Consider the following 57,320-nt stretch of genomic DNA (forward strand, 5'->3'; position numbering starts at 1 on the left):
CATCGTGTGGTGTCCTTCGTGTGAGTAGCTTTAGTCGGTTCTCACTGACCATCACACGGTGGCTCCTCACGTCGCCGTAGCGACGCTCAGCAGCCGGAAATTACACCACTCCCAGGGACGTGACCCACAGACGTCAGTCCTAGTTCCCATACAAGGCCAAGCTTTCTCCCAGAAGACGTCAAGCTCGCGTGCCGTCGCGCTTTCCCCGTGACGACCGAAAAGTCGAAAACGTTGGGTAGTTTTTGTGGGTCTTGCGGTTCTACGGTGAAACCATGAGGCGCACACTATTCATCACCACAGCACTTGCCCTATCAGCCCTGACTCTCTCCGGATGCTCGGCGGGGGTCAGCGAGATAGCTCCAGGCGACACGCAAGAGTATCTAGTCGAGGGGTCAACGGACGGACGAGTCGGCACGGCCGAAAGTTTGGCAGAAGGCGGAATCGCGTACGACGCAACTATTGCCGATCCCAGTCGCGACGTCATCACTACCGGCTACATGACGGTGACGGTGAAGAGCCCAGATGAGGCGAGCACTGACGCGATTCGCATTACCGAGTCGGTCGGCGGCCGCGTAGACGGTCGAAGCGAATACGCGCCGCGTGACGGTGATCGCGGCAGTGCGACGCTAACGCTGCGCATCCCCGCATCCGAACTGACCGTAACCCTCGACAAGTTCAAGGAACTCGGCACGCTGCAAGAAGTCTCGACCAATTCGAATGACGTGACCATGGAATCTCGTGATCTTGAAGCCCGAATCACCGCGCTCGATGCCTCAGTTGATCGCCTGTTGGCATTGCTCACCAAGGCCGAAAACACCGAAACGCTCATTCAGCTGGAGACCGCAATCTCGGGTCGCCAAGGCGAACTCGAAAGCCTGAAGTCGCAAAAACGCTACTTCGATGATCAGGTTGCAATGTCGACGCTCACCTTGAGTCTCGTTTCGGTGGCCGATGCCCCCAGCATCGAGCCTGACGACTTCTTCGCTGGCATCGTTACCGGTTGGAACAGTTTTGTCGCATTCTTCGCTGGCCTACTCGTCGCGCTCGGAGTGCTCACGCCGTGGCTGGTCTTTGGCGCAATCATCGCCGGTATCATCGTGCTGATCGTGCGCTCGAAGCGCCGCTCGCGTCGCAATGCCGCTGCAACGTCGTCACCCGCCACGGACGTATCGAGCACCAACGCGTCGAGCATCGAGAGCATCGACTAGACGCCTTCGGCCAGCAACTCCCGCACCCGCGGGATTACCTGGGTTCCGTACAACTCAATACTGCGCATCATCCGCTCATGAGGCAGGGTGCCCGCGCTGTACTTCATGTCGAATCGCTGGATGCCGAGTGCAGAAATGGTCTTAGCTATCTTCTGGGCTACGGTTTCCGGCGATCCGGCGTACATAGAACCGTGCTGCACTTCACCCACAAATTCTTCCTCAGTGGATGCCGGCCACCCACGCTCGCGACCGATACGGTCACGCATTACCCGGTAGTGCGGCCAGAGTTCCTCAACGACGACGACGTCCGAGTCGGTGATGTAGCCGGGCGAGTGCACAGCGATTGGCAAGTCGGGCTGACCGAGTTCGGCGAGCGCGCGATGGAAGAGTTCGGCATAGGGAGCAAAGCGTTCGGGCTGGCCACCGATGATGGCAAGCACTAACGGCATCCCGTAGCGAGCAGCGCGCACCACAGATTCGGGGCTTCCACCAACACCAATCCAGGTGTTGAGTTTTCCCGATTCGGTGCGCGGAAACACCTCTTGCTCGGTCAAGCTCGCACGAAGGGTGCCGTTCCAGGTGACCGGCTCCTCCTTAATGAGTTCGGAGAAGAGGTCGAGCTTCTCAGAGAACAATGTCTCGTAGTCGCCCAGGTCGTAGCCAAACAGCGGGAACGATTCGGTGAACGAGCCGCGGCCGAGAATGATTTCCGCACGGCCATTCGAGAGTGCGTCGACGGTGGCGAATCGTTCGTAGACGCGCACTGGGTCGTCTGAGCTCAGTACAGTGACGGCTGAACCCAGCTTGATGTTTGTGGTCGCTATCGCAAGCGCTCCGAGAACCGTCTCGGGTGCGGTGATAGCGAAGTCATCGCGGTGATGCTCTCCGACACCGAAGAAGTCGATGCCCAGCTTGTCGGCCAGAACACCCTCAGCAACAACATTGCGGATGACCTCTGCCTGACTCAGCGGCGTGCCACTCTCGTCTACCGTGACATCGCCAAATGTGCCGAGTCCAAACTGAACCTGCTGATTCACGAGCTCCCTTTCGCTGTGACGCCGTGCGCGTCCCTAGCCAAAACCGTAACCGTGCATCCGCTATTCCTCGCGATCGGCAACCGCAACCGCCATATGGCGGACGGCCCGCCCGCACGATTATGCAGCGGTGGCAGGCTAGCCCTCGGAGGAGAGCTTGCGCTCTGCGATATGCGCAGCGGTGGCGAGCGGCACAATTTGGGGTGCCGCCTCGCGAACGTCAGACGCGCTTTCGTCATCGTGCGTGAGCGACGCTGCCGCTACGACATCCGCCATCTGGTGGTACACCGCAACTTCGTGCGCTGTAGTCTGCTCGTTCCACCCGAGCAAAGCTGCAGCGATTTCGGCAACCTCGGGCACTGCGGCCATGCCCTCATTGAGGTACTCGTAGTTCATGCGGGTACGGCGAACCATGAGGTCTTCCAAGTGCAGGGCTCCCTCATGCGTAATCGCATAGGCGATCTCGGCACGGAGGTAGGCGGATGCGTGCTCGAGTGGCTGCGACAGTGTCGGGTCAGCGTCGGAGATTGCTGCGATCTCTGAGATCTTGGCGCCATAGCGGTGCAGCAGGTGATCGATCATCTGCTCGCTCCAACCGAAGCGCTGGCTCAGAGCCCGCGTGTTGTCGCGTGCCTCGTCGAGACCCTCGGCGCCGAGCAGCGCGACGGATGCCGTGGTCGACGGATTCGCCTTAGCTGCCTCCTTGCCGAGGGCAAAGTCGACGGCATCCTTGGCCATCACGCGGTAGGTCGTGAACTTGCCGCCGGCGATCACGGTCAGCCCGGGGATCGGCGAAGCGACAGTGTGCTCGCGCGATACCTTCGCGGAGTTGGTGCCCTCCATTGTGCCCGGCTGCAGCAGCGGGCGAAGTCCAGCCCAGGTGCCGATGACATCGGAGCGATCGATGGGGTTAGCAAGCACGGCGTTTGCTTCAGCGATGACGTAGTCAATGTCATCCGCCGTCGCTGTGGGGTTGAGTAGGTTCTCTTTCCACGGAGTATCGGTGGTGCCGATAACCCAGTAGCGCGACCACGGGATAACAAACAGCACGCTCTTGGAGGTCTGCAGGATGAGTCCGGCTTCACCCTTGATGCGCTCACGCGGAACAACAATGTGGATGCCCTTGGATGCGAGAACCTTCAGCCCGCCACTTTCGTATGCGAGCGCCTGAGTCTCGCCGGTCCAGACGCCGGTGGAGTTGATCACTGCTTTGGCTCGCACCGGGAACGTCGTGCCCGTTTCGAGGTCGACGAGTACCGCGCCATTGACGACACCGTTCTCATCTTTTGTGATCTCGACAACCTGCGTGCGGCTAGCGGCATGTGCTCCATGAGCGTGAGCGGTACGAACAACGCTTACGACATAGCGTGCATCGTCAACGTTGGCGTCCCAGTATTCGATTGCGCCGACGGCGGCATCGTGGGCAAGACCGGGGAAGCGAGCGGCGAGCTGCTTGCGCGACATGTGGCGGTGCCACGGCACGCTGCGCTTGCCCTTTGCGCTCTTCGTAGTCACCGTTGCCAGGAAATCGTAGAGCGCAATTCCTGCGCCAACGAAGGCGCGCTCCCACACGTGGTGACGCAGCGGGTAGAGGAAGGGAAGCGGGCGCACGAGGTGCGGCGCAACAGTGTTCAGGAGCAATTCACGCTCGGTGAGCGCCTCATGCACGAGCTTGAAGTCCAACATCTGCAGGTAGCGCAGTCCGCCGTGGATCAGTTTGCTTGAGCGGCTCGAGGAACCTGCAGCCCAGTCTTGGGCTTCAACTACAACAGTGTCGAGTGTGCGGGTGGCAGCATCAAGTGCGATTCCTGCGCCGGTGATCCCGCCGCCGATCACAAGCACATCGAGTTCACGGCCTAGCTTTGCGCTGTCAACAAGGCGCTGGATGGCGCTCTCGCGGGCTTCTCGTGTGAGGTTCTGGTCAGTCACTAACACTGCGTTTCTCTCTCCTAGTGGTCCGAGGATGCGGCTGTGAACCTTCTGAACCGATCCACTGCTCAGCAGCGTATTACGCTAGGTGGACCGCATGACCAACTGAGCAGTAGATCTGCACGAACGTGCAAGAACGGATAACATGGAACGCGAAGAGGCAATGCTCGCCGCATCATCGATGTACTACCTGCAAGACATCAAGATGGATGCCATCGCCAAGCACCTGCACATGTCACGTTCGAGCGTCTCTCGATTGCTGCGCGACGCCCGCGATAGCGGGCTGGTCGAAATCTCATTGCGGCCCACTCCAACGCGCGGTCCTGGCCTAGCGAAGAGGATCAAGAACGGCTTCGGAATTGAGACTCATGTTGTGCCCGTTGTCGACCTTGCCGACGAGGCAGAGCGGCTCGATCAGGTCGCACGAGCAACCGCACGTATTGTCACGGGATGGTTCGATTCCGACATGATCATGGGTGTCGCCTGGGGCACAACGTTGGCTGCAATCTCTCGGTACTTGGGCAAAAAACCCACACGTGGAAGTGCAATTGTGCAACTCAACGGAGCGGCCAATGTACGCACCTCGGGCGTGGAATATGCAGGCAATCTGATCGCCAGCTTCGGCGATGCTTTTGATGCCCAGGTGCACCTTTTCCCCGTTCCCGCCTTCTTCGATTTCGCCGAAACTCGCAACGCAATGTGGTCAGAACGGTCCATTGTGCGCGTGCTCGAATACCAGCGCCGAGCCGACATCGCCCTGTTCTCAATCGGTGCGATCGCGGGTGAAGTGCCCAGCCACGTCTACTCAGCCGGTTATCTCGAAGCCGGCGACATCCAGACACTCGACAAAGAGGGAATCGTCGGCGACGTGTGCACGATTTTCTTGCGTGAAGACGGCACCTACGAAGACCTCACAATGAACGCACGTGCAACCGGGCCGACCCCGGCAGAACTGAGGGCGATCCCCCGACGAATCTGTGGAGTCGCTGGCGATAACAAGGTTGTGCCCCTGTTAGCCGCACTGCGCGCGGGGGTCATTACTGACCTCGTGATCGACGAGCAGACCGCGACAAAGCTTGTTGAGCACGTGATGCAACTCAAGGATGGCGCTGCCTCAGCCGAGGAGATCGCGCTCTAGGTAGACCACAGCGAACCGCTCGTGCGCAGCAGCTAGCAGCTAGCGATTCGAACCGACTGCTAGTTCACAATGTGCATGGCGCGTGCGGCATCCGTAATGCTGCCCGTCAGTGACGGGTAAACGGAGAATGCGCGAGCGAGCTGGTCGACGGTGAGTCGGTGCTCCACCGCTAGTGCGACTGACATGACAAGCTCTGAGGCGTTGGGAGCCACGATGACGCCACCGATGACTGTGCCTGACCCGGTGCGAGCGAACAGTTTCACGAAACCGTCTTTGATGCCCATCATCTTGGCGCGAGGGTTCGAAGCGAGCGGCAGCTTGTAGATGTTGCCCTGTGCAAGTCCATCCTCAATCTGCTTTTGAGACCAGCCGACCGTGGCTATTTGAGGCTGAGTGAAGATGTTGGATGCCACGTTGCGCAGTTCGATAGGCGTGACGCCATCGCCCATCGCGTGGAACACCGCAGTGCGGCCCTGCATAGCGGCGACGGATGCCAGAGGGAAGAAGTCTGAACAGTCACCGGCCGCGTAGATCGACGGCATCGAGGTGCGTGCGACACGGTTGACGCGGATGTGACCAGAATCGGTCAGTTGCACGCCGGCTTCTTCGAGTCCCAGGTTTTCTGTGTTCGGGAGCGAACCGACGGCCATGAGGCAGTGCGAGCCTTCGACGGTGGTGCCATCGTGCAGCGTCGCAACGACACCGGCTTTCGTGGTCTCCACGGATTCAGCCCGTGACTTCGAAAGCACGGTCATACCGTTGCGCTTGAAAACATCTTCAATCACGCGGGCGGCGTCTTCGTCTTCACCGGGCAGCACGCGGTCGCGCGAGGAAATCAAGGTAACTTTGGCGCCAAGCGCGGAATAGGCGGAGGCGAACTCGGCACCGGTAACACCCGAACCAACCACGATGAGGTGCTCAGGGGTTTCTTTGAGCGTGTAGAGCTGAGTCCAGGTGAGGATGCGTTTGCCGTCGGGCATTGCCGAGTCGAGCAGGCGCGGCCGTGCCCCAACCGAAACGATCACGGTGTCGGCATCGACCTCGTCAAAGTCAGTGCCAGCTTTTCCCTTGCCGGTGGAAACGACGAGTCGCTGGGGCCCATCGAGACGACCCTCCCCCTCGATGATGCGCACGCCAGCCTTGATGAGTTGCGACTTCATGTCGTCGGACTGCTGCTGAGCCAACCGCATGAGGCGCGCATTGACTGCCGCCAGGTTCACCGTAATCTCGGGGCGAACCACACGACCAGAGTCGCCACGGGAGTAGAACTGCACGCCCAGATCGGCCGCATCCCGAATCGCGTTTGTCGCTTCGGCCGTTGCGATAAGCGTCTTCGACGGAACCACATCGGTGAGAACGGCAGCGCCGCCAACGCCTGCGCGTTCAACGAGCGTCACCTCCGCACCCAATTGCGCTCCCGCGAGAGCTGCTTCATAGCCGCCAGGGCCACCGCCGAGTATTGCAATTCGTTGGGTGCGCTCGAACTCATAGGCCATACAGCAATTCTCTCGCGCTTCTGCCCCAGCGACAAACCGCCACATCACACGTGTGCCCTGCTCAGATTCGCGCCGAACGCAAAGGCATGTCGCAAGTCCCACGGTTTAGAGTGGATGCCATGTCACAGTCGCCCACCTCAAACCCCCTCGACGACCCCAATGCAGACCCTTTCGCGGTCGCGCAAGAAGCCGCTGCAGCAATCGCAGCAGCGACAGGAGTCGAGAAGCACGACATCGCCCTCACCCTCGGTAGCGGGTGGGGAAAGGCCGCCGACCTGATCGGTGAGACCACCGCAACGATTCGGGCATCCGACATCCCCGGATTCTCCAAGCCAGCGCTCGAAGGCCACGTGGGAACCCTCCGTTCGGTACTGCTACCGAGCGGCAAACGTGCTCTTGTCATTGGCGCCCGTACCCACTACTACGAGAACCACGGCGTTCGTCGGGTAGTTCACTCGGTGCGCACCGCCGCCGCCACCGGTGCGAAGACCATGATCCTCACCAACGGTGCCGGCGGCATCACAGAGACCTGGACGCCCGGCACCCCCGTGCTGATCAGCGACCACCTTAACCTCACCGCCGACTCGCCCCTCGAGGGCGCCACTTTCATCGACCTCACCGACCTCTACAGCAAGCGTCTTCGTGAGATCGCTAAATCAATCGACCCGAGCCTTGATGAGGGCGTGTACACGCAGTTCCGCGGGCCCCACTATGAAACCCCCGCCGAAGTGCAGATGGCCAAGACCATGGGTGGCCACATTGTGGGAATGTCCACCGCCCTCGAAGCGATCGCCGCGCGCCAAGCAGGCATGGAAATCTTGGGAATGTCTCTCATCACCAACCTTGCTGCCGGCATCCAGTCCACTCCCCTCAGCCACGAAGAAGTCATTCAGGCAGGCAAAGACGCTGAAGTGCAAATCAGTGGCCTCCTCGCACAGATTGTGAGCGCACTATGAGCACCGACGCAGCAAACGCCGAAACGGTTAACACTGAAGCACTGATTGCCGCCGCAAACGCGTGGCTCGACCAAGACCCAGACGCTGTCACCCACACCGAGCTTGAAGCGCTCATTACGGATGCCAGCACAGGCGACCAGACAGCAATCGCCGGTCTTCATCACCGCTTTGATACGCGGCTCGCGTTCGGCACTGCCGGGTTGCGCGGCGAACTGGGTGCCGGTCCTAACCGCATGAACCGGGTTTTGGTCACTCAGGCGGCTGCGGGACTTGCCGCCTACTTGCTGACCCACGAAGGCAGCCCGAGCATTGTGATCGGCTACGACGGCCGAATCAACTCTGAGGTTTTCGCCCGCGACACCGCCACGATCATGGCCGGGGCCGGGGTGCGGGCAATTCTGCTGCCGCGACTGCTGCCAACGCCGGTGCTCGCTTTCGCGGTGCGCCACCTCAACGTCAGCGCCGGCGTGATGGTGACCGCCAGCCACAACCCGGCCAATGACAACGGCTACAAGGTGTACCTCGGCGGCGACAACCACGGCTCGCAGATTGTGCCGCCCGTTGACGGCGAGATTGCCCACGCGATCGATATTGTCGCTAAGGGCTCAATCACTGAGTTGCCGCGCTCCACCGACTTTGTCACGACCGATGACGGAGTTGTTGACGAATACATTGCGCGCACTGCCGCTCTCGGCAAGCCAGTAGCCGACGTCATCTACACGTACACGGCAATGCACGGCGTCGGTTGGGAAACCAGCAAGGCCGTGTTCGCTACGGCCGGACTCACTGCTCCTGTTCTCATCGAAGAACAGGCTCACCCCGACGCCGCGTTCCCCACGGTTGCTTTCCCCAACCCCGAAGAGCCTGGAGCCATGGATCTCAGCTATGCCAAAGCTCGCGAAGTGGGAGCCGATCTGGCTATTGCCCACGATCCTGACGCCGACCGCCTCGCGGTCGCTGTCGCTGGGCGTGACGGCGAGTGGCGTCGACTGAGCGGAAATGAAGTGGGAATTTTGCTCGGCTGGCGCGCAGCAGAACGCGCCAACGGAGTCGGGGTGCTTGCGGCATCCATCGTCTCGGCTCCCGCACTGCGCGCAATCGCGGCCGACTATGGCATGGCGTACCAGGACACACTCACGGGTTTCAAGTGGATCTCGCGCATCGACGGCCTCACGTTCGGCTATGAAGAAGCCCTCGGCTACCTCGTTGACCCTGACAAGGTCCGCGACAAAGACGGCATCTCCGCTTCGGTAGATTTCTTGTCGCTTGTTGCCGAGCTGAAGACTCAGGGCAAGACGGTTCTCGACCGGCTCGATGAGTTCACGGCACGTTTCGGAGCCTTCGCATCACGGCAAGTGTCGATGAGGTTTGACAAAGTCTCCGAGATCAGCGCGATGATGACCAAAGTGCGGGCCAACGCGCCCACCGAGGTTGGCGGCCTGACGGTCACGGAATTCTCCGACTTCCAGAACGGTATCGACGGCTTCGCGCCGAGCGACATCCTGCGCATGGACTTCGAAGGCGGTGCCCGCGTCATCGTGCGCCCCAGCGGCACCGAGCCCAAGCTCAAGTTCTATGTGGATGCCTCAAGCACGACCGGCGAAGGTGCCGAGCGGGAAGCTGCAGCAGAGGCCGTCGCCACTCAACTTGAGGCAGGCATGCGGGAGCTCTTAGCCTAAGCCTGCAGTGCGGCGCGCGCTGCAATGCAAACCACGAAGCCGCACAACCCCGCGAAACACGCCACGCGATCGAACGCTGAGGGCGCCCTGGGGTTACCTGAGGGCGTCCTCTAGTTTTTGCTTGAGCTCTGAAGTATCGAAGAGGTTCACGATCACGATTACATCGGCGTTCGTCTTGCCGATTGCTTCGACGAATTCTTGGGTCGTGAGAATGATTTGCGCGTCGGCCGCGACGGTACGCACTGAGCTCACGTCGGCTGCCACTACCGATGCTTCGAGTTCGAGTGCCCGCAGTGCGCGTTCCGCATTGACTTTGAGCACTCCTGAGCTGCCGATTCCGGCACCGCAAATGGTCACAATTTTCATGACGGAATGACCCCCATAATCTGTTGAACTTCTGCTGCCGAGGTTGCTTCGGCAAGCTGGTCGATTGCCGAAGAGTCGTTGAAAATGTTTGCTACTGCGGCAACGGCTGCCAGGTGCGCCCCTGCTTCAGAGATTGCAAGCCCCAGCACAACCCGAACGGGGTCGTTGTGGGCGTGGCCGAAACGAACTGGCTCCTTGAGCGTCACAATCGAGAGCCCATCGGCGATGACTTGCGGGCCCGGTCGAGCGTGCGCCAAGGCAAGCCCTGGGGCGATCACTACATAGGGCCCATGGTCTTCGATCATCCGAATCATCTCAGCGGCGTAGCCAGGCTTGGCTGAACCGGAGCGCGCAAGAGCGGCGCCAGACAGTGCAACGGCGGCACGCCAATCGGCCGCAAAAGCGTCAATATCGATCGCGGATTCGGGAAGGGGAGGTAGCGACATCGCTATGCTCTTTCGAACCCGGCGCTGATGGCCTCGGAAAGGTCTTCGCGCTCCTCGAGCGGCAAGAAGGCAGCCGCAGCAGCGTTAATCTGGAACACCTCAAGATCGGTGAGATCGTAGCCGAAGGCTTCAGTAAGCAAGAAGAGTTCGCGGCTGAGAGTCGTTGCGCTCATAAGACGGTTATCGGTGTTCACGGTGACGCGGAATCCGAGTTGGTACAGCAGGTCGAAGGGGTGATCGACCATCTCGTCACCCCACTGCTCGATTGCGCCGGTCTGCAAGTTGGATGATGGGCTCAGCTCGAGCGCAATCTCGCGATCCTTGACCCACTGGGCAAGGTCCCCGAGCGAGACGTACGTGTTTTCGTCGTCTTCACGCGCGATCGTGATGTCCTCGGCAAGGCGCACGCCGTGCCCCAGTCGCAGTGCACGACCGTCAAAGAGCGCGCTGCGGATGCTGTCGAGGCCGTCCGCTTCGCCCGCGTGTACTGTGGCGGGAACGTAGTTGTGGGCGAGCAGATCGAACGCAGCGCGCATACGGCTCGCAGGGAACCCCGCCTCCGGCCCGGCGATATCGAACCCGAGTACGCCACGATCGCGGTGGCGAATCGCCAGTTCTGCGATATCTCGGCTGCGGTCGGTCTGACGCATCGAGCTCACAAGTTGACCAACGCGGATGCTGCGGCCGCTTGCGCGAACCGTGTCAACGCCTTCTTCGATGCCTTCCTGCACGGCGCTCACGACCTGGTCGAGGTCAAGCCCCTGCTGCAAGTGCTGCTCGGGCGCCCAGCGAATCTCACCGTAGATAACACCGTCATCGGCAAGGTCCTGTACGAATTCACGGGCAACGCGCTGCAGGTTCTCTGTCGACTGCATGACGGCGATGGTGACGTCGAAGGTCTTGAGGTAGTCAACGAGCGAACCGGAGTCTGCCTGATCGGCGAACCAGGTGGTGAGTTTCGCCGGCTCGGTCTCGGGGAGCTCGTAGCCGATCGCTTCGGCGAGTTCCACGATTGTTTGGGGTCGTAATCCGCCATCGAGGTGATCGTGCAGGGAGACTTTAGGTAGCGCGGTAATGCTTGCGCGGCCTCCGGGCATCAGAAAGTTCTCAACAGCGGCGTTCATGTCTTCAAATCTACCGTGCCAATCTCTGAAAGCCCCCTGTGGCTTTGCTGGATGACGTTAAGATCCGGTAAATGCTTCTCCCTGAAGCACATCAGAGATTTCTTTCGCGGCGCGATCGGCGAGCTGCAGAACTTGTTCCGCATCCACTTCGCTGAATGTGGTTGCGACGTAGGGCACTGTCAGTGCGGCCACCGTGCCGAAAGAACTGCGCACGGGCGCGACCACATCAGTGATGCCCGGTTGAAGCGTGTCTGCGCGCACGAGCGATTCAGCACTGTCTGCGATGAGCACTGCCCCCGTCGCCGTGGTGGCGATATCAAAAGCGGCACCGACGCGCACGCGAAAACCGAAGTCTGCCGGTGATTCCACTTGGGCGATCACGCGCACCTCAGCGCCATCGAGCACGGCTAGGTTGCACGACTGCCGCGCCTGATTCGCAAGTTCTTGCATGATCGGCAACGCAACACTGACGAGCCCCCGCAACGGCGGATGCTGGTGTGCGAGCTCGAACAACTTCATCGCCAGCACATACAATCCCGATTGCTTGTCGCGGAACACGTAGCCGCGCCTCTCGAGCGTCGACAACATTCGGAAAATCTGTCCGGTGCTGCGGCCCGTGGCATCCGCAATCTCGGACTGGCTTAGAGCACCAGAGGTCCCGGCGAGCAACTCGAGAATGTCGAGTCCTTTGTCGAGGGCTGGGGCCGCATACTCAGGGGTTGTCGTCACTATCGATCTGCCTTCATTGCGACGAGCATTCGCCGGGCAATTTCGCGGTTGATGGTGTCGGGAACCGGTTGCGCGCCCGGCTCGAGCGTATCTGCCACCATCGCAATGCGTTCGAGCGACAGCGCTTGGAGCAAGAAGCCGAGGTCCATCGACTCGATCGAATTGCCTTTAGGTTCGCGGCCGGCGAGGTTCATCATTCGTCCGTCGGCGATGAGCGTGACATGGCGGTTACCGGGAAGATCGATACGCTCGATAGCAGTGTCGATCACCGCGCTGTCGACCGCGAGATCGCGCAGCGCAATCACATCGATTTCCCACGGAAAATGGCCGCAATTGACGAGCATGGCACCGTCGGCTACCACCTCGAAGAATTCGGTTCCCAAGATCTGCGGATGCCCGGTAGCCGTGATGAAGACTTCGCCCCACTCGGCGAGGTCGAGCATGTTTGCCACGCGGTAGCCGTCGAGCGCGGCTTCGAAAGCTTTGATTTCGTCAACCTCGACTACGGCAACTTTGCCGCCGAGCGCACGGAGGTAGTGGGCAACTCCACGACCACACCAGCCATAGCCAGCAACCACGAACCTCCGCCCCGGCACCATGAGGTTGGTGATGCGCATGAAGCTTTCGACGACAGACTGACCGACCGCGTGCTTGTTCTCACCGATCGCCTTGAGCGGGCTGTCGTTGATAACGATCACCGGAAAAGGTACGTGATCAGCCAATTCTGCCCGCAGTCGGTAACCTCCCGAGGTAGTTTCTTCGGTTCCGCCGACGATGCGAGCTGTGTGGCCCGACTCTGCGACCCCGGCAACGAGGTCGGCTCCGTTGTCGAGCAGGATGTCTGGCTCAGCATCTACGACGCTCAACACGTTTGCGTGGTGCTGCTCCAATGTGTCACCGCGGGTGCCGAAGATTGTCATCCCCTGCTCGCGCAGGAACGCAACGATGTCGTCTTGAGTCGATCCATGGTTACCGGTGGCAACGATCTCTGCTCCCCCGGCAGCAAGAGTTTCGAGCAACACTGCGGTCTTCGGGTCAAGGTGCAGAGACATGCCAATTCGATGGCCCGCGAATGGCTGGCTTGCGGCGAACTGCGCGCGTACGGCGGCAAGCAACGTCATGCGGGAGCGAACCCACATCATGCGGGCAGCGGCACGGTCAACAAGTTCACTGGTCATGATGCCACTCTATATATATGAATATCATTTTCATATATGCTTGCGATCATGGCTGAGAAAATTATCCTCGACTGCGACCCCGGGCACGATGATGCAATTGCCCTGCTGCTCGCACACGGCAATCCCGATATCGAACTACTCGGTGTCACTACCGTGATGGGCAACCAAACCATCGAGAAAGTCACTCGCAATGCTCTGGCGATAGCCCGCGTCGCCGGCATCACCGATGTTCCCTTCGCCCGCGGCGCACATCGTCCGCTCGTGCGCCAAATCGAAGTTGCCGAATCCATTCACGGCGAATCCGGTCTCGACGGACCAGCGCTGCCCGAACCCACTATCGAGTTGGATGCCCGGCATGCCGTCGACTTCATCATCGACACCGTCATGGCGCACGACCCCGGCACGGTAACCCTCGTTCCCACGGGCGCCCTCACGAACATCGCCCTCGCTGTGCGCAAAGAACCCTGCATCGCCGAACGGGTCAAGCAGGTTGTGCTCATGGGCGGCGGCGTCAACGTCGGCAACTGGAGCGCGACAAGCGAGTTCAACATCGTGATCGACCCCGAAGCTGCCCACATTGTCTTCAACGAGTGCTGGCCGCTCACGATGGTGGGCCTCGACCTCACCCATGAGGCGCTGGCTACCGACGAAGTTGCCGCATCCATCGCGGCCGTCGGCACCGGTCCTGCCCGCTTCGTCGGCGAGCTGCTCGAGTTCTTCGGCGAGACCTACCGTGACGCTCAGGGCTTCGATCATCCGCCAGTGCACGATCCGTGCGCCGTGGCATTCGTCATCGACCCGACCGTCATGCAGGTCATCAAGGTGCCGTTGGATGTCGAACTCACCGGAACGATCACCCTCGGCATGACGGTGGCTGATTTTCGCGCACCGGCTCCCGTCGACTGCACAACTCAAGTTGCTCGAAACCTCGACCACCCCAAGTTTTGGGGAATGGTCGTCGACGCGCTTGAGCGCATCGGAGATCCGCAGCTCTAAGCGCGCGATCCGCAGCTCGTGGGCCGCAGGTTCGGTCGCACGGGCTAAGCGCTGGCGAGCTGGCGGGCGCGACGCTTTCGCGCCCCCAGATCGACGACGCCGATCAGCATAGCGATCGAGAAGAATAGGGTTGTCGCGAGCATTCCGGTGCCGTACGCGTGGTGGTAGAGATCGATGTTGCTTTCGCTACTGTTTCGCTCGTTGTACAGGGCGGAGTAGAACAGCGAGAGAGCTACAGCGGTTCCGATCGCTGTGCCAATCCGTTGGCCGAGCTGACCGACTGAGCCGGCCAGACCGCCCTCCATCGGCGGGATGTCGTGCAACGTGAGCGTCTGGTTGGGCGAGATAACGAGCCCTCCGCCGGTGCCGCCGATCAGCAACGCTGCAGCCATGACGAACGGAGTGATCTCGGGCGGCGTGAGGAGCGCTGCGGCCATGAGCACGCCAAGTCCAAGCAACAGAATCGCGAGGCCTACGACCACGAGCGAACGCCCGTAGTGTTCAACCAAGATTCCTCCACGCCACGAGCCGAGCGCGCTCGTCAGCGCGAAGCCAATTGTCACCATTCCGGCGAAAACCGGTTCGAGCCCTAGCCCGAGCTGAAGGTAGAGGGTAGTCATTAGGAACATGGCTGGCATCGCCGCAAAGTAGGCGGTAGCGAGCATTGTTCCATTGCGGAATGAGCTGATACGGAAGAGTTTCAGCGGCACCAGCGGCGCGCGACCACCTGCGGCGTAGCGGCGCTCCCAGGAAACGAAAGCGGCGGCAGCGAGCACAAAAAGCACCAGCAACCACCAGCGGTTGGGGTCATCCGTTGGCGCGCCGGTGGTGAAGAGGAACGGCCACATAAGCGCGAGCACGGTGACACCAAAAATTGCGATGCCGACCGGGTCGAGATCTAGGCGCGCATAGGACGACTTGGATGTTGCCGGCAAAATGCGCCACGCCAAAATTAGGGCGATGATGCCGAGGGGAACGTTCATCCAGAAGATATAGCGCCACCCGTCTTCAGCGCCACCGACGGCGATCATGAGCCCGCCAAGCGTTGGTCCGAATGCGGTAGCGATACCAATCATCGCCCCGAACAAACCAAAGGCCCGGCCGCGCTCAGGGCCACGGAAGAGCTGCTGAATCAAGCCAATGACCTGAGGCATCTGGATGCCAGCGGCCACGCCCTGCAACAGACGAAACACCAACAGCATTTCTGCATTCGGCGCAAGAGCACACGCGATGCTCGCGAGCGTGAAGAGGGTCAGACCGACCAAAAAGAGAGCTTTGCGAGAACGTTGGTCGCCGAGTCTGCCCGCAGGAACCAAGACCAGCCCGAAGGTCAGAACATACCCGGAGACGATGAGTTGCAGCTGCGTTGAGCTTGCGCCGAGCGCATCCTCAATAGACGGCAGTGCAACGTTGATCTTCGAGAGGTCGAGAATCGTGATCGCTGCGACCACAACGCACACCCAAAAAGCACGCCATTTTGTCGCGTGGTCAATCTCCGTGTCACCGGGGGAAGTCTGTGAGGTTCTTGCGTCGCTCCGTGCCGTATCGGCACTGGCGGCGGTCTCATCCGCTGTCGTCATTTGGTCAACTGTACGTCAGCGAATGACCCCCTCGGTTCAGCTATGGCCCTGTCGGGTTCAGCCTCAGCGCCGTCAGATCTAGTCGATGCGCCCAGCAATCAGCGGGCCACCATCGTTCACGGTGTCGCCCTCATCCCCGATGCGATAGGCGCCCTTAAGCGACTCAAGTGCACGTTCAAAACGTGCCGGCTCGTCGGCGTGCATCGTGAAGAGGGGCTCTCCCTTGCGAACCGTGTCCCCAGGCTTGGCGTGCAGGTCGATGCCTGCCGCGTGCTGAACGGGATCCTGTTTGCGAGCACGACCAGCACCCAGACGCCATGCCGCAACCCCAAACGGCAGAGCTTCTTGTTCGACGAGAACACCATCGCGGTCTGCCGTGACAACGTGGCTTTCCTTGGGCTGCGGCAGTTCGGCATCCGGGTTTCCGCCCTGAGCCTGAATCATGCCGCGCCAGGCATCCATCGCCTGACCGTTGTCGAGAGCAGCCTCAACATCGGCATCTGGCTGGCCAACCTGGGCGAGCATTTCGCGTGCAAGAGCGACCGTCAGCGCGCGCACGTCAGCGGGTCCGCCTCCGGCGAGAATCTCGACCGATTCGCGCACCTCGTTGGCGTTTCCGATGGTGAGACCCAGCGGAACGTTCATGTTGGTCAGCAGTGCGACAGTCTTGACGCCCGCATCTTTACCGAGGCGGACCATGGTCTCGGCGAGCTCACGACTGCGCTCGGGGCTCTTCATGAACGCGCCAGAACCGAACTTCACATCGAGTACGAGAGCAGAGGTGCCTTCAGCGATTTTCTTGCTCATGATCGACGAGGCGATCAGCGGGATAGCTTCGACAGTTCCGGTGATGTCACGCAGGGCATAGAGCTTCTTGTCTGCCGGAGCTAAGCCAGAGCCTGCAGCACAAATGACGCCGCCGACACCGCGCAGCTGCGCGTAGAATTCTTCGTTAGTGAGGTCGGCACGCCAACCGGGGATGCTTTCGAGCTTGTCGAGCGTTCCACCGGTGTGACCCAGACCACGGCCAGAAAGCTGCGGCACAGCAACACCGAACGAGGCAACGAGCGGTGCAAGCGGAAGAGTGATCTTGTCTCCGACGCCTCCCGTGGAGTGCTTGTCGGTCGTTTCCTTGCCGAGTCCCTCAAAGCTCAGAGTCTCACCGCTGGCGATCATTGCCAAGGTCAGGTCGCGAATCTCTTCGCGCTCCATGCCATTGATGAAGATGGCCATCGTCATGGCAGCCATCTGCTCGTCACCAACATAGCCGCGAGTGTAAGCATCCACGAGCCAGTTGATCTGGTCTGTGCTGAGCACACCCTTGTCACGCTTGGTGTGGATGAGGTCTACGGCGTCGAAACGTTCGATGCCCGTTGCTGCTGCGCTGTTATTCACTGCGGTACTCCTCAAGGGTGCGTGGCCCGAATGCGTCGGGAATCACTTCGTCAATAGTTCTGATGCCAGACACCGTTTCGAGCAGCATGCCATCGGCTGAGTGCTCGAACAGCAGCTGGCGGCAGCGGCCACACGGCATGAGCGCGTTGCCCTTGCCATCGACGCACGTGAAGGCAACGAGTTTGCCACCACCGGTCATGTGCAGCGTTGACACTAGAGCGCACTCGGCACACAGCGTGAGGCCGTACGAGGCATTCTCTACGTTCGCTCCCGAAAGCACCCGGCCGTCGTCGACAATTGCGGCGGCGCCGACCGGGAACTTCGAGTAGGGAACATAGGCGTGCCCGAGGGCATCCGTGGCGACGAGCCTCAGCGCATCCCAGTCGATTGATTGCGGCTCGATCGTCATAGTATTACCCCTTTATATATGGTGTTCCGGATGCTGCTGGAGGCCTGGACTTCCCCACCAGCCCGGCGACAGCGATGATCGTTACGACGTAGGGCAGCATGAGCATGAACTCACTCGGCACCGGTGAACCAACAACGCTCAACGCGTTCTGCAGGTTGCTGGCGAACCCGAACAGGAGGGCCGCAAGCGTTGCCTTGATGGGATCCCAGCGGCCGAATATCACGGCGGCGAGAGCGATAAAGCCGGCACCAGCGGTGACGTCTTTACCGAACTGCCCCGTCTGGCTCAGCGTGATGAATGCTCCACCGAGTCCGGCGATCGCACCGGCAAGAGCGACGTTCCAGAAACGCGTGAGCTTCACGTTGATGCCGACGGTGTCTGCAGCCTTGGGGTGCTCGCCTACGGCACGCAGGCGGAGCCCCCAGCGGGTGCGGTACAGCGCGAACGCAACAGCGGCCACAATCACGTAGAGCAGGTAGACGATGACGGTCTGCTTGAAGAACACCGGTCCGATGATCGGGATGCCGCTCAAGATCGGAATCGACACCGCCGAGAAGCCCTCAGGGTTGTTCAGCCGCTCAGGGCTCTCGACGAGCCACTGTGAGTAGAGGAACCCGGTGAGCCCCGACACCAACACGTTTATAACAACACCAACGATGATCTGGTTCACGAGGTACTTGATTGAAAACACAGACAGCAAGAACGACACGAGCATTCCGGCTACGGCGGCAGCAAACAGTCCGGCGAATGGTGATGCCGTGATTGTGCCCACGACTGCCGCGACGAAGGCACCGGCGAGCAACTGGGCTTCGATCGCGATGTTCACGACACCAGCGCGCTCAGAGATCACGCCACCGAGCGCACCGAAGATAAGCGGCACGGCCAAGACGAGTGAGCCTGCGAGGAGTTCAGGAACTCGCAACGTTTCGTCAGCAGCGGCCCAGGTGAGGAAACCAGTCAGAGCAAAGAGCGCGCCAAAAGCCGGGACCCAGGTCGGCACCTTGCGGTCTTGCGAAATCATGAACGCAGATCCCACAGCGATGAGCGCCATCAGAATCGTGACGATGACACCAGTCGCCAGTGCAGGCAGCTGAATTATTGGCAAGCGGAAAAGATCAGTGCCCGTCGACAGGTCGAACCCGGTCGGTGCGTCCTCAGCAAAGCCGATGAACAGCACGCCCGAAATGAGCGACACAATCGCGAAGGCGACCGGCATCTTCCAACTGCGGCGGTCAATTTTGGACCCCGAATGGCCCTTACTGTCAGAAGTTTTGGTGAAAGTCATTAGCTGACCACCTTCTTTGCGCGAGCGCCGGGTTGCGGCAAACGGAATACTGCGCGCACGAGCGGCGGAGCTGCTATAAACAGAACGATGAGTGACTGAACAACCAGAACGATGTCGATCGGAATGCTCTGCGAGGCCTGCATGGTGAATCCACCGGCCTTGAACGCTCCGAACAGGATGCCAGCAGCAAACGTGCCCCACGGGGTCGAACGACCCAAGAGCGCAACGGTAATGGCGTCGAAGCCGATACCGGCATCCACCCCAGAGGTGAATCCGCTAGTGGTAGTTCCGAGAACTTCGGTGCTCGCAGCAAGACCTGCGTAGCCGCCGGCGATCAGCATGACGTAGACGTAGAGACGCTCTACCTTGATGCCGGCTACGCGAGCAGCGTGCGGGTTGAGGCCCACAGCCCGGAACTTGAAACCGAGGCTCGAGCGCTCAATCAACCACCAGGCCAACACCGTTCCCGCAATCACAACGATGAAGCCCCAGTGCAGCTTGAAGGCGTCGCCGAAAAGAGGAGGCAACACGGCGCTGTCTGCTGCCGGCGGGGTCTTCGGGTTGTTGGAACCAGGGTTCTTCAGCAGATCCGTACGCAGCAGGAAGCTAATCAGGTAGTAGGCGACGTAGTTGAGCATGATCGTCACGATCACCTCGTGGGCGCCGGTGCGAGCCTTGAGCAGACCAGCAATCGCGCCCCAGAGCGCACCGCCGATGATTCCCATAATGACGGCAACGACAACGTGGATGACGATGGGTAGATCCCATGCGAAGCTCGCGTAACCGGCAAATGCGGCGCCGACGATGATCTGACCACGGCCACCGATGTTGAACAGCCCGACGCGGAACGCGATAGCGACACCAAGTCCTGCAGCAATCAGCGGCGTCGCAAAGACAAGCGTCTGTGTGAGTGGCTTGATTGCTGACAGGAAGTCGTCACGACGGAAGTCGTAGACCGAACCCTGGAAAAGAGCGATGTACGCGCCACCAACTGCGCTGCCAATAGCCGCGAAGAGGTCTCCGGGGCGAGCGAAGAAGTATCCGGCAGCATCCTGAACATCAGAGTCGGTGAGCGCAATAAGCACACCACCGATCAGAATCGCCAGAACAACAGCAAGCACCGACAGCAGCGCGCTGCCAGAGGCGATCTCGCGGAACGCATTCGTCCATCGAACGGTGTCCTGATTGGTCTCTGAGTTTTCGGCGCTTTCTGTCAAGGCCGCCTCTTCGGGCTTCTGGTCTTTAGGTTTTGGGGGTGTTGGCTCGCTCATGCTGCCTCCTCCGTAATGCGTTCGCCGGCCATCATGAGACCGAGCTGTTCGCGCGGGGTATCCGCAGGTACGATTCCAACAATTTGGCCCTTGTACATAACCGCGATGCGATCAGCCAGGGATACGACTTCGTCGAGTTCTGTCGACACGACAATCACGGGAACGCCGCGATCACGCACGCCAACGATCTGCTCGTGAACAAACTCAATCGAGCCGACATCGAGACCTCGCGTGGGCTGCGAGGCAACCAGTAACGACAATTTGCGGCTCAGCTCGCGCGCAAGCACAACCTTCTGCTGGTTGCCACCAGACAGCTGCGAGACACTCTCCTGAATGCTTTGGGCCCGAATGTCGAATGACTCAAGCTTCTCGGTCGCAAACTCATTGAGAACAGTGGTCTGCAGTGTGCCGCGCCTAACGAACGGAGCCCCATCGCTGCGGTCGAGCATGAGGTTCTCGGCGATGCTGAATCCGCCAATAAGACCATCTAGCGTGCGGTCTTCCGGCACGTAGCCGACGCCCTCATCAAGGATCTGACGGGCGTTGAGCCCGAGCAATTCTTTGCCGTTCAACGTTATCGAACCGGATGCTCGATCCTGCATCCCCAACAACGCCTCGGCGAGCTCGGTCTGCCCGTTGCCCTGCACACCGGCAATAGCGAGAATCTCGCCACCTTGCACTGTGACGCTCAGTTCTCTCACGGCACGGTGACCGAACTCATCTGCAATCGACAGATTGTCGATGATGAGAGCGTTGTCAGTGAGCTTGGCGGGAGCTTTGTCGATCGTGAGGTCAACCGCGCGACCGACCATGAGCGAAGCAAGTTCTTCTTTATCTGCGTTGGGATCGGCCTCACCAACAACCTTGCCTAGGCGGATGACCGTGATGCGGTCCGCAACTTCGCGCACCTCACGCAGCTTGTGCGTGATGAAAACAATGGACGTGCCCTCCGACTTGAGCTGGCGCATGATGGCCATGAACTCGTTAGTCTCTTGGGGCGTAAGTACAGCGGTGGGCTCATCGAAAACGAGCACCTTTGCTTCGCGCGAGAGCGCCTTGACGATCTCCACACGCTGCTGAACACCGACGGGCAGATCTTCGACGAGCGCATCGGGGTCGAGGTCGAAACCAAAGCGAGCCGAGATGTCTCGCACGAGCGTGCGCGCGGCTTCCAAATTAAGCAGCCCCGGGCCATAGACCTCTTCGTGGCCGAGTGCCACGTTCTCAGCCACGGTAAACACGGGAATCAACATGAAGTGTTGGTGAACCATGCCAATACCGGAGCGCATCGCGTCGCCCGGGCCCGCGAAGTGACGGACCTCGTCGTCGATGAGAATCTCGCCCTCTTCCGCCTGATACAGGCCGTAGAGCACATTCATCAAGGTTGACTTGCCCGCGCCGTTCTCGCCGAGGAGGCTGTGAATCTCGCCCTCTTCGATTATGAGATCAATATGATCATTCGCGATTAGGTCACCAAAGCGCTTAGTAATACCTCGCAGCTCAAGTTTCACAATCTCTCCTCAGTGCTGTTTCGGCGCCATCGCCGTCGTCGGGTTTCACAAGAATAGCCTCAGAAGACTAGTCCAAAACGAAGGGGGCTGACCCTCAGGTCAACCCCCTCAGTTCTCTCTAACTAGTTCAGGTACGACTTCACGGTGATGTCGCCGGAGATGATGCCGTCCTTTACAGCAACGAGCTCTGCTTCGAGGCCACCATCAACCTTCGACTCGAAGTCATGGAACGGCGCAATGCCGACTCCACCGTTTTCGAGCGTTCCCACGTAAGGCGTGGTGTCGAGCGATCCGCCCGATGCTTCAGTCACAACTTCCGAAACAGCAACCTTGATCTGCTTGAGGATCGAAGTGAGGAACAAGTCCGCTGCTGCGGTCTCGGTCTCGGTAAGGTCAGCGTCTACACCGATCACGGCGATGTCCTTGCCCGAGTCGCGGATTGCCTCAACCGCGCTCTGGAAGATCGGGCCGCCAACGGGAAGCAGTACGTCTGCACCCTGGTCGATCAGGTTCTGAGCTGCTGAACGCGAGTCGGTTCCGGGAGCGAAGCTACCAATGAACGTTCCGTCCTGTGCTGCAACATCCCAACCGCGGACCGTGACATCTGCACCCTTTTCGGAGTTGTAGTAGTCAACACCCTGAGCCGCGCCATCCATGAAGATTGAAACGGTGGGGAAGTTCATTCCGCCATAGGTTCCAACAACACCTGTCGAGGAGTAGCTTGCTGCGGCGTAACCTGCGAGGAACGCTGCCCCTGCGGTGTCGAACAGAATCGGCTTGATGTTGTCTGCGTCGGTCGTGCCGTCGAAGTCGTTGTCGGCCGCGTCGTCAACGATTGCGAAGTTGACGTCGGGGTTTGCGAGGGCGAACTCGACGGTAGCTGCAGAAAGGTTGAATCCGACCGTAACGATCAGGTCACAACCTTCAGCGATGAGGCTCTCGATGTTGGGTGCGTAGTCTGCATCGCTGGTTGACTCAACGGTGAGGAACTCGACGCCGAGGTCTTTCGCTGCAGTCTCGATGCCTTCGTAGCCGAGCTGGTTGAACGACTTGTCGTCGAACCCGCCCGAGTCAGAAACCATGCAGGGAAGGAAGTCGAGTGTTTCGCCCGAGCCTGCGTCGGTCTCTTCGGGTGCAGCTGCGCAACCGGCGAGTACGAGTGCGCTCGTTGCAACGAGCGCCATGCCGCTGAGTGCGCGGCCGTGAGTGCTGATTCTCAAGGTGTCCTCCAAGATGCTGTCCGACAGAAATTGTCGAAAGATAATGCACCTACGCTACCGAAGAATCCAGAAAATGATCGTGCGAATATGAGCGCTGAAGCCGAAAGGTTACAAACGCGAAATCAGGCCGTCACAAGACGTCGTTCCGGCCAGAGATTTTTAGAGCATCCACTACAGATTTGACGCGCTGAGCGTTCGCAGTTGTCGTAACCAGCAAAGCGTCGGGAGTATCGACCACAACAATGTCGTTTACCCCAATGAGAGAAATAAGCCGGTCAGTCTGGCTAATCACCACTCCGGTCGACTTATCGGCGAGCACTCGGGCATTTTCACCGAGGATCGCGAGGTCAGATTTGCGCCCGCCAGAGTGCAACTTGGCGATCGATGCAAAGTCTCCAACGTCATCCCAATCAAAATCACCAGGAACGACGACAAGGCGACCCTCTGCGGCAGCGGGTTCGGCAACGGTGTAGTCAATCGCGATCTTGGCGAGGTGGGGCCAGACACGATCGACGACAGCGCCGCGTTCTGGGGTGTCCCATACCTCGGCAAGTTCAGTCAGGCCGGCGACTAGTTCGGGCTCGGCTTTGCCCAATTGTTCAAGCAGTACGTCTGCGCGGGAGATGAACATCCCGCCGTTCCAGAGGTAATCGCCACTATCCACGTAGGACTGGGCGGTCTCGAAGTCGGGCTTCTCGACAAACGACTTAACCGAGACAGCGCTCGGAGCGCCCTCAACCTCAATCGCACCGCCGCAGTGGATGTAACCGAACCCGATCGCTGGCTCTGACGGCGTGATGCCAATGGCAGCAATGTAACCGGCGTTGGCCACTGCTATCGATTCACGCACACTGCGACGGAATCCGCGGATGTCCCGAATGACATGGTCAGCAGCAAACGACCCAATGACAACGTTGGGGTCGCGCTTGAGCAAAATCGCTGCGGCAAGGCCGATCGCGGCAGACGAGTCTTTCGGCTCGCTCTCGAGCACGACGTTGGGGTCGCTCAGTTCGGGAAGCTGCTTTTCGACGGCAGCACGATGAGCTCGGCCGGTGACGACCATGATGCGGTCGGCTCCGGAGAGCGGAACCAGTCGATCCCACGTGTCACGAAGCAGGGTCTGGCCCGACCCGGTGAGGTCGTGCAAGAACTTGGGGGCATCTGCCCGCGAGAGCGGCCACAGGCGCGAACCGATGCCACCGGCAGGGATCACGCTGTAGAAGTTGTCAAACGGGGCCTGAAGTTGGCTCATGCCTCCACCTTAGACTTCAGCACCCGTTAACTCCCCCGTTACCCGCACCTCCTAGCGTGAGCCTCACGACAACCGATTGAGGTGCTGAATTTGCGGGTCGCCATTGTTAGCGAAAGCTTTCTCCCCACTGTCAATGGCGTCACCAACAGCGTGCTGAAGGTGCTCGACTATTTAAGCGTCGAGGGCCACGAAGCAATCGTGATCTGTCCCTCGGCTGGTGCACCCAAGACGTATGCGGGGTTCACCGTCCACTCGGTACCAGCGCTGGCCTACCGCCAGTTTCCGGTTGGGCTGCCCAACCCTCAAGTGCACAAACTGATTTCTGACTTTCGACCGGATGTCGTGCATGCTGCTGCACCGTTCATGCTCGGAGCGCAAGCAATCGCATCCGCCAACCGGCTCGGCATTGCCACCGTTGCGATCTTTCAGACGGATGTCGCCGGCTACGCCCGTCGCAATCATCTGGGCCCGGCAACGAAACTGGCCTGGCGCATCGTGCACTGGATCCACGATGGAGCCCAACTCACTCTCGCTCCCTCCAGCACCGCGATGGCCGATCTACGGGCCATCGGGCTCACCCGACTTGAGCGCTGGGGTCGCGGTGTTGATCTCACGATGTATCACCCGGGCAAGAAACTCACTCCCGCTGCCGCGAAGCTCCGCAAGCGATTGGCCCCCAACGGTGAAGTCGTTGTCGGCTACGTCGGCCGCATTGCCCCCGAAAAGCAGGTGGAGCGCCTACGAGCGCTGCACGGCCTGAACGGAGTGCGCGTGGCTATCGTGGGTGACGGCCCATCGGTTCCTTCTGTTAAGAGGGAACTCGCCGACACCCCGGTCACGTGGTTGGGCAAACTGGGTGGCGAAGAGTTGGCCACTGCCTATGCGGCGTTCGATGTCTTTGTGCACACCGGCACCGAAGAGACCTTCGGCCAGACTCTTCAAGAAGCGCACTCGGCGGGTCTGCCCGTGGTGGCTCCTCGCTCCGGCGGACCGATTGATCTCATTGATCACGGCACTGACGGTTTTCTCTTTGAGGCAGACAACGAGGGCCAACTTCGCGCCTTTGTTGAGGCTCTCGCGATTGACCCTGAGCTTCGAGGCCGCATGGGTGAGGCTGGCCGACGCACGGTGCTCGGCAAGTCGTGGGATGGCGTCTGCGCGCAGCTAGTTGAGCACTATAAAGCGACACTTGCCGGAGCTGTTGCTCCGGTCGTGCGCTAACCGCATTTGAGGAACACCGCGATGTGGAAAGAATTTGCACACGAGCCGACTCCGGCTCGTTAAGTTTGGCAAAATTCGCGAAAAGATCGTGGAATTCTCGCTGTTTAGAGCGCAGTGGGAAGCGGGGGCCTCCTAGCGGGAATAGACTGGGTGGGTCCGCTGTGCGGACAATCATCGGTCGCGGTGGACGCGACCCCACACCGCAAGGAGGGTCCTCGTGCCAGAGAAGTCGGCGAGCAACCTAGTGGCGGAGCCGAAGTCTCCGTCTAAGATTCGCTCACCCAGGAGACCTGCTGGCACCCTGTATCGGGGCAACGAGGGCATGTGGTCGTGGGTGCTGCACCGTATTACCGGTGTTGCTATCTACTTCTTCCTTCTTGTGCACATTCTTGACACCGCGCTCGTGCGTGTGAGCCCTGAGGCATATAACCAGGTGATTGAGACCTACAAGACGCCCGTGATGGGCCTTGGCGAGATCGCCCTAGTTGCGGCAATCGCGTTCCACGCCTTCAACGGCCTGCGGATCATCCTGATCGACTTTTGGGCATTCGGTGCCAAGCACCAGCGCGCAATGTTCTGGGTCGTCATCGGTCTCTGGCTGGTTCTGCTCGCCGGATTCATTCCCCGCCAGCTAATAAACGTCTTCGGAGGTTGAGCATGAGTCTCATCGAAGCCCCCCGCACCTCTACCCGTGGCCGCCGCACCGGCGGAATCAACTGGGAAAAATGGGGATGGATCTACATGCGCGCTTCTGGCGTTGTGCTCATCGTTCTCATCTTCGGCCACCTCTTCGTCAACCTCGTTGCCGGTGAAGGCGTCAAGGCTATCGACTTCGCGTTCGTCGGCGGAAAGCTTTCCGACCCGTTCTGGATGATCTGGGACGGCCTCATGTTGTGGCTCGCGCTGATCCACGGCGGCAACGGAATGCGCACGCTCGTCAACGACTACGCAACCAACCCGAAGGTGCGCAAAGTTCTACTGATCGGTATCGCCACATCCACGGCAATTCTGATCTTGTTGGGAACCCTGGTGATCACCACCTTCGATCCCTGCCCCGCCGGAGCTGACCCAGCTCTGCTTTCCAGCATCTGTGAGGGACGCTAATTGTCTACGATTAACACTGGCGATATCGCCGACGGAACCATCATCGATGGAGTCCACTACCACCAGTTCGACATTGTGATCGTTGGCGCCGGTGGCGCCGGCATGCGCGCGGCTATTGAAGCTGGCCCGCACGCCAAGACCGCAGTGATCTCCAAGCTTTATCCCACGCGTTCGCACACTGGCGCGGCGCAGGGTGGCATGGCTGCGGCTTTGGCAAACGTCGAGGACGACAACTGGGAGTGGCACACCTACGACACCGTCAAAGGTGGCGACTACCTGGTTGACCAGGATGCGGCAGAGATCCTCGCTAAAGAGGCCATCGACGCGGTGGTCGACCTTGAGAACATGGGTCTGCCGTTCAACCGAACCGAAGATGGCAAGATCGACCAGCGTCGCTTCGGTGGTCACACTCGCGAGCACGGCAAGGCACCTGTTCGCCGCGCCTGCTATGCCGCTGACCGCACCGGTCACATGATTCTTCAGACTCTGTACCAAAACTGCGTACGCCTCGGCATCAACTTCTTCAACGAGTTCTATGTGCTCGACCTCGTCATGACCGAGGTTGACGGCATCGAACAGCCCTCGGGCGTTGTTGCGTACGAGCTCTCAACCGGCGACCTTCACGTGTTCCAGTCGAAGGCGACTATCTTCGCTACCGGTGGATTCGGCAAGATCTTCAAGACGACCTCCAACGCCCACACCCTTACCGGTGACGGTGTCGGAATCATCTGGCGCAAGGGCCTACCGCTCGAAGACATGGAGTTCTTCCAGTTCCACCCCACCGGGTTGGCTGGCCTCGGCATCCTCCTCTCTGAAGCGGCTCGAGGCGAAGGTGCGATCCTGCGCAACGCCGAAGGTGAGCGCTTCATGGAGCGCTACACGCCAACGCTCAAGGACCTCGCGCCGCGTGACATCGTCGCGCGCTCGATGGCCACCGAGATTCGTGAAGGTCGTGGAGCTGGTCCTGACAAGGACTACCTGTTCCTCGACATCACTCACCTTGAGCCTGCCGTCATCGACGAGAAACTCCCTGACATCACCGAGTTCGCTCGCACCTATCTAGGCGTCGAGCCATACACCGAGCCCGTTCCCGTGCTGCCGACCGCGCACTACGCCATGGGTGGCATCCCGACCAACGTGCAAGCCGAAGTGCTTCGCAACAACACGGATGTCGTCAAGGGCCTTTACGCCGCTGGCGAGTGCGCGTGTGTTTCTGTTCACGGCTCCAACCGTTTGGGAACCAACTCGCTGCTCGACATCAACGTCTTCGGAAAGCGTGCCGGAAAGGCCGCCGTCGAATACGTGAAGACGGCCGAGTTCGTGCCGCTGCCCGAGAACCCTGCTGGCGGCGTCAAGAACATCCTCGACATGGTTCGTGCCGGCGATGGCACGGAGCGTATTGCCGCGATCCGCAAAGAGTTACAGGTCTCGATGGACCGCAACGCACAGATCTTCCGCACGGATGAAAGCCTCGAAGAGGTAACCGACCTCATCCAGAAGCTGCGCGCACGCTACAAGAACATTCAGCTGCACGACAAGGGCAAGCGGTTCAACACCGACCTGCTTGAGGCCGTAGAGCTGGGCTTCTTGCTCGACCTCGCCGAAGTACTCGTATTCTCGGCACGGTCACGCAAAGAAAGCCGTGGTGGCCACATGCGTGAGGACTACCCCGATCGTGACGACGAGAACTTCCTCGTGCACACGATGGCGTACCTCACGGGCGACCCAGAATCAGAAGAGGCGGGTGACCACATCCGACTCGACTGGAAGCCGGTCGTGATCACGAACTACCCGCCGATGGAGAGAAAGTACTAATGAGCACTGCCGTCGCTGACAAAAAGCCCGCCGCACCCGAGGTCATCCCGACCTTCACTGTGACGCTCATCATCCGCCGTTTTGATCCGGAGGTTGACGAAGAGCCGCGCTGGGAAGACTTTGACGTGGAGGTCTACCCGACCGACCGCGTTCTTGATGCCCTGCACAAGATCAAGTGGGAGATGGATGGCTCGTTGACCTTCCGTCGCTCGTGCGCGCACGGTGTTTGTGGTTCGGATGCGATGCGCATCAATGGCCGCAATCGCCTGGCCTGCAAGACCCTGATCAAAGATCTCGACATCACGAAGCCGATCTACGTTGAAGCCATCAAGGGGCTTCCGCTGGAGAAGGACCTGATCGTTGACATGGAGCCGTTCTTCGACTCCTATAAGGAGATCAACCCGTTCCTGATGGCTGGTGCCACCAAGGGCGGCAAGGAACGCAAGCAGAGCCCCGTAGAGCGCGCACGCTTCGATGACACCACCAAGTGCATCCTGTGCGCCGCGTGCACGTCGGCATGCCCCGTGTTCTGGACTGACGGACAGTATTTCGGTCCTGCCGCCATCGTGAACGCGCACCGTTTCATCTTCGATTCGCGCGATGAGGGATCACAGGTTCGCCTCGACATCCTCAACGACAAAGAGGGTGTGTGGCGTTGCCGCACCACCTTCAACTGCACCGACGCATGCCCTCGCGGCATCCAGGTCACTCAGGCAATTGCTGAAGTGAAGCAGGCAATCATCAAGGGAAAGCCGTAACGGGGCGCACTCTGCAGCTATGTGTTTGTAGTCAGGCGAGCGGCGTACGCTGCAACGCATGACGACATTGAAAGCGCTCTATATCAACACAACGCTCAAGCGTTCGCCCGAACTCAGCCACACGGAAGGCCTCATCGAACGAAGCCGACTCGTGTTCGAAAAAGCCGGGGTTTCCACGGAAGTCGTTCGCGCGGTCGACCACACAATCGCGCCGGGCGTGTATCCAGATATGCGCGAGCATGGCTGGGATGAGGATGCCTGGCCTGAGCTCTGGCAGAAGGTCAAAGCCGCAGACATCCTCATATTGGCTGGCCCAATTTGGCTTGGCGATCAGTCGTCAGAGTCGCGAAAGATCATCGAACGGCTCTACGCCCACAGCGGCGAAACCAACGACAAAGGCCAATACGTGTTCTACGGCAAGGTTGGCGGCGCACTCGTGACCGGCAACGAAGATGGCGTCAAGCACGTCTCATCCAACATTCTGTACAGCTTGCAGCACATCGGGTACACGATTCCGCCGCAGGCCGATGCTGGCTGGATTGGCGAAGTCGGTCCAGGCCCCAGCTACCTCGACGACGGCTCAGGCGGTCCAGAGAACGACTTCACGAACCGCAACACCACCTTCATGGCACACAACCTCATCCACTTGGCGACGATGCTCAACGCCAACGGCGGCATCCCTGCCGAGGGCAACGTGCCAGCCGAGTGGAACGACGGCAAGCGATTCGGCTTCGACGCGAACCCTGAGTATCGCTAACTAGCGTTTGCGGCGGCCTCACGAGCTGTTGGGCCGGTGGTCGCGTTGATCGCTGCTTCGGCGCGCACTGTGGCCTGCTCAAGCGTTACCGTCTTGAGTTCAGCACGCACATCGGCGAGTGCCTGAGGCGTCATCGACAGGCTCGTTACACCCAAGCCGACGAGCACAACCGCGAGCTGGGGGTCAGCGGCAGCTTCTCCACAGACACCTACGGGCTTACCTGCAGCGGCGCCGGCGGCACCGATCATCTTCACGAGGCGAAGCACGGCTGGATGCCACGGGTCTTGGAACTTGGCCAAGGTGCCGAGCATCCGGTCCGCTGCCAGCGTGTACTGGGTGAGGTCGTTTGAGCCAATGGAGACGAAGTCACTGCGTTCGGCCACCTGGTCGGCGAGCACTGCGAGCGACGGAACCTCTGCCATAACACCAACAGTGTTGAGGCCGAGTTCGCGACCGAGGGCGACGAAGTAGTCGGTCTCTTCGGCATCCGACACCATCGGCGCCATCACCCAAAGGTCGGCATCTGTGGCATTTTGTGCGTTGACGAGAGCGATGAGCTGGTCACGCAGAATGTTTTCGTTGACTCGCAGTGAGCGCAGTCCGCGCTGGCCGAGGGCGGGGTTCGCCTCTTCGCCCATGTCCATGAAGCTGAGCGGCTTGTCTGCGCCAGCATCGAGGGCACGCACGACAACCTTTTTGCCGGGGAAGTGCTTCAGCATCTCCGTGTATTCGGCGGTCTGCTCTTCTACGGTCGGCGCGGTCGTTGCGTCGAGGAACATCAGTTCGGTGCGGAACAGTCCAACACCTTCAGCACCAAGTTCGACGGCCTGTGCGGCCTCTGAGGGCGTACCAAGGTTGGCCAGCAACGGCACGAGAGTGCCATCGGCGAGCGCGCCATCCGTGATGGGGGCGTTGGCTGCGGCTGCGAGTTCGGCAATGCGGGCTTCTGCGGCGGATCGCTGTTCATCGGTGGGCTCTGTCGTGATGGTGCCGGCACCGGCATCCACAATCACCAGGGTGTCGTCGGCGAGCTCGAGCGCTTCGGCAACGCCCATGATCGCAGGGATCGCCTTGGAGCGCGCAAGGATCGCGGTGTGGCTAGTTGGGCCACCCTGGCGGGTGACGAGCGCAAGCACCTTGTCGAGTTCGAGAAGGGCAGTGTCTGCGGGAGCGAGGTCATCAGCGACCAAAACGAATGGCTCATCGCGCTGAGGAACACCCGGGGCTTCGACGCCACGGAGGCGCGCAACCACGCGCTGGCTGACATCGCCGAGGTCGGTGGCACGCTCGGCCATCATTCCGCCAAGAGAAATCAACATGTCACGGAACTTGCCAAACGCCTCAAACACGGCTCGCTCTGCGGTCTTGCCGCCGTCGATGATTTCGTTGACGCTCTCGAGAATCGAAGGGTCTTCGGCCATAAGTGCTGTAGCTGTCAGCACCTCATTGGCTTCGGCATCCGCCTTCTCTGCGCGTTCCCGAAGATCGGCAGCCACAAATGTCAGCGCTGAGGCCGCGGCTTCTTGCTCTGCTGCGGCATCGCCTGAGTGGCGTGAATCTTTCGGTTCCGGCAGCGGGTCGGGCATGCGCACGACCTTTCCCACGGCAACCGATCGTCCCACTCCAACACCCTGAAGTTCCATGTGATGTGATCCTCTCTTCTGCGTTACGCACAGTCAGCCTAGCTATTCTTGAGGGATGCAGCTTGCGCAACGACTGAAACCAGCCATTGATTGGGTAACGGGGCTTCGCCCCGTGAGGGTGTTGCTGCACTACACCGACAAACTCGGCCTGCTGTTAGCGTTTGGACTCTCGTATCAGGCAATCTTTGCCGTATTCGCTGCGCTCTGGGTCGCCTTCGCCGTCGCCGGGCTTGTAGTGCAGGGCGATCCGGCATTGCTCGATGCCGTCTACAACTTCATTTCGACCAACATTCCTGGACTGATCGGCGACGGAAGCGGCAACGGTGCCATCACACGCGAAACCCTTGCGGACTCACAGGTACTGGGCATCACTGGGGTGATCGCCGCCGTCGGTTTAGCCTTCACCGCGCTGGGCTGGATCGCCTCGGGTCGCAGCGCGATCCGTTCGATGTTCGGGCTCGATAATTCAGAAACCAACTTTCTGGTGCTGAAGCTGAAAGATGCCGGTCTCGCTATTGGCTTCGGGCTCGCCGTTACTGCGTCAGCCGTACTCTCCGTAGCAAGCACTGCCGCGCTCAATTGGGTGCTCGACCTCGTCTCTATCAACGAAGATTCGCTGGCCGCGCGCACGGCAACCCAAATCATTGCTGTAGCCGTGGTGTTCGTTCTCGACGCCGCAACGCTCGGTGTGTTTTACCGAATTATTTCGGGCATAAGGATTCCGTTCCGGCTGCTCGCCCAGGGCACGATCATCGCGGCGGTCGCCCTCGGCGCTCTCAAGTTCGGCGGAAGTTTCCTGCTTGACGGGGCAACTCGCAACCCGCTACTCGCGTCATTTGCGGTGATCATCGGTCTGCTGATCTGGTTCAACCTGATCTGCCAAATCATTCTCATTGGTTCGGCCTGGATTGCTGTGGGTGCTGACGATGCCGACCTCGACATCAGCGGCGATAAGCGCGACCCGGATGCTCCGCGTGCGGTGCAATCGACGAAGACCGCTGAAGAAGCCGAGGCTGGTGAAGGCACACGCGGGAACCGTCACGAGGGCGGTACGGCCAACGAGAACAAGAAGACCAACCAGAACAGGTTCACACGCACACTTAAACGAATGATCAAGCGCAACAATAAGCGATAGGTCCGACGGCGAAACGAGCGTCTGTGGCCCTCGGTAGTCTTGAGGCATGGCAACACATCTTCGCATCGCATCCGTCAACGTCAATGGTGTTCGCGCCGCCTACCGCAAGGGCATGGGCGACTGGTTGGATGCCCGTGACATCGACATTCTCGCGCTGCAAGAGGTGCGCGCAGCCGACGCAGACGTCGAAGGGCTGCTCGGCGATGGCTGGAACATCCTGCACGACGCCGCGACGGCAAAGGGCCGCGCCGGTGTCGCGCTGGCCTCACGCAAGGGGTCTGCGGCATCCGCCCCTCTTGCTCACCGGGTTGCGCTCGGTGCCGACGATTTTGATAGCGCCGGGCGCTGGCTTGAAGCCGACTTCGATGTCGACGGCACGACGGTCACCGTCGTGAGCACCTACGTGCACTCGGGCGTTGTTGACACCCCCAAGCAGGTTGAGAAGTACAAGTTCTTAGAGGCCATGCTCGTACGTCTGCCCGAGCTTGCTGCCCACAGCGACCATGCCCTCATGGTCGGCGACCTCAACGTCGGTCACCGCGAGCTCGACATCAAGAATTGGCGCGGCAACCGCAAGAATGCTGGCTTCCTGCTCGAGGAGCGTGCCTACTTCGACCGCTTCTTTGGCGAGCACGGCAGCATCGTGGAGTGTGTTGACGGCACAACCGGCCCCGGCCTCGGCTGGGTGGATGTTGGCCGCCAGTTCGCCGGAGAAGTTGACGGCCCCTACAGCTGGTGGTCGCAGCGCGGCCAAGCTTTTGACAATGACACCGGTTGGCGCATCGACTACCACGTCGCCACCCCCGCGTTGGCTGCCTCGGTTGCGGATTACCGCATCGATAAGGCCGGGGCGTGGGATGAGCGGTGGAGCGATCACGCTCCCGTCGTTGTTGACTATTCCATCTGAAAGAATTAGCCCATGAGCACCACACCTCGCCTGTTTTCAGGTATGCAGCCGTCTGCCGATTCGCTCCATGTGGGCAACTACATTGGCGCACTCATGCAGTGGCGCGAGATGCAGAAAAACTATGACGCCATCTTCTGCGTTGTCGATATGCACGCCATCACGGTGCCGCAAGAACCCGAACTGCTGCGCGCGCAGACCCGTCGCACCGCCGCCCAGTACATCGCCGGTGGCATCGACCCCGAAAACTCCGTGCTGTTCGTGCAATCGCAGGTGCCCGCCCACGCCGAACTTGCCTGGGTGCTCAACACCATCACCGGTTTCGGTGAAGCCTCTCGCATGACCCAGTACAAAGACAAGTCAGCGAAGCAGGGATCGGATGCCGCCTCCGTTGGTCTCTTCACCTACCCCGTGCTCATGGCTGCCGACATCCTGCTCTACGACACCGCGATCGTGCCTGTCGGTGAAGATCAGCGTCAACACATCGAACTCACCCGCGACCTCGCCACCCGCTTCAACTCCCGCTTCGGTGACACCTTCGTGATTCCAGAACCGCAGATTCAGAAAGCCACCGCCAAAATCTACGACCTGCAGAACCCCGAGTCAAAGATGAGCAAGTCAGCGACGACGGATGCGGGCGTGCTGTGGTTGCTCGACGAGCCATCCAAGACGGCCAAGAAGATCAAATCTGCTGTGACTGATGCTGACCGCGAGATTCGTTTCGATCGCGGAGCAAAGCCGGGCGTCTCGAACCTGCTCACCCTGCATTCCACGTTTAGTGGAACATCCATTGCCGACCTCGAAGCGCAATTTGAGGGCAAAGGCTACGGCGACCTCAAGAAGGACGTTGCTGAGGTCGTGACCGCCGAGTTCACGCCCGTGCGCGAACGCACCCTTGAACTTTTGGATGACCCTGCCGAACTTGACCGCATGCTCAGCAAGAATGCTGAACGCGCGAGCGAAATGGCCCAGCAGACTCTTGACCGCGTTTATGACCGGGTCGGCTTCTTGCCGCGGGTGCGCTAATGCAGACCTTTACTCTCAGCAGCGAACGCCTCACGCTCGACGCCCTCACCGGCGACGACGTAGAGCTGATGACCGCCCACTGCCAAGACCCGATTTTTGAGCACACCCTCACGATCCCCTGGCCGTACGCGAAGTCAGACGCCGAATTCTTCATCAACAACCTCGTGCCACAGTGGTGGGACGAGGACGACGAATACACGTGGGCTATCCGCGAAACCGGCAAGACAGAACTGCTCGGCGTCATCAGCTTTCGCATCTACAACGACACCATCGGCTACTGGATGGGCGCACCCCACCGCGGCAACGGGTTCATGAAAGAAGCTGTCGCCGAGGTCGCGCGTTGGGTGTTCTCCACCGGTCGCCCAGAAGTGCGCTGGGAAGCCCTCGTCGGCAACAAAGCATCCGCCGCCATCGCCAAGAGCCTCGGTTTCGTCTACACCGGCATCGAACCCGCGTCGAGCGAATACCGCGGGGGCACACACCCGCCGTCGTGGTGGGCAACCCTCACCGGCCCCGATGAGAACCCCAGCTACGCGGTCGAATCCGGTCAGCCGTGGCCGATCTAACTCCCACCGAAATGGCTGCATGAGCATCACCGTCGCACTGTTTGACCTCGACGACACCCTCTTCGCGCACCGCGCAGCAGTCGACTTGGCAATCCGTAACCACCGTCGTGCGGTCGGGCCCACCCTCGCGGCCGGCCCGGATGATGTCACCGAAAGCGCACGCTGGACTGCCCTTGAGGAACTCCACTACCACCGCTACTTGAGCAGTGAACTCACCTTCGAAGGCCAACGACAGGCGCGCGCCCGCGGCTTCGTCGAACCCTACGGCGTGACCCTCACGGATGCCGAAGCCAGCCACTGGTTCGACACCTACTTCGAGGCCTACCGCGCAGCCTGGCACCTCCACGACGATGCCCTTGCCTGCCTCGACGCACTCGATGCCCGCTCCCCCGCTGCGCGCATCAGCATCATCACGAACGGTGAACTCGACTTTCAGACGGCCAAGGTCAGCGCTGTCGGCCTCACCGGGCGTATCGAACACCTCATCGCCAGTGGCCAATTCGGCTACACCAAGCCCGACTCTCGAATCTTTCAGCACGCCTGCGAACTCGTTGGCGTCACTCCTGCGCAGGCGCTCTACGTCGGCGACCGCTTTGCGACGGATGCGTTGGGAGCCGCCAATGCCGGACTCACCGGGGTGTGGCTCGACCGCGAACGCACCGCGACCGAAGCGCAACTGGAGGAAGCTCGCGCGGCCGGGGTACCGGTCATCCACTCGCTCAGCGAACTCGACGACCTATTCAACTAACGCGGCAGCACACACAGCCGTCGTCATATTTCGTGGGAATACTTTCCGCGCAGCCACGTTGAGTACACTAAGTGCAGTACAACGTGCTCCGGGGTCGGTGAAAGTCCGAACCGGCGGTGATAGTCCGCGAACCGCGATGAAGTGAAAGCTTCTGACCGGTTGACCTGGTGAAACTCCGGGACCGACGGTAATGAGATCGCAAGGTCTCTCAGTCCGGATGAGAGGAAGCACGGCTTTAACATATTGGTGAACCGAAATCTCTTGGTGAGCCACAATGGTGAAGCGGGTTTTTAGAACCCATTTCCCGGAGCCCGTCCCCTGAGACGAGAGACCGGATGAGCACCCCAGAACAGCACGCACAGTTCGAGAAGCTGATGCTTCATGCGCTGTCGCTTGCCAGTCACGGCCCCATCACCGGCGGAAACCCCCAGGTCGGTTGCGTGCTCGTGGATGCCGCTGGAGAGATAGTTGCTGAAGGCTGGCATCGCGGTGCGGGCACGCCCCACGCTGAGGTGGATGCCCTCGCCAAGCTCGGCGCTGCCCAACTTGTTGGCGATGTGACGGGAACCGACGCCACGGGCCTCACCGCCGTCGTCACTCTCGAACCGTGCAATCACCAGGGTCACACCGGGCCGTGCTCTGAGGCCTTGATTGCTTCCGGCATTAGCCGCGTTGTTTTTGCGGTGTCTGACCCTGGCAAGCATTCGGGCGGCGGAAGCCAACGACTGCGCGCAGCGGGGGTTGAGGTCATCGAGGGCATCGCGGCGGCTGAGGCCGAAGAATTCTTGCACAGCTGGCTTACCGCCACTCGCCTGCAACGCCCGCACGTCACCGTGAAGTGGGCATCAAGCCTTGACGGTCGCGCTGCGGCCGCCGATGGCACAAGCCAGTGGATCACCGGCACCGCCGCGCGTCAGCACGTGCACGAGCAACGTGCCCGCGCCGATGCGATCGTCGTGGGCACGGGCACTGTGCTCGCCGATGACCCGAGCCTAACCGCGCGGGGAGACGGCGGCGAGTTGCTCGACTGGCAACCGCAGCCGGTGGTGCTGGGGCGGCGCGAGATTCCGGCAGATGCGCGGCTGCGCCAACACCCCGAACAACTGCGTCAATGTGACGGCAGCGACCTGAACGCCGCACTCTCCGAACTGTTTGAGACGGGCATCCGGCGCATCTTTGTTGAGGGTGGCCCCACTATTGCGAGCGCCTTCATCGCTGCGGGTCTCGCGGATGAACTGCTCATCTATTTGGCCCCGAAACTGTTAGGCGGCCCCAGGGTCGCGCTCGGCGAGCTCGGGGTTTCCACCATTGCTGAGGCAAAAGATCTCAGCATCACCGAACTGCGCCCCCTGGGCAACGATGTGCTTATTGTCGCCCGGCCAGCGGCTGGCGCACGGTCTGCGCGGTCGACAACGGACACAGTAGTCGCCACCCCAGCGACAGAAACGGGAGAGTAACCGTGTTTACCGGAATCATTGAAGAGCTTGGCGAGGTCGTCGACTTCGCTGCCACCGCCGACGGCGCACGACTCACCGTTCGCGCCCCCGGTGCGGTGCTGGACGCTGGCCACGGCGACTCCATCAGCGTTAGCGGCGTGTGCCTCACCGTTGTTGATCAGGGCCCGGACTGGTTCACGGCCGACGTCATGGGCGTCACAATCGCCATGAGCACTCTCGGCACAATTGCTGCCGGCGATCACGTCAACATCGAGCGCGCAATGCAGGTGGGAGATCGCCTCGGCGGTCACATCGTGCAGGGTCACATCGATGGCACCAGCACAGTAGTCAGCATCGAGGATGAGGGCAGCTGGCGCGTTCTACGCTTCAGCCTCACCGAGGAACTGGCCCCGCTTGTCGCGCGTAAAGGCTCCATTGCCGTACACGGTGTCTCACTCACGGTGAGCGCTGTGGGCCGCGACTGGTTTGAGGTGTCGCTGATTCCGGAGACTTTGACCGCTACAACGTTGGGAGCGCTCGCTGTGGGCGACTCCGTCAACATCGAGACAGACATTCTGGCGCGTCATGTGGCCCGAATGGCTGAGTTCACCGACGCAGATCAGCGTCACGAAAGGACCGAGTCATGAGTCTGGCCACTATCCCCGAAGCCATCGAAGCACTGCGCGATGGTCGCCCCGTGATCGTCGCTGACGATGAGGGCCGCGAGAATGAGGGCGATGTCATCATCTCGGCCGAGCTCGCCAGTCAAGAGTGGATTGCCTGGATGGTGCGCCACTCCTCCGGATTCATTTGCGCACCCATGACTAACGAGATCGCTGATGCCTTGGCCCTGCCGCCGATGGTGAGCGTCAACGAAGACCCCCGTGGCACCGCGTACACAGTGTCAGTGGATGCCGCTGCCCGTCTCAGTACCGGCATCAGCGCCTCTGACCGCGCCCACACCCTGCGGGTGCTCGCCGACCCTCTCTCGATACCGTCAAGCCTCCACCGCCCCGGGCACATTTTGCCGCTGCGTGCGGTTGATGGCGGCGTCCGCGAGCGCGACGGCCACACCGAGGCATCCGTCGATCTAATGAAACTTGCGGGCCTTCGCCCAGTTGCTGCGATCTCAGAGATCGTGCACGACTCCGGCGAGATGATGCGTCTGCCCGAGCTGCTCGAGTTCGGTCAGCGCGAAAACGTGCTCGTCATCACGATTGAGGCGCTCATGCACTGGCTCGAAGAGAACCGTTGCGACACCATTCCTGCACCGATCGCGCCGATCCCTGAGATGGCACGGGTGTCGTTTGAGGTTGAGACCACGATCCCCACTTCGCACGGTTCTTTTACGGTGCGCGCCTACCGCGACCACTCCACCGGCGCCGACCATGTCGCCTTCATCGCACCAGGAACCCTCGATCGCATCGGTGACGAACCCATCCTGGTGCGCGTGCACTCGGAGTGCCTCACGGGCGAAGCTTTCGGTTCACTCAAATGCGAGTGCGGCCCCCAGTTGGATGTCTCCCTCGAGACTGTGCAGCGTGAGGGTGGCGCTGTGATTTATCTTCGCGGCCACGAGGGACGAGGCATCGGGCTCATCAATAAGCTGCGTGCCTACCGCCTGCAAGAAGACGGACTCGACACCCTCGATGCAAACCTGGCTTTGGGACTGCCCGCTGATTCCCGTGACTATGGGGCGGCCGTTGGCATCCTCAAAGACTTGGGTATTTCGTCGGTGCGGTTGCTCAGCAACAACCCGGAGAAGCAACGCCAGCTTGAGGAGCGCGGCATTGTGGTGACCGAACTCGTTCCCCTAGTGGCTGGCGTAAGCGCCACCAATGAGGGTTACCTCGAAACTAAGCGTGACCGCATGGGCCACGCTCTTCCATCCACGGCCGTACTCAATGAAGCAGGCCTGAGCACACAGAGAGGCGCACTATGAGTGGCGCAGGATCCCCCGAAATTTCGACCGATGCAACCGGCCTCAAAGTCACGATTGTTGCCGGACACTGGCATGAAGAGATCACCAACGGCCTGCTCGCCGGAGCGCACCGCGCCCTCGCCGCAGCCAACGCCGAGGTGACCGAGATTCGTGTGCCGGGCAGCTTTGAGCTGCCCGTCGCAAGCAAGGCTGCGCTCGATGCCGGTGCGGATGCCGTGGTTGCGCTCGGTGTGATCATCCGTGGCGGAACACCCCACTTTGAATACGTCTCGGATGCTGCCACCAGTGGCCTAACGCAGGTGTCGATCCTCACCGGCAAGCCTGTCGGTTTTGGCGTGCTCACGCTTGACGATGAGCAGCAGGGTCTCGACCGCGCCGGGCTAGAAGGCTCGAAAGAGGACAAGGGCGAGGAAGCCGCAAACGCGGCCATCGCGACGGCGGTGCTGTTGCGTCAGATTCGCGGCGCATAGCGAGCATCTAACCTCGACTCAGCACCTCCAGCATCTCCAAACACTCGGCTGGTCGATGGGGAAGGGGTGTGAGTCACTTGCTTTCGCTAGCCGACGTCAATGGATCATCGAGACCGAATTCATGCCGAAGGGCCGAGCGGGCAGCATGCCATCCCGCCATCCCGTGTACGCCCGGTCCGGGCGACGTTGAAGCTGAGCAGAGGTAGATACCACGAGCGGGAGTGCGCCAAGGATCGGCAGACACGACGGGACGAGCCACCAACTGCTGCAGAGTCATCGCGCCTCCCGTGATGTCCCCGCCCACGAGGTTGGCGTTGGATGAGTTGAGATCCATGGCGCTGCGGCCGCTGGATTGTAGAATACGATCACGGAATCCCGGGGCCAACCGTTCGATCGCGGCAGTAATCTTTTCGGTCGGATTGCGCCGCGACCCTGCGGGAACGTGCGTATAGGCCCACACTATGTGCCGGCCGGCCGGTGCCCTGCTGGAGTCGTGGACCGTGGGTTGCGAAAGCAAAACATAGGGGTTCTCGGGATGTTTGCCGCGACTAACCTCCCGTTCGCTGTTCCGGATCTGATTCCAGGTTCCACCCAAGTGAAGGGCCGCCGGATTTCTGAGCTGCGGTTCTGTCCAGGGCACTGGTCCATCGAGCGCGAAGTCCACCCGGGCCGCAGCATTGCCATGTCGAAACCGGGCTAGGTCTCTTCTGTACTGGGCGGGCAAACGGTCACCGGCAATCTGGAGTAGTGCCTTAGGGGTCACATCGAGAAGCACCACCCGCGCGTCAGCGAGTTCATTGAGGCTGGTTACGTTATGGCCCAGCTCAATTGATCCTCCGTGCGCGATGATGTCTGCGACGAGCGCGTCGGCAATCTGCTGGGAACCGCCGACAGGAATGCCCCAGCCGCGCGCGTGTGCGTGGGACGCCAGCACGGTACCCGCCCCCACAACCGCGAGTGACGGCATCCTCCCGACCGCATGCGCCGACACTCCTGCGAGAAGCGCCCTTGCCCGGGGATCCCTCAACGTGTTGCGCCAGAAAGTCTCTGCCAAGTTCATCGTTGTATAGCCGAGCCGGGCGGCGAGTCCGGGGTCGGATGGGAGGCGCCACAACGGCCCGAGGGTCAGCTCCGCTAAGTCATCGATCCTCTCAATGAGGGGCCCGAAGAGCTCCCGCCAGGTGCGACCGCTGCCGCGGTTGTCCCCTAGGCCCGCTACCGTAGCTTCGAGGTCCCGATGGGCGTAGACCGCTCCACCGGACAACGGATGTCCGTATGACGTCTCCGGCACCACGAAGTCGACCCGCTCGCTCAATTTCCAAGCTTGGAAGAACGGTGACGCCAGCGCCATCGGATGGACGGCGGCGAATTCGTCGTGCAGGAAGCCAGGCAGCGTCAGCTCGCTGCTGCGCAACCCTCCGCCCCACTGATCGTTCGCTTCGACGACGCTCACGCTTAAACCGGCTCGGGCGAGAGTGACCGCCGCCGCCAGCCCATTGGGTCCGCTGCCGACAACGTACGCATCAGGGACGCTCACTTGTCAGTCACCAGCTCCGGCGCGACCAAGCTAGGCATTCTGCCCGGTCGGCCCGCCCCAAGTCGGGCTAGGTAACCGGTCACATATACCTTTGCTAGCCGCACATCCCTATCCGTGAGTAAGAAGAGGTCAGTCACCACCATGTACAGCGAGAAGAACGGCAGACCCATGAGTATTCCAATCGCGACATGCATGCCAAGCACGAGAGGCAACAGAACGGCTTTCGCCCACCGGTTGACGAGTGCGAACGGTAGGCACAATTGCACAAATACGGCCGTATAGGTGGCGCCGACAACCACAATCGGCCATTGATACACGAAGGCCGTTACCTCGGGCCAGCTGTTGTAGTCCGCTGTGCGGAGTATGTAGTAGAGCGCAGTGCCGTTTTGCCACATCTCGCCTTGCACCTTGAACAGGCTTGAAGTCGCATAGAGCACGCAGACCTGTGCAACGCAGGCTATGAGAGCCGCGTTGTGAGCGACAGTGCCAATGACCCGCTCTCGTCGCCTCGGTCTCCCGGATGCAAGGCGACGACGGGCGCGGAGGGAATCTAGCGACCAGTGTGCCCCAACTTGAGCAAACACCAAGTAGACAAGAATTATCCGAGCTAGGTTGTCGCCCCCGTTCGTCGCGAGGGGATTCCGAGCATGCAATGACCAGAGCAATACGAAAAAAATCACCGTAATAGTGCGGGTGTGCCATCCAAGGGTGAAGAGAATGGCCGCTGTCAAGAGCGCGAAATAGAGGATGTCGGCGTACACGGCGCTAGAGGACAGAACGTAGAGTGACGGTTGCCCACCTGCCAGAGATGTCTGCATAAACAGATCCCAGGTATACGCTGCTTCGACACCCCAGATCTGCTGCCGAACGGGCAGGTTGATGAGGAGCATGAGTATTGTTGTAGCCCCGTAGCCGATGCGCACTAGCGAAATAACCCTGGTGCCGTGTCGACGCTGCGAAAGCCAATCCAGCCCGGCCATTCCCAGAGCACGAGGATCGAGTCTGCGTGTGTTCGAAAACGTCATGAGGGTATTTCCTCTCCGGTGGCGGTCAGCCAGGGCGTGTCGGAGTAGAAAACTTCGCCCACTCCGGCATCGTCCCGCTTCGACCAGCGCGGAAATTCATGAGTGACAATCCGTACTTGCACAGCATCCGGCGTCACTCCGGTTTCGTCACGCACACCTTTGATAGCCAGCTGCACGACAGCATCCACCGTGCGCTTGTAAGCGGTGCGTAACGGTTCCGGCCCTGCATCGAGCAGGTCCTCGCTGAGGAATAGCCCCGAGTCAGCCGCGTTAGGGAACTCCGCGAGAACAGCCTCATTGCGAATGAGGTCCTGTCGCGCCGATAACAGGTTGTGGGTGGCGCTGCTCACCGTGTAATGCAAATTGTCAGGAACCAGGTTGTGTAACTTGCGTTCCAGCATCGCGGTGGAAAGATCGACGAACCCGCCGAGTTCGTCACCGCCCGCCGTACCCCGGACCAGCAATCCGGTATCTCGTGACACCGGATCTGGAGCAAAGAGTTCCCAGTTTTGATCAAATAGTGGGCTCATCCACAGTCCGGTCGCGGGCGCGAACTGCTGGCTAAGGGGATTAGCTGGAGCAACATGGAGAAATGTGAACCCGAAGTGGAGCGAGAGAACACAAACTGCACCTACGGCCGCTATTCGAGACCCAGTCCTTGAACTGTTGGACTTTTGACTGGGCTGAGACATTGCCACTCCGATTCCGGTGCCGGGGAAACGGGTCCTCCCGTAGAGTGCGGGAGGACCCTCCTAGATTAATCGAACGCAGTTATAGCGACTGGGGTTTCACCCGCGACGCTCCAGATGCCAATGATCTTGCCTGCGACCCATGCGCCGACGGCCGCTCCCGCTGCGCTGGCAGCACCAACGACGAACGCGGTGGCGACCACAGCAGGGACCGCCTGCGGTGATGCTGAGCCGTCCTGGCCATCGGGATCCGCGACTGCAGCAGCCGCAAAAGCTTGACCAGCGACAATCGAACTACTGGAAGCGGCCGGTGTGGCCGTCGGCGCAGCGGTGGCCACAAAGGACGTACTCGCCAACCCAAGTGTCAGCGCAGCGCCCAAGGCGATTTTCGGAAGGAACTTCGTCATTCTCTCTCCTTTTTCTCAAATAAGTGGTGCCAGAGAACGGAACGCGCCCACTACGTAAGTATGATATTCCGTTGTACTGAGATTTATAATGCAGACCGGCATGTCATGTCAAGACTTTAAAGTAATTCTCAATTAAAGCACGACGGACCTGAATACAAGCGCGAGCGGAGGTATGGTGAAGTTCGTCTACTTCCGAAAGATTGGAAAAGGTCAACATGTCGGTGCCTATTTAGTTCGATTTATCGTAGTATCTAAACTATGGAGATCGACATGAAACGCATCGAGGGCAAGCTCGACCGAATTGTCGATCTGCTCGAGAGCAACGCCGGAGCTCGCGAGCTCGTCGCTAGGTCACAAGAAAAGTTCTGGGCGCTCGAGGGGTTGCGGGAACGGATCGAGGACAACGCGGGCAACGTTATGATCGTCGGTGCAGTAGGCCTACCCACTGGCGAGACCTACGATTGGCAACAGGCCGAATCCGTGACCACCGCTCTGCAACTGGAGTGGTCCGATCTGTCTGACGTGCTTGGCGCGTTGGGCCATCCCATACGCATGCTTATCCTTCAGAACATCGTCTCCGGAACTCGCTCTACACCGCAACTTGCAGCCATTCCCGAGCTGGGCACGACGGGCCAGCTTCACCATCATCTCCGCTTGCTGATATCCGCTGGTTGGCTGACCAGCACCGGTCGAGGCCACTACGCTATTCCCGCACCGCGAGTCGTCCCGCTGTTAGCGATTCTCGTGGCGGCTAACCGATGAGGCGGGCCGCAAAGGTGGACACCCTGCAACCTTTGGGCGGTGCGCTTGCTGGCCTTCACTCGCCCGGCCGAAAGGCGAGGTTCCTTGCCCTACTTCGGGCACCGCTGTTCGCAACCACACTTATCGTCGCGATCAGCGTGACCGCGTGGCGCCTCTTCCCTGTGTCGGGCGCGAACGAGCAAATGCTGCGCGACATGGGGTCTCTGCTCGTCCTTCTGCTGGCGATACTGCTATTGGTGCTCGCCCGCTTCGGCATCACTCGAAAAGTCAGCACCATCGAGATCATGACTCCGGTACGTGGGCGCTGGCGAGCGCTGAGTTCGCCGGCCACGAAAGTACCCAGTCATGGCACCCATGAGTACGGACAAACGTGGGCGCTTGACATCGTGGCTGTCCCGCCTGGGTCGGTGGTGGCTCCCTTCGGCGGGCTTCGCGGCTCGCTACCACCGGAGTCCTTTCCTTCTTTCGGGCAACCAGTTTTCGCCGGCGGCAACGGCACCGTCGCACTCTCCCGCGACGGTGCTCCAGACCGCAGGAGCCGAAACAGCTGGCTGCTGTTGCCGTTGTTCGTGGTGGAGTCAGCGCTGCGGGGGATCGGCGGAGAACGCTTTGTGTTCGGCAACCTTCTGGTGATTAACCTTGACCACGGCGGGTATCAGGCACTCGCACACTTGCAGAACGGCTCAATCGGACCGGCCGTGGGCGACCGGGTCACGACCGGCGAGCAGGTCGCCCGGTGCGGGAATTCAGGCAACAGCACGGAGCCGCACCTGCACCTGCAGCTGATGAACCGGCCCACACCCACGGCGGCCGTAGGCTTCCCATTTATGTTGCGGGGCATCCGAACCGAAGGCACAGATGAGTTGAACGAGCAGGGTGTCGTGCCTGCGCGCGATGAGTATTTCAACGCCGGGCCAACAGATGTACTCCCGCCGATTGACAACAGCGCTTATTAGCACTCCCGCTCCTCCACCTGAAATGGCGCGCCAGTACTCACCTCACAGCCACCGATAGGATCGGGGCATGGAGGCTCGCTCGTGAACGCACCTGAACCACCCACACCTCGACGTTTTCCGCGCCGGGTATATGGCGTCGGCGCGGAGCCAGATGCCCGCTTCAGTTTGGCCAACGAGCGCACCTTCTTGGCGTGGATTCGCACCGCCCTTGCGCTGATCGCTGCGGGTGTCGCACTTGAGGCATTCGTTTTGCCTATCGCTCCCGGGTTCCGCTTAGGCGCATCCTTGCTGTTGATCTTGCTCGGCGTTCTCGCACCTCTGCAAGCGTGGTTTGGCTGGATGAAGGCAGAACAGTCGCTGAGATTGGGCCGACCGCTTCCGTCTCCCAACCTTGCTGGCCCAATCGGTGGCGGCGTAGTTGTTGCCGGCCTTCTGCTGGCGATTGGTTTGCTACTCCAGTGACCCGCGCCTTCGACCGCCCCTTCGATGCCGGGTTGCAGGCGGAACGCACCGCCTTGGCTTGGCAGCGAACAGTGCTGTCCTTCGCGATCGCCGCGCTCGTCTCTGCCCGCCTCCTGCTCAACACCGTCAGCGTTGGCAGCTACGCCGTGGCAGCTCTGGGCCTCATTATGACGGCGGTGCTGTTCTGGGTGGGGCACCGCAGATACCGCGCGGTGCATACTATTCTCGTTCAGGAATCCACTGATCGCATTCGGCTCACGAGTGCTGCCCCACTGTTCTTGTGGGCGCTTGCCGTGCTTGTGCTCGCGCTTCTGGGTGCAGCCTTCGCCGTCGTGGGTGTCATCGCCGCCCCGCAGGTCTCCTAGCCCGCTCGACGCCTGTAGCCCGCTCACACCTACGCGATCTACCTGGCAGCCCTCTGAGCGGAGTAGCACCATCCCCACAGATACACCGGATGTTGTACGCAGCGCCCAGACAGAAGGCATAGTGTTTTAGAGGCTGATTGCTGATGCCGATGCCGCTGAACACCCGCGGCACCTTCGCCCTACATTTTTGGGACAACGAGAAATCTCATGAGCTCGACTTCACACACTTCTGCACCTCGTCGCGGACGTTCCGGATCACGCGACAACCCCGACGACGGCCCCCGCGCCAAATTCAGCGAACTGTTCCCGTACCTCATGGAGCACCGCAAGGTTCTGATCTTTGTGATCATCCTCAGCGTGCTCGGTGCTGGCGCTTCGCTCGCGCAGCCACTGCTCGTCAGTCAGGTCATCACGATCGTCGAGAAGGAAGAATCACTCGGCACTCTCGTCTGGCTGCTCGTTGGTCTTGTTGTCGTGTCGGGCCTCATCAGCGGTTACCAGCACTACCTGCTCCAGCGCACTGGTGAAGGCGTCGTGCTTTCGAGCCGTCGCCGGTTGGTGAGTCGGATGCTCAACCTCCCCATCTCCGAATTCGACCGTCGCCGCACCGGTGACCTCGTCTCCCGTGTCGGCAGTGACACGACCCTCCTGCGCGCAGTGCTGACGCAGGGACTCGTCGAAGCAATCGGTGGATCCATCACCTTCATCGGTGCCCTCATCGCGATGCTCATCATTGACCCCGTTCTGCTCGGCCTCACCGTGCTCGTGATCGCTATCGCGGTCGTGACCGTGACGACTCTGTCCCGCCGCATCCGGGTTGCGAGCCAGAAGGCTCAGCGCAAGGTCGGCGACCTGGCCGCTGCCGTGGAACGTGCGATCTCCGCGGTGCGCACGCTGCGTGCATCCAACGCCACGGAGCGTGAAATTGATGCCGTGAACGAGGACGCGCTCGGTGCCTGGAAGATGGGAATCAGCGTCGCGAAGATCTCCGCGCTCGTTGTTCCGATCGCTGGGATCGCGTTGCAGGTGTCGTTCCTTGTCGTGCTCGGTGTCGGTGGCTACCGCGTCGCTAGCGGCGCGATCACGGTCGCGAACCTGGTTGCGTTCATCCTGTTCCTGTTCCTCATGATCATGCCGCTCGGTCAGGCCTTCGGTGCGGTCACAGCCGTAAACCAGGCCCTCGGTGCTCTTGGTCGCATCCAGGAGATCATCAAGCTGCCCAGCGAGCTCGAATCTGACGCCAACGTTGTTTCCGTTGCGAGCATCGAATCGGATGCCGCAATCACTTTCGACAACGTCGAGTTCTCCTACCCCCGCGACTCCGTGCTCGTGAAAGCCGAAACCGAACTGGCGGAGCTCAAGCACGCCGGCACCGAACCCGATGCCAAAGAAGTCGACCTCACCGTTCTGCGCGGAGTCAGCTTCTCAGTGAACCGCGGCGAACGCACCGCCATCGTTGGCCCCTCGGGCGCCGGCAAGAGCACCATCCTGGCCCTCATCGAGCGCTTCTACGATCCCACGGGTGGCGTTGTGCGCTTGGGCGGCGATGACCTTCGCGGTCTCAATCGTGAAGAGCTGCGCGCGCAAATTGGGTACGTCGAACAAGACGCTCCCGTGCTCGCCGGCACCATCCGCCAAAACCTGCTGATCGGTGCACCCAACGCCACCGACGACGAATGCGTGAACGTAATCGCCGCCGTGAACCTCACCGGTGTGCTCGAACGCAACTCTGCCGGTTTGGATGCTGCTGTCGGCGAAGATGGAGTGATGCTCTCCGGTGGTGAGCGTCAGCGTCTCGCGATTGCACGCACGCTGCTCGCGGCTCCCCCGATTCTGCTGCTCGACGAATCGACCTCCAGCTTGGACGGTCTCAACGAGCAGATGCTCCGCGAAGCCATCGACGCCGTAGCCGAAAACCGCACCCTCATCGTGATCGCCCACCGTCTCTCGACGGTCGTCGACTCCGACCAGATCGTCGTGCTCGACAAGGGCAAGGTTGTCGGCGTTGGTACCCACTCCGAACTCGTGAAGTCGACCCCGCTCTATAAGGATCTCGCTAAGCATCAGCTGCTCGTTTAGCGGCGAAAGCTAGTCGCTGGCGCGCGGCGGTCTCGCGTGCGTCAGCGCGCTAGTCGACGGCGAGCGCGAACATCGCGACCGCAGCCGTCGCGGCAACGTTGAGCGAGTCGATGCCGTGGCGCATCGGAATCTGCACGATGGTGTCTGCAGCATCGATGGCTTCGCGGGTGAGACCGTGGCCCTCGGTGCCGAGCACGAGCGCAACCCGCTCCGGAGCATCCGCCGCATAGTCACGCAGCGAAACAGCACCGTCTTCGAGAGCGAGCGCGGCAATCTGGAATCCGGATGCCGTGAGCAGCGCGCGAGTGTCTGTCCAGTTGCCGATGCGGGTCCACGGCACCTGAAGCACCGTTCCCATCGAGACGCGGATTGCGCGGCGGTAGAACGGGTCAGAGCACTGCTCGGTGACGAGCACAGCGTCCGCCCCGATTCCGGCGACCGAGCGGAAGATGGCGCCAACGTTGGTGGGATCAACAACGTTCTCGAGAATGACAATGCGTCGGGCATCCGCCAGCAGCTCGATCGGGGTCGGCAAAGATGGTCGGTGCATCGACGCGATGACGCCGCGGTGCAGCACGTAGCCGGTGAGTTCGGCGAGCAGCGAGCCGTCTCCCGTGAAGATGGGTACGTCGTCGCCGACTAGCTCGACGATTTCGTCAACGGAGGTGCCGAGGGCAAGCACTGAGCGAACGCGATGGCCGGAGCGGAGGGAACGGTGCAGCACGAGGGCTGACTCGGCTAAATAGAGCCCGTGTTCGGTTCCGTGAGCTTTGCGCAATGCGACATCAGTCTGATGCGAGTAGTCAGCGAGGCGCGGGTCGCTGAGCTCGGTAACCGGGATGACGGGCACGCTAGTTGAGTCTCAGTCGCGGAGAGTCACTCATTATCGGGCACAAGCGCGATGCCCGCCTCTTTCATCGCGACCAGTGCTGAGGCACTCGATTCGGGCGCGACGCCAGCGATCAGATTGGTAAGCACGGTCACTGAACGGCCCGTTGCTACGGCGTCCATCGCAGACGCTAAAACGCAGTAGTCCGTGGCGATCCCGGCAATATCGATGCGTTCGATCTCGAGGCGATCGAGCAGTGCGGGCAAGGCCTCGCCGTCATCGGCGACACCTTCGAAGATGGAGTACGCGGGCACACCCTGCCCCTTGCGCACATGAACATTGATCTGCTGGGTGTTGAGCGCCGGGTGGTATTCGGCACCATTGGTGTCAGCCACGCAGTGAACAGGCCAGGTATCAACAAAGTTGGGTTCGGTATCCGTAGCGAAGTGCCCGCCGTTATCGTTATTGGCGTCGTGCCAGTCACGGGAGGCGATTATCACGCAGTAGTGCTCCGCATTTGCCCACAGGAAGTTAGTGATGTCGCCCGCGACGGCAGCACCGCCCGCAACACCGAGAGCGCCACCCTCAGTGAAGTCGTTTTGAACATCGATAATGAACAGTGCAGCAACCACTTTTTAAGTGTACGTCTGTCGGATTAGTAGTTACTGAGATTGCTGCCACACGCGAAAATGCCAGCGACGAGGTTGTCGAGCGCGGTGCGAGCATCACGAGAAATCCCCTCGCCGATCGCGTAGAAAGCGAAGGCAAGCTCGGTGCCGTCTGCGGCATTCACCACACCACCGAGTGAGTGTTCTTGGTTTGTCCAACCAGACTTTGCCGCGACCTGGCCGGATGCCGCAGCGGCATCCCCTTCAAAGCGGTTGTAGAGGTCGCCACTTTTGCCCCCGATGGGAAGCATCGCGAAGGCGGCACCAATTGCCCTTGAGCCTGATGCCCCTTCAGCCATGAACTGTGCAATGAAGAGCGGCGGTACCTGGTTTTTGGGGCTGAGGCCTGAGCCATCAGTGATGGTGATCGTCCCGGTGTCTTCGAGTCCGGCATCCGTCAACGCACTCGGGATTGCTTGAGCGAGGGACGATGCAGATCCGTTGAGGTTGAGCTTTTTGGAGACGAGGCGGGCCAAAGATTCGGCGAGTGAGTCGTCCCCGCTGATGAGCATCTGCTCGACGAGGATGCTCACCGGTTGCGACTTCACTTCGGCCAGCACTGTGGTGCCGACTGCCGCACCCGTGGAGAACGTGACGTCTGGCAGCCCGGCCGCTTGTGCGAATGCTTCGCCAGCAGACTTCACGGGGTCGGTGCCTCGCGGGCTGATGGCGATGGTGGGGTCGGCGCGGTCACCATTGACCATAAGGGCGGTGACGTAGCCGTGGTAGCCGCCAGTGCGTTCCCGCTCGGGCCAGTTCGAGTCCCACGCGTCGCTGGTGTTCCACAGCGTTGAATCGAGCACGATCTGCGTGATCGGATCATCGGGGTGAAGCTCGTCGTAGCGGGTCATCGCCTGCGAGGCGAGATCCGCGATCTGTGGGGCATCCCGGTAGTACGACGCATTTGTTGTGGCGAGCGTCGGGTCACCGCCACCAACCAGAACGATCGTTCCCGGCGTCGAACCATCGATCACTTTGGTGCTGATGCGAGTGTCTGGGCCGAGAGCCTGCAGCGCTGCCGCCCCGGTGAGAGCAGTCACGATGTGCGCGGGGCTTGCCGCTTTAGCCCCTGAGCGGCTCCACAGCACTTCACCTGTGCCAGCATCCGTTACAACACCAACCAAGGTGGGGAACGTTGCGACCGAGGCAAAACTTTCCACCGAACACGTACGCACTGACGTTCCGGCGGGTGCAACATCCGGTTGGCTCCGCTGCTCAGCAGTGACTTCGTCTGGGGTGACATCAGCTGCCGAGTTGGCGGAGCCAACCGAAATTCCGGCGAATACTGCTCCAACTGCAAGCAGCACAAAAACTACGGCCGCAACCACCACCGTGATTGCGGTGGGGTGTTTGGCGATTAGCGCACTTATTCCTCCTGGCGCTTTCGGCTCACTGCTAGCTGATTCAGTCACCCGGTTATCGTACCCGGGCGACTGAGCTCAGCGACTGCGTGAGTGCTTAGCAATACGTCCACCGTGCCGCTGCACGGGTGAAGCTGTAGGGCTCATCGATGCCACCGTGGGTCATCGCAAAGGCGATGCACGCCCCTCCGGTGCTGGCACCGGGGCGGTAGAGCGATGCGCGGTGTGCGCTAGATGCCCACCATTTGGAGGCAACTGTTGCTCCGCTGTTGCCTGAGCCACCGGCCAAGTTACCATCGCAACCCCGTGCAGGAACGCCGTCTGAGCGCTTGGTGCCGTTGTGGCCCCAACCGTCGAGCGGGTTCGAGCTGGGTGATTCAGCCATCCAGAACAGACGATCTTCCATGCAGGAATCCCAGCGGATCTTCGACAGCGCAATTGGCTGCAAGCAGTTGGCGACGCGAATCGAGTTGTAGGCGTAAGCGAAGGATGCGAGGTCGCCAGAGGTTGTTCCGGGAACGCCCTGCGATGAGCTGCGGCTCGGCGCGCCGGGAACGCTGCCACCGACATTGCCAGGGCACGAGCGGCCTGCTGCTGCGTAGGCCGCGCGGACCTGAGCAACGTAGGCGCTGGTGCCAGCGCTACCGCCGCCATACGAAGCGACAACAGCGGGCTTAGGTTTGGGCTTGGGTTTGGGCACAACTTTTTGCGCCAGGTGTTCGGAGTCGACCGTGAGCGATTTGGCTTCCGCTTTGAGCTCTGCGGCGAGTGATGCTTCAGTGATGCGTTCGACGCTGGCGAGGGCAACAACCTGTGTCGACTGTTCAATCGGGCCAGTGGCCGTCGATGCGAACAGCGGCGCACGTGCCACCGAGTTTGCGGTTGCGACGTCGGTGAGACCCGGCCCGCCTCCCCCGACGAATGGGACTACCCCAACTAATACGACAGTAAAGCCGCCGTTAACCACGGAACTCTCCCCATGAAAATCGTCCCCCAGACGAATTATTGGACTCAGTTCCCCCTGCGTCCTAGGCCCAAAACTAGGTGCGAATTGACCAGTTTGCAAGGAAAAAACTCCGGAAACATGCGGAAATACCCGCTAAAGGGGGGTCTGGGTGACTGGTCTATCCTCTATTCGGGGGACACGTGCGTGGCTCGGTTATGGAGCATTCCGCTGTATGACGTGTGAATCTCCAGGGCTACGCGCTAATCGCTAGGAGCTAATCGCTTCGACAAGTCGTTCCCGCGCGCGTGCGAGATGAGCATCGAGGCAGGCAACGGCGGCTTCCGCATCGCCCGCTTCGAGGTGTTCGAGAATCTCGTGGTGCTCCGCCGCGATCTGGTCGACGCTGAGCAGGCTTCTTCCTTGCACCTGCGCCATACACAGGCGCACTTCGTCGACGAGGGAGCGATACATCCGTTCCACTCGTGGGCTGCCGATTGCTTCGACGAGGGATGCGTGAAACTGCATGTCTGGTTCGACTGCCGCGATCGAGCCGCCAGCTGCAATCGCGGCTCCGGCTTGTCGAACGCGATCGTTTGCCGCTGCGGCGGATTTGGGCACTCGGTGTTCGGCCGCGAGCTCACGGAGTGCAGAGCTCTCAAGGCGCAGGCGCGTGCGATAGATGTCGCGTACATCGTCGATACTCAACACGGGAACGCGTGCGCTCTTGTGGGCACCACGCTGAAGTAGGCCTTCGGTGGTGAGCTTCTCGATCGCCGCTTTCGAAGTCGAGCGAGCGACGTTGTAGTCCTCAGCGAGGAGGGCTTCGGTTACCGGGGAACCGCTGGGCAGTTCTCCGGCGAACAATCGTCGGCGCAGGTCGTCGGCGAGGGCATCCACGACGGATACTGCTGTAATCGTTCGAACCATTCGCTCTCCTCCGCCCCAAAGCCTACCTTTTGGTCTCATTGAAGGCGTTGTAGACTTGTCAGACAATCCTAGAATCAATGATGATTGGGAGCCCATGCAACCGTCCGTTCACGACCAGTTCGCCTCCGTACTCGCCGACGCTGGCCGCATCAGCACACGAGCGATCGACCTGCACGCAAACGCCCACGACGCCTCCCACTTTCTCCTGATCCCCGAGACCGTTGTTATTGCTCAGGATGCCGCCGAAGTTGGGCGACTGCTGCAGGCTGGGGCTCGTACCGGAATGCACGTGACCCTGCGCTCTGGCGGCACGAGTCTGAGCGGCCAGGGCCTCACGGATGGTGTGCTCGTCGACGTGCGCCGCAACTTCCGAGGCATCACCATCGAAGATGGCGGGATGCGCGTGCGCGTGCAGCCCGGCGCCACCGTTCGTCAGGTCAACGGCGCCCTCGCCCGCCACGGCCGCAAGCTTGGACCCGACCCCGCAAGCGAGTCCGCCTGCACCATCGGCGGAGTCGTAGCCAATAACTCCTCGGGAATGTCGTGTGGCATCACTGGCAACACCTACAAAACTCTCGAGTCGCTGACCCTCGTTCTCACGAGCGGCACCGTCGTCGACACAGCGGCGCTCGACGCCAATCAGAAGCTTCGCCACGACGAGCCAGGACTCTTTGACGGACTGCTGCGACTGCGCGACCGCGTCCGCGCCAACCCCGCTTCGGTGAGCATCATCGAGCACCAGTTCTCGATGAAAAACACCATGGGTTACGGTCTCAATTCTTTCCTTGACCACGACGAACCAGCCGACCTGCTCGCACACCTCGTGATCGGATCAGAAGGCACCCTCGGGTTCGTGGCCGAGGCGGTGTTCCGCACCCTCCCCCTGCTGGGCCATGCCGCGACCGGGCTCGTGATCTTCGACAGCCTGCTCGCCGCAAACGAGGCGCTCCCCGACATCGTTGCCACGGGTGCTGCCGCGATTGAACTCATGGATGCTCAATCACTGCGGGTCGGCAAAATGGAAGCTGACGCGCATCCGCTCATTCGGGATCTCACGGTCAACCAGCATGCCGCCCTACTCGTGGAGTACCAGGCGGCAAGCGCCGAAGAACTGGCCGAGCAGCAGGTTCAGGGAACCCGAGTTCTGGACGGCCTGACCGTGAGCGAGCCTGCGGTGCTCTCCCGCGAAGCCGCGACCCGTGCCTCGCTGTGGCACTTGCGTAAAGGTCTGTACGCAACTGTTGCCGGCGCGCGTCCGTCGGGCACGACTGCGCTACTTGAGGATGTTGTGGTTCCCGTGGAATCGCTGGCCCGCACAAGCTCTCGACTCAGTAAGCTTTTTGACCGGTACGGCTACGAGAACAGCGTGATTTTTGGGCACGCGAAGGATGGCAACATCCACTTCATGCTCACCGACCTCTTCGAGGGGGCAGGGCTCCAACGCTATGAGGCGTTCACGGAAGACATGGTCGACCTCGTGCTGGGTGAGGGCGGTTCGCTCAAGGCCGAGCACGGCACCGGCCGGGTCATGGCTCCTTTCGTGCAGCGCCAGTACGGCGACGAGCTGTACGGCGTGATGCACGAGGTGAAGGCGCTGTTCGACCCGAGCGGGATGCTCAACCCTGGCGTGATCATCACCGATGACCCTGCCGTGCACCTCAAAAACATCAAGGCCACTCCGACGATCGAAGTTGAGGCGGACCGCTGTGTGGAGTGCGGCTACTGCGAACCGGTATGCCCGAGCCGCGACCTGACACTCACGCCGCGCCAGCGCATTGTGGTGAAGCGTGCCATCGCAACCGCACACGCCGAGGGCAACACCGCTCTCGCCACTGAACTAGAGAAGGACTACGAATACGAGGGCGTGCAAACCTGTGCCGTGGATGGCATGTGCCAGACCGCGTGCCCCGTGCTGATCAATGCGGGAGACCTGGTGCGTCGGCTGCGCAAGACCGAGCATTCTGCGGTCGAGAAGAAAGTCTGGAAGACCGCTGCCACCCACTGGGGTGCAACGACGGCGATTGCGGGGGCTGCACTTTCGATCACCGAGAAGCTTCCGGCACCCGTCGTCACGGTGCCTAATAAGTTGGGGCGCGCTGTGCTTGGCGAGGACATGCTGCCGCTGTGGTCGCCTGAGCTGCCTGCCGGGGGCGCCCGTCGATCACGATCTGCGCCCGAATCATCCGCGGATGTCGAAGCCGTATATGTGCCAGCCTGCGTGAACGCGATGTTCGGCCCCGCCACGCGCCCCGATGGCACTCGTGGGCCCGGCGTGCAGGCCAGCTTCGAGGAACTCTGCGAGCGCGCCTGTGTCACGGTGCTGGTCCCCGAGAACATCGATTCGCTGTGCTGCGGCACACCGTGGTCGTCGAAGGGGCTACCGGATGGCGCTGCCATCATGCAGGACCGCGTACTCGCCAGCCTCCGGGCCGCCAGTCGCGATGGTGAACTCCCAATCATCTGTGACGCCTCGTCATGCACCGAGGGCCTGCTCCACACTATTGAGAATGATCCAGAACCGGCAGCACGCGGTGCGCGCCCGCTGCGCGTCATCGACGTGATCGAGTTCGTGGCTGATCGAATTATTCCGTCGCTGCCGACGACTCCTGCTGCGAGGTCTGGGACGGCAGTGGCCACAGCAGCGGCTAGCGGCACTGCTGAGGTTAGCGGCACTGCGGTGATCAGTGGCGCCGTGGTGCCCTCCTACGAACGTATCGATTCGCTCGCGCTGCACCCGACGTGTTCTTCAACCCGGCTGGGTCTCAACGAGAAACTCACCATGGTTGCGAACGCAGTCGCCGAAGATGTGATGATTCCGGACAGCTGGGGATGTTGCGCATTCGCCGGTGACCGAGGGATGCTGCATCCCGAACTGACCGAGTCAGCCACCGCCGTACAGGCCGCCGAGGTGCGCGCTGCCGGAGCTTCAACCCACGCGAGTTGCAACCGCACGTGCGAACTCGGGATGACGCGGGCCACCGGGAGCGACTATCGCCACGTTGTTGAGCTGCTTGCGGACGCTACGCGCTCATAGCGGGCCCAGCGACGGAGCTAGCTACGGGCACGCACAGGACGCTGCCGAACGGAGAAGAACAGAGCCGCCTGTCAGAATCGAACTGACGACCTTCTCATTACAATGTGGTCCCTCTGTTCGGAAACTCTGAAATGGCGGTAGCCGCATGATTGACACTGAACTGTGCTGGACAACGTTTCAGCTCGGAACCCGCGAGTACATTGCAATGAATAGCGGCGATACGATCCGGTGGGTTGTGCGACGCGCAGATGACGGCTCGCGGACCTGGATGGTCACCCGCTATGACATTGGTGTGAACGACGGCGAAATGGTCCAACAGTGCAAAACCAGTACCGCAGCGCGAGCATGGGTCGAGGCGACGGCTTAGACCAACCTCCCAGCGTAGACACACGCGGGTGTAGGCGTTTCGATACCGTAAATCCCTACATCAGACACCGGGGGAATCATGGACACCACCACAACACTCGCAGCGTGGCGATTGTGGCAAGAATCGCAAGCACTCTCAGCACGAACTATTGACGAGCGCGCCAACGTCATCCGGCACCTGCTCGACTACACCGGCGCGAACCCGCTTGAGATTATGCCTGAGCACATCATCCGGTATACGGCGAGGCCTGAAATTTCGGCAGCATCGAAGGGCACCTACCATGCGACCATTCGGGCGTACTGTGTGTGGCTTGTCAGGACCGGACAGCGCGACGATGACCCCAGCGCCCGCACACCGCGCCCTAAGCGCCCCAAAGGTCGCCCACGGCCCGTACCGGATGCCTCACTGACCGCACTACTGGCACAGGTCAACCGTCGCCGCACACGCATGATGATTCTTCTTGCCGCAATGGCCGGGCTTCGAGTGCACGAGATAGCAAAAATTCACGGGCGCGACATCGACCTCACCAACGGCCTACTAACCGTCACGGGCAAGGGAAACAAGACGGCCACCCTCCCACTGCACCCCAGCATCATCGATGAAGCATCAACCTTTCCCAGCAATGGGTACTGGTTTCCCGCCTATGAGAAGCAGCACACCGGGATTCCGCATGTGAAAGCGGGGGCCGTATCCGCCGCGATTATGAAGACCATGAAACGTGCCGGAGTTCCCGGCCAGGCACACCAACTCAGGCACTGGTACGCAACTACCTTGCTCGGCTCCGGCGTTGACCTGCGGATCGTCCAAGAACTCATGCGGCACGAGTCCCCCGCCACGACTGCTATCTACACTCAGGTAGATTTTCGGCAGCAGCGGGCCGGTATGGATCTGTTGCATCTGCCGACTGCCGCTTAGCGCATCAGTTAGTTATCTGCTTTAGGGTGCTTTATCAGAACTGGCTAAAGGTCGGCAGACACAAAAAAGATGCCCCACACCCAGCCGTCAGGCCAGATGCAGGGCATCAAAAGGTTCTATCTATCAGCTACAGCCTTCGCATTCGAGGGCCTCTGCCGGATCCGTGGGGCAGGTGTACCCGCCGACTGTTTCCTGATCGCCGGTCACTTGCGCAGCGGATCGCGCTTGATGAACCCGGCAAGGGTCGCACCGACTGAAACAACA

55 protein-coding genes and 1 riboswitch (1 of these 56 running past the window's edge) are annotated in these 57,320 nt (G+C 60.8%); of the genes, 28 read left to right on the plus strand and 27 right to left on the minus strand.

Annotated features, from left to right (window positions below; genetic code table 11):
- The first annotated feature begins 272 nt into the window (after positions 1–272).
- Positions 273–1,208, plus strand: a complete 936-nt coding sequence (locus ACTJJW_RS05940) for a DUF4349 domain-containing protein (protein ID WP_462643217.1) — start codon at positions 273–275, stop codon at positions 1,206–1,208.
- On the opposite strand, the gene ACTJJW_RS05945 is transcribed toward ACTJJW_RS05940, so the two are convergent.
- Both ACTJJW_RS05945 and ACTJJW_RS05950 read right to left on the minus strand, forming a co-directional pair.
- Complete coding sequence (locus tag ACTJJW_RS05945; protein WP_462643218.1) at positions 1,205–2,245, minus strand: LLM class flavin-dependent oxidoreductase; 1,041 nt, start codon at positions 2,243–2,245, stop codon at positions 1,205–1,207. The two genes, ACTJJW_RS05940 and ACTJJW_RS05945, sit on opposite strands and share 4 nt — an antisense overlap.
- Positions 2,246–2,380: 135 nt before the next feature.
- Complete coding sequence (locus tag ACTJJW_RS05950; RefSeq protein WP_462643219.1) at positions 2,381–4,171, minus strand: glycerol-3-phosphate dehydrogenase/oxidase; 1,791 nt, start codon at positions 4,169–4,171, stop codon at positions 2,381–2,383.
- Positions 4,172–4,316: 145 nt separating this feature from the next.
- On the opposite strand from ACTJJW_RS05950, the gene ACTJJW_RS05955 reads away from it, so the two are divergent.
- Positions 4,317–5,309 carry a sugar-binding transcriptional regulator gene (locus ACTJJW_RS05955; protein WP_462643220.1) on the plus strand — a complete coding sequence of 331 codons (993 nt, stop codon included), beginning with the start codon at positions 4,317–4,319 and terminating at the stop codon, positions 5,307–5,309.
- Positions 5,310–5,368: 59 nt separating this feature from the next.
- On the opposite strand, the gene ACTJJW_RS05960 is transcribed toward ACTJJW_RS05955, so the two are convergent.
- Positions 5,369–6,805: an NAD(P)H-quinone dehydrogenase gene (locus ACTJJW_RS05960; RefSeq protein WP_462643221.1), complete on the minus strand. Its 1,437-nt coding sequence runs from the start codon at positions 6,803–6,805 to the stop codon at positions 5,369–5,371.
- Between the two features lie 119 nt (positions 6,806–6,924).
- Between ACTJJW_RS05960 and ACTJJW_RS05965 the strand changes: the two genes are divergently transcribed.
- Entirely contained in the window at positions 6,925–7,761 is an 837-nt protein-coding gene (locus ACTJJW_RS05965) for a purine-nucleoside phosphorylase (protein ID WP_462643222.1), read from the plus strand.
- On the plus strand, positions 7,758–9,440 hold the full coding sequence (locus ACTJJW_RS05970; protein WP_462643223.1) for a phospho-sugar mutase: 1,683 nt from the start codon (positions 7,758–7,760) through the stop codon (positions 9,438–9,440). The genes ACTJJW_RS05965 and ACTJJW_RS05970 overlap by 4 nt, the downstream gene beginning before the upstream one ends.
- Before the next feature lie 93 nt (positions 9,441–9,533).
- On the opposite strand, the gene ACTJJW_RS05975 is transcribed toward ACTJJW_RS05970, so the two are convergent.
- From ACTJJW_RS05975 to ACTJJW_RS05995, 5 genes are read right to left on the minus strand one after another with little or no spacing between them, the layout of a single operon-like run.
- Positions 9,534–9,806, minus strand: a complete 273-nt coding sequence (locus tag ACTJJW_RS05975) for a PTS sugar transporter subunit IIB (RefSeq protein ID WP_462643224.1) — start codon at positions 9,804–9,806, stop codon at positions 9,534–9,536.
- A complete protein-coding gene (locus tag ACTJJW_RS05980; RefSeq protein ID WP_462643225.1) occupies positions 9,803–10,252 on the minus strand; it encodes a PTS sugar transporter subunit IIA in 450 nt (149 codons plus the stop codon). The genes ACTJJW_RS05975 and ACTJJW_RS05980 overlap by 4 nt, the downstream gene beginning before the upstream one ends.
- A 2-nt stretch (positions 10,253–10,254) precedes the next feature.
- Positions 10,255–11,376 carry an adenosine deaminase gene (locus ACTJJW_RS05985; RefSeq protein WP_462643226.1) on the minus strand — a complete coding sequence of 374 codons (1,122 nt, stop codon included), beginning with the start codon at positions 11,374–11,376 and terminating at the stop codon, positions 10,255–10,257.
- Between the two features lie 57 nt (positions 11,377–11,433).
- Positions 11,434–12,105, minus strand: a complete 672-nt coding sequence (locus ACTJJW_RS05990; RefSeq protein ID WP_462643227.1) for an IclR family transcriptional regulator — start codon at positions 12,103–12,105, stop codon at positions 11,434–11,436.
- On the minus strand, positions 12,105–13,283 hold the full coding sequence (locus ACTJJW_RS05995) for an adenosylhomocysteinase (protein WP_462643228.1): 1,179 nt from the start codon (positions 13,281–13,283) through the stop codon (positions 12,105–12,107). Before ACTJJW_RS05995 ends, ACTJJW_RS05990 begins: the two co-directional genes overlap by 1 nt.
- A gap of 48 nt (positions 13,284–13,331) precedes the next feature.
- On the opposite strand from ACTJJW_RS05995, the gene uriH reads away from it, so the two are divergent.
- Complete coding sequence (gene uriH, locus ACTJJW_RS06000; protein ID WP_462643229.1) at positions 13,332–14,279, plus strand: uridine-preferring nucleoside hydrolase UriH; 948 nt, start codon at positions 13,332–13,334, stop codon at positions 14,277–14,279.
- Between the two features lie 44 nt (positions 14,280–14,323).
- Here the strand turns inward: uriH and ACTJJW_RS06005 are convergent, their stop codons facing one another.
- The 8 genes from ACTJJW_RS06005 to ACTJJW_RS06040 all read right to left on the minus strand — a co-directional run bounded on the left by ACTJJW_RS06005 (position 14,324) and on the right by ACTJJW_RS06040 (position 24,202).
- Complete coding sequence (locus ACTJJW_RS06005; protein ID WP_462643230.1) at positions 14,324–15,859, minus strand: MFS transporter; 1,536 nt, start codon at positions 15,857–15,859, stop codon at positions 14,324–14,326.
- A gap of 78 nt (positions 15,860–15,937) precedes the next feature.
- Entirely contained in the window at positions 15,938–17,254 is a 1,317-nt protein-coding gene (locus ACTJJW_RS06010; protein ID WP_462643231.1) for a thymidine phosphorylase, read from the minus strand.
- A complete protein-coding gene (locus ACTJJW_RS06015) occupies positions 17,247–17,663 on the minus strand; it encodes a cytidine deaminase (RefSeq protein WP_462643232.1) in 417 nt (138 codons plus the stop codon). Before ACTJJW_RS06015 ends, ACTJJW_RS06010 begins: the two co-directional genes overlap by 8 nt.
- A gap of 4 nt (positions 17,664–17,667) precedes the next feature.
- The gene (locus ACTJJW_RS06020; protein WP_462643233.1) at positions 17,668–18,948 is read right to left on the minus strand and encodes an ABC transporter permease; all 1,281 of its coding nucleotides are present in this window, start codon (positions 18,946–18,948) and stop codon (positions 17,668–17,670) included.
- Positions 18,948–20,219 carry an ABC transporter permease gene (locus tag ACTJJW_RS06025; protein ID WP_462643234.1) on the minus strand — a complete coding sequence of 424 codons (1,272 nt, stop codon included), beginning with the start codon at positions 20,217–20,219 and terminating at the stop codon, positions 18,948–18,950. The genes ACTJJW_RS06020 and ACTJJW_RS06025 overlap by 1 nt, the downstream gene beginning before the upstream one ends.
- Positions 20,216–21,730, minus strand: a complete 1,515-nt coding sequence (locus tag ACTJJW_RS06030) for an ABC transporter ATP-binding protein (protein WP_462643235.1) — start codon at positions 21,728–21,730, stop codon at positions 20,216–20,218. The genes ACTJJW_RS06025 and ACTJJW_RS06030 overlap by 4 nt, the downstream gene beginning before the upstream one ends.
- A gap of 122 nt (positions 21,731–21,852) precedes the next feature.
- On the minus strand, positions 21,853–22,950 hold the full coding sequence (locus ACTJJW_RS06035; RefSeq protein ID WP_462643236.1) for a BMP family lipoprotein: 1,098 nt from the start codon (positions 22,948–22,950) through the stop codon (positions 21,853–21,855).
- A 130-nt stretch (positions 22,951–23,080) separates the two neighbouring features.
- On the minus strand, positions 23,081–24,202 hold the full coding sequence (locus tag ACTJJW_RS06040) for a mannose-1-phosphate guanylyltransferase (RefSeq protein ID WP_462643237.1): 1,122 nt from the start codon (positions 24,200–24,202) through the stop codon (positions 23,081–23,083).
- Positions 24,203–24,292: 90 nt separating this feature from the next.
- Between ACTJJW_RS06040 and ACTJJW_RS06045 the strand changes: the two genes are divergently transcribed.
- The 6 genes from ACTJJW_RS06045 (at position 24,293) to ACTJJW_RS06070 (ending at position 29,857) form a co-directional block, all read left to right on the plus strand.
- On the plus strand, positions 24,293–25,423 hold the full coding sequence (locus tag ACTJJW_RS06045; RefSeq protein WP_462643238.1) for a glycosyltransferase family 4 protein: 1,131 nt from the start codon (positions 24,293–24,295) through the stop codon (positions 25,421–25,423).
- 244 nt (positions 25,424–25,667) lie between these two features.
- Positions 25,668–26,078, plus strand: a complete 411-nt coding sequence (sdhC, locus tag ACTJJW_RS06050) for a succinate dehydrogenase, cytochrome b556 subunit (RefSeq protein WP_462643541.1) — start codon at positions 25,668–25,670, stop codon at positions 26,076–26,078.
- A gap of 2 nt (positions 26,079–26,080) precedes the next feature.
- The gene (locus ACTJJW_RS06055; protein ID WP_462643239.1) at positions 26,081–26,527 is read left to right on the plus strand and encodes a succinate dehydrogenase hydrophobic membrane anchor subunit; all 447 of its coding nucleotides are present in this window, start codon (positions 26,081–26,083) and stop codon (positions 26,525–26,527) included.
- Complete coding sequence (sdhA, locus tag ACTJJW_RS06060; protein WP_462643240.1) at positions 26,528–28,342, plus strand: succinate dehydrogenase flavoprotein subunit; 1,815 nt, start codon at positions 26,528–26,530, stop codon at positions 28,340–28,342.
- Positions 28,342–29,100 carry a succinate dehydrogenase iron-sulfur subunit gene (locus ACTJJW_RS06065; protein ID WP_462643241.1) on the plus strand — a complete coding sequence of 253 codons (759 nt, stop codon included), beginning with the start codon at positions 28,342–28,344 and terminating at the stop codon, positions 29,098–29,100. Before sdhA ends, ACTJJW_RS06065 begins: the two co-directional genes overlap by 1 nt.
- A gap of 58 nt (positions 29,101–29,158) precedes the next feature.
- Positions 29,159–29,857: a flavodoxin family protein gene (locus ACTJJW_RS06070; protein ID WP_462643242.1), complete on the plus strand. Its 699-nt coding sequence runs from the start codon at positions 29,159–29,161 to the stop codon at positions 29,855–29,857.
- Here ACTJJW_RS06070 and ptsP read toward each other — a convergent pair.
- Entirely contained in the window at positions 29,854–31,500 is a 1,647-nt protein-coding gene (gene ptsP, locus ACTJJW_RS06075; protein ID WP_462643243.1) for a phosphoenolpyruvate--protein phosphotransferase, read from the minus strand. The two genes, ACTJJW_RS06070 and ptsP, sit on opposite strands and share 4 nt — an antisense overlap.
- Positions 31,501–31,555: 55 nt before the next feature.
- Between ptsP and ACTJJW_RS06080 the strand changes: the two genes are divergently transcribed.
- From ACTJJW_RS06080 to ribH, 9 genes are all read left to right on the plus strand, one after another.
- A complete protein-coding gene (locus ACTJJW_RS06080) occupies positions 31,556–32,635 on the plus strand; it encodes a YihY/virulence factor BrkB family protein (RefSeq protein ID WP_462643244.1) in 1,080 nt (359 codons plus the stop codon).
- 46 nt (positions 32,636–32,681) lie between these two features.
- Entirely contained in the window at positions 32,682–33,542 is an 861-nt protein-coding gene (locus tag ACTJJW_RS06085) for an exodeoxyribonuclease III (protein WP_462643245.1), read from the plus strand.
- A 12-nt stretch (positions 33,543–33,554) separates the two neighbouring features.
- A complete protein-coding gene (gene trpS / locus ACTJJW_RS06090) occupies positions 33,555–34,565 on the plus strand; it encodes a tryptophan--tRNA ligase (RefSeq protein ID WP_462643246.1) in 1,011 nt (336 codons plus the stop codon).
- Positions 34,565–35,131: a GNAT family N-acetyltransferase gene (locus tag ACTJJW_RS06095; protein ID WP_462643247.1), complete on the plus strand. Its 567-nt coding sequence runs from the start codon at positions 34,565–34,567 to the stop codon at positions 35,129–35,131. Before trpS ends, ACTJJW_RS06095 begins: the two co-directional genes overlap by 1 nt.
- 19 nt (positions 35,132–35,150) lie before the next feature.
- Entirely contained in the window at positions 35,151–35,879 is a 729-nt protein-coding gene (locus tag ACTJJW_RS06100) for an HAD family hydrolase (protein ID WP_462643248.1), read from the plus strand.
- An 80-nt stretch (positions 35,880–35,959) separates the two neighbouring features.
- Positions 35,960–36,113: riboswitch (FMN riboswitch) on the plus strand.
- Positions 36,114–36,214: 101 nt separating this feature from the next.
- Positions 36,215–37,336: a bifunctional diaminohydroxyphosphoribosylaminopyrimidine deaminase/5-amino-6-(5-phosphoribosylamino)uracil reductase RibD gene (gene ribD / locus ACTJJW_RS06105; protein WP_462643249.1), complete on the plus strand. Its 1,122-nt coding sequence runs from the start codon at positions 36,215–36,217 to the stop codon at positions 37,334–37,336.
- A gap of 2 nt (positions 37,337–37,338) precedes the next feature.
- Complete coding sequence (locus ACTJJW_RS06110; RefSeq protein WP_462643250.1) at positions 37,339–37,962, plus strand: riboflavin synthase; 624 nt, start codon at positions 37,339–37,341, stop codon at positions 37,960–37,962.
- Complete coding sequence (gene ribB, locus ACTJJW_RS06115; protein WP_462643251.1) at positions 37,959–39,257, plus strand: 3,4-dihydroxy-2-butanone-4-phosphate synthase; 1,299 nt, start codon at positions 37,959–37,961, stop codon at positions 39,255–39,257. The genes ACTJJW_RS06110 and ribB overlap by 4 nt, the downstream gene beginning before the upstream one ends.
- Positions 39,254–39,727 carry a 6,7-dimethyl-8-ribityllumazine synthase gene (gene ribH, locus ACTJJW_RS06120; protein WP_462643252.1) on the plus strand — a complete coding sequence of 158 codons (474 nt, stop codon included), beginning with the start codon at positions 39,254–39,256 and terminating at the stop codon, positions 39,725–39,727. Before ribB ends, ribH begins: the two co-directional genes overlap by 4 nt.
- Positions 39,728–39,800: 73 nt before the next feature.
- Here the strand turns inward: ribH and ACTJJW_RS06125 are convergent, their stop codons facing one another.
- The 4 genes from ACTJJW_RS06125 to ACTJJW_RS06140 all read right to left on the minus strand — a co-directional run bounded on the left by ACTJJW_RS06125 (position 39,801) and on the right by ACTJJW_RS06140 (position 43,385).
- Positions 39,801–41,264: a phytoene desaturase family protein gene (locus ACTJJW_RS06125; protein WP_462643253.1), complete on the minus strand. Its 1,464-nt coding sequence runs from the start codon at positions 41,262–41,264 to the stop codon at positions 39,801–39,803.
- The gene (locus ACTJJW_RS06130; protein ID WP_462643254.1) at positions 41,261–42,289 is read right to left on the minus strand and encodes a hypothetical protein; all 1,029 of its coding nucleotides are present in this window, start codon (positions 42,287–42,289) and stop codon (positions 41,261–41,263) included. Before ACTJJW_RS06130 ends, ACTJJW_RS06125 begins: the two co-directional genes overlap by 4 nt.
- Positions 42,286–42,981, minus strand: coding sequence for a DUF5819 family protein (locus ACTJJW_RS06135; protein ID WP_462643255.1), 696 nt, complete (start codon positions 42,979–42,981; stop codon positions 42,286–42,288). The genes ACTJJW_RS06130 and ACTJJW_RS06135 overlap by 4 nt, the downstream gene beginning before the upstream one ends.
- A 65-nt stretch (positions 42,982–43,046) precedes the next feature.
- Positions 43,047–43,385: a hypothetical protein gene (locus ACTJJW_RS06140; protein ID WP_462643256.1), complete on the minus strand. Its 339-nt coding sequence runs from the start codon at positions 43,383–43,385 to the stop codon at positions 43,047–43,049.
- A gap of 270 nt (positions 43,386–43,655) precedes the next feature.
- Between ACTJJW_RS06140 and ACTJJW_RS06145 the strand changes: the two genes are divergently transcribed.
- The 5 genes from ACTJJW_RS06145 (at position 43,656) to ACTJJW_RS06165 (ending at position 48,009) form a co-directional block, all read left to right on the plus strand.
- Positions 43,656–44,147, plus strand: a complete 492-nt coding sequence (locus ACTJJW_RS06145) for an ArsR/SmtB family transcription factor (protein ID WP_462643257.1) — start codon at positions 43,656–43,658, stop codon at positions 44,145–44,147.
- A complete protein-coding gene (locus ACTJJW_RS06150) occupies positions 44,144–45,103 on the plus strand; it encodes a M23 family metallopeptidase (protein WP_462643258.1) in 960 nt (319 codons plus the stop codon). The genes ACTJJW_RS06145 and ACTJJW_RS06150 overlap by 4 nt, the downstream gene beginning before the upstream one ends.
- 81 nt (positions 45,104–45,184) lie before the next feature.
- The gene (locus ACTJJW_RS06155) at positions 45,185–45,565 is read left to right on the plus strand and encodes a YidH family protein (RefSeq protein WP_462643259.1); all 381 of its coding nucleotides are present in this window, start codon (positions 45,185–45,187) and stop codon (positions 45,563–45,565) included.
- On the plus strand, positions 45,562–45,930 hold the full coding sequence (locus tag ACTJJW_RS06160) for a DUF202 domain-containing protein (RefSeq protein WP_462643260.1): 369 nt from the start codon (positions 45,562–45,564) through the stop codon (positions 45,928–45,930). Before ACTJJW_RS06155 ends, ACTJJW_RS06160 begins: the two co-directional genes overlap by 4 nt.
- A 207-nt stretch (positions 45,931–46,137) precedes the next feature.
- On the plus strand, positions 46,138–48,009 hold the full coding sequence (locus ACTJJW_RS06165) for an ABC transporter ATP-binding protein (protein ID WP_462643261.1): 1,872 nt from the start codon (positions 46,138–46,140) through the stop codon (positions 48,007–48,009).
- 49 nt (positions 48,010–48,058) lie between these two features.
- Here ACTJJW_RS06165 and ACTJJW_RS06170 read toward each other — a convergent pair whose 3' ends face one another.
- The 5 genes from ACTJJW_RS06170 to ACTJJW_RS06190 all read right to left on the minus strand — a co-directional run bounded on the left by ACTJJW_RS06170 (position 48,059) and on the right by ACTJJW_RS06190 (position 52,740).
- Complete coding sequence (locus tag ACTJJW_RS06170; RefSeq protein ID WP_462643262.1) at positions 48,059–48,859, minus strand: TrmH family RNA methyltransferase; 801 nt, start codon at positions 48,857–48,859, stop codon at positions 48,059–48,061.
- A 26-nt stretch (positions 48,860–48,885) separates the two neighbouring features.
- Entirely contained in the window at positions 48,886–49,470 is a 585-nt protein-coding gene (locus ACTJJW_RS06175) for an isochorismatase family protein (protein WP_462643263.1), read from the minus strand.
- A gap of 23 nt (positions 49,471–49,493) precedes the next feature.
- Positions 49,494–50,918 (minus strand): D-alanyl-D-alanine carboxypeptidase/D-alanyl-D-alanine-endopeptidase, encoded by a 1,425-nt coding sequence (locus ACTJJW_RS06180; protein WP_462643264.1) that lies wholly within the window; start codon positions 50,916–50,918, stop codon positions 49,494–49,496.
- A 46-nt stretch (positions 50,919–50,964) separates the two neighbouring features.
- Complete coding sequence (locus tag ACTJJW_RS06185; protein ID WP_462643265.1) at positions 50,965–51,834, minus strand: hypothetical protein; 870 nt, start codon at positions 51,832–51,834, stop codon at positions 50,965–50,967.
- 246 nt (positions 51,835–52,080) lie between these two features.
- Positions 52,081–52,740, minus strand: coding sequence for a GntR family transcriptional regulator (locus ACTJJW_RS06190; RefSeq protein ID WP_462643266.1), 660 nt, complete (start codon positions 52,738–52,740; stop codon positions 52,081–52,083).
- A 94-nt stretch (positions 52,741–52,834) separates the two neighbouring features.
- On the opposite strand from ACTJJW_RS06190, the gene ACTJJW_RS06195 reads away from it, so the two are divergent.
- The 3 genes from ACTJJW_RS06195 (at position 52,835) to ACTJJW_RS06205 (ending at position 57,056) form a co-directional block, all read left to right on the plus strand.
- Positions 52,835–55,774 (plus strand): FAD-binding and (Fe-S)-binding domain-containing protein, encoded by a 2,940-nt coding sequence (locus tag ACTJJW_RS06195; protein ID WP_462643267.1) that lies wholly within the window; start codon positions 52,835–52,837, stop codon positions 55,772–55,774.
- Positions 55,775–55,919: 145 nt separating this feature from the next.
- A complete protein-coding gene (locus ACTJJW_RS06200) occupies positions 55,920–56,141 on the plus strand; it encodes a hypothetical protein (RefSeq protein WP_462643268.1) in 222 nt (73 codons plus the stop codon).
- A 78-nt stretch (positions 56,142–56,219) separates the two neighbouring features.
- Positions 56,220–57,056: a tyrosine-type recombinase/integrase gene (locus ACTJJW_RS06205; RefSeq protein WP_462643269.1), complete on the plus strand. Its 837-nt coding sequence runs from the start codon at positions 56,220–56,222 to the stop codon at positions 57,054–57,056.
- A gap of 203 nt (positions 57,057–57,259) precedes the next feature.
- Here ACTJJW_RS06205 and ACTJJW_RS06210 read toward each other — a convergent pair whose 3' ends face one another.
- A protein-coding gene (locus tag ACTJJW_RS06210) for a hypothetical protein (protein WP_462643270.1) crosses the window boundary here: on the minus strand, positions 57,260–57,320 show its final stretch. The gene runs 149 nt beyond the window's last position; only the last 61 of its 210 coding nucleotides appear in the window; its start codon lies beyond the right edge, outside the window; it ends in the stop codon at positions 57,260–57,262.

It is taken from the genome of Rhodoglobus galactosidasius, from assembly GCF_054957775.1.

Bases quoted from the DNA above. Each gene is read 5' to 3' on its own strand.
- ACTJJW_RS05940 (WP_462643217.1), top strand. From the start codon at position 273: ATGAGGCGCACACTATTCATCACCACAGCACTTGCCCTATCAGCCCTG.
- ACTJJW_RS05955 (WP_462643220.1), top strand. From the start codon at position 4,317: ATGGAACGCGAAGAGGCAATGCTCGCCGCATCATCGATGTACTACCTG.
- ACTJJW_RS05960 (WP_462643221.1), bottom strand. From the start codon at position 6,805: ATGGCCTATGAGTTCGAGCGCACCCAACGAATTGCAATACTCGGCGGT.
- ACTJJW_RS05965 (WP_462643222.1), top strand. From the start codon at position 6,925: ATGTCACAGTCGCCCACCTCAAACCCCCTCGACGACCCCAATGCAGAC.
- ACTJJW_RS05970 (WP_462643223.1), top strand. From the start codon at position 7,758: ATGAGCACCGACGCAGCAAACGCCGAAACGGTTAACACTGAAGCACTG.
- ACTJJW_RS05975 (WP_462643224.1), bottom strand. From the start codon at position 9,806: ATGAAAATTGTGACCATTTGCGGTGCCGGAATCGGCAGCTCAGGAGTG.
- ACTJJW_RS05980 (WP_462643225.1), bottom strand. From the start codon at position 10,252: ATGTCGCTACCTCCCCTTCCCGAATCCGCGATCGATATTGACGCTTTT.
- ACTJJW_RS05985 (WP_462643226.1), bottom strand. From the start codon at position 11,376: ATGAACGCCGCTGTTGAGAACTTTCTGATGCCCGGAGGCCGCGCAAGC.
- ACTJJW_RS05995 (WP_462643228.1), bottom strand. From the start codon at position 13,283: ATGACCAGTGAACTTGTTGACCGTGCCGCTGCCCGCATGATGTGGGTT.
- uriH (WP_462643229.1), top strand. From the start codon at position 13,332: ATGGCTGAGAAAATTATCCTCGACTGCGACCCCGGGCACGATGATGCA.
- ACTJJW_RS06005 (WP_462643230.1), bottom strand. From the start codon at position 15,859: ATGACGACAGCGGATGAGACCGCCGCCAGTGCCGATACGGCACGGAGC.
- ACTJJW_RS06015 (WP_462643232.1), bottom strand. From the start codon at position 17,663: ATGACGATCGAGCCGCAATCAATCGACTGGGATGCGCTGAGGCTCGTC.
- ACTJJW_RS06020 (WP_462643233.1), bottom strand. From the start codon at position 18,948: ATGACTTTCACCAAAACTTCTGACAGTAAGGGCCATTCGGGGTCCAAA.
- ACTJJW_RS06025 (WP_462643234.1), bottom strand. From the start codon at position 20,219: ATGAGCGAGCCAACACCCCCAAAACCTAAAGACCAGAAGCCCGAAGAG.
- ACTJJW_RS06040 (WP_462643237.1), bottom strand. From the start codon at position 24,202: ATGAGCCAACTTCAGGCCCCGTTTGACAACTTCTACAGCGTGATCCCT.
- ACTJJW_RS06055 (WP_462643239.1), top strand. From the start codon at position 26,081: ATGAGTCTCATCGAAGCCCCCCGCACCTCTACCCGTGGCCGCCGCACC.
- ACTJJW_RS06065 (WP_462643241.1), top strand. From the start codon at position 28,342: ATGAGCACTGCCGTCGCTGACAAAAAGCCCGCCGCACCCGAGGTCATC.
- ACTJJW_RS06070 (WP_462643242.1), top strand. From the start codon at position 29,159: ATGACGACATTGAAAGCGCTCTATATCAACACAACGCTCAAGCGTTCG.
- ptsP (WP_462643243.1), bottom strand. From the start codon at position 31,500: ATGGAACTTCAGGGTGTTGGAGTGGGACGATCGGTTGCCGTGGGAAAG.
- ACTJJW_RS06080 (WP_462643244.1), top strand. From the start codon at position 31,556: ATGCAGCTTGCGCAACGACTGAAACCAGCCATTGATTGGGTAACGGGG.
- ACTJJW_RS06085 (WP_462643245.1), top strand. From the start codon at position 32,682: ATGGCAACACATCTTCGCATCGCATCCGTCAACGTCAATGGTGTTCGC.
- trpS (WP_462643246.1), top strand. From the start codon at position 33,555: ATGAGCACCACACCTCGCCTGTTTTCAGGTATGCAGCCGTCTGCCGAT.
- ACTJJW_RS06095 (WP_462643247.1), top strand. From the start codon at position 34,565: ATGCAGACCTTTACTCTCAGCAGCGAACGCCTCACGCTCGACGCCCTC.
- ACTJJW_RS06100 (WP_462643248.1), top strand. From the start codon at position 35,151: ATGAGCATCACCGTCGCACTGTTTGACCTCGACGACACCCTCTTCGCG.
- ribD (WP_462643249.1), top strand. From the start codon at position 36,215: ATGAGCACCCCAGAACAGCACGCACAGTTCGAGAAGCTGATGCTTCAT.
- ribB (WP_462643251.1), top strand. From the start codon at position 37,959: ATGAGTCTGGCCACTATCCCCGAAGCCATCGAAGCACTGCGCGATGGT.
- ribH (WP_462643252.1), top strand. From the start codon at position 39,254: ATGAGTGGCGCAGGATCCCCCGAAATTTCGACCGATGCAACCGGCCTC.
- ACTJJW_RS06130 (WP_462643254.1), bottom strand. From the start codon at position 42,289: ATGACGTTTTCGAACACACGCAGACTCGATCCTCGTGCTCTGGGAATG.
- ACTJJW_RS06135 (WP_462643255.1), bottom strand. From the start codon at position 42,981: ATGTCTCAGCCCAGTCAAAAGTCCAACAGTTCAAGGACTGGGTCTCGA.
- ACTJJW_RS06140 (WP_462643256.1), bottom strand. From the start codon at position 43,385: ATGACGAAGTTCCTTCCGAAAATCGCCTTGGGCGCTGCGCTGACACTT.
- ACTJJW_RS06145 (WP_462643257.1), top strand. From the start codon at position 43,656: ATGAAACGCATCGAGGGCAAGCTCGACCGAATTGTCGATCTGCTCGAG.
- ACTJJW_RS06150 (WP_462643258.1), top strand. From the start codon at position 44,144: ATGAGGCGGGCCGCAAAGGTGGACACCCTGCAACCTTTGGGCGGTGCG.
- ACTJJW_RS06165 (WP_462643261.1), top strand. From the start codon at position 46,138: ATGAGCTCGACTTCACACACTTCTGCACCTCGTCGCGGACGTTCCGGA.
- ACTJJW_RS06190 (WP_462643266.1), bottom strand. From the start codon at position 52,740: ATGGTTCGAACGATTACAGCAGTATCCGTCGTGGATGCCCTCGCCGAC.
- ACTJJW_RS06195 (WP_462643267.1), top strand. From the start codon at position 52,835: ATGCAACCGTCCGTTCACGACCAGTTCGCCTCCGTACTCGCCGACGCT.
- ACTJJW_RS06200 (WP_462643268.1), top strand. From the start codon at position 55,920: ATGATTGACACTGAACTGTGCTGGACAACGTTTCAGCTCGGAACCCGC.
- ACTJJW_RS06205 (WP_462643269.1), top strand. From the start codon at position 56,220: ATGGACACCACCACAACACTCGCAGCGTGGCGATTGTGGCAAGAATCG.